Genomic DNA, 57,090 nt, shown 5'->3' with positions numbered 1-57,090 from the left:
CGGCTTCGGGTCTGCGAGGCTGAACGCAAACCAACTATCGTTTGTCGTCGGACTTAAAGGCAAAGCAAACATGTTAGGTGGTGTGAGATTTAGGGTGGAAGGCAATTCGTGATGCTCTGGAACCTGTTACCAGCCCTGGGTGGCATCGGCCTATTCCTTATCGGCATGCTGTTGATGACGGACGGTTTGAAGGCTTTGGCAGGGGCGCAACTGCGAGATATTTTGGGCCGATTCACATCGACACCTTTTACCGGGGCGGTAACGGGCGCGGTCACGACAGCTGCAATCCAGTCTTCCAGTGCGACCACCGTTGCGGCCGTTGGATTTGTCGCGTCTGGTCTGCTCACGTTTCCCCAAGCGCTTGGGATCATCTTTGGGGCCAATATCGGAACGACGATGACAGGTTGGCTTGTCGCGCTTTTGGGGTTCAAGCTGGATTTGGGGCAAGTGATGTTGCCCGTTGTTTTTGTTGGGGCTTTGCTGGCGCTTTCGGGAAGGAAAGCGGTTGCCGGCTTTGGGCTGGCGTTGGCCGGATTCAGCTTGATTTTCATTGGGATCGAGCAACTCAAATCCGGGCTTGACGCCTTTCGCGGCGTAGTTACCCCTGCCGATTTTCCACCTGATACGCTGCTGGGCAGGCTGAAGCTTGTATTGATCGGTGTCGTTATCACCATGGTGACGCAGTCTTCGAGTGCTGGTGTTGCAACGGCATTGGCTGCGTTGAGCGCCGGCGCCGTGAACTTCCCCCAAGCGGCGGCTCTGGTCATTGGAATGGACGTAGGGACAACTTTCACCGCTGTTCTGGCCACCTTGGGTGGGGGCACGATGGCGCGCCGCACCGGTTTTGCTCATGTGATCTACAACGTGATGACAGGGGCAATGGCATTTTTCCTGCTGGGGCCGTTTACTGCGGTCTTTGTAAGCGGGTCGGGGGCTGGAAACTCTCTCACTGCGCTTGTCGCGTTCCATAGTTTCTTCAACGCCATAGGTGTGGCGCTGATCTTGCCGTTCGCGAAACCTTTCGCCAGATTTGTCGAGGCGCTCGTACCCGACAAAGGGGCTGACTTAACGAGACCTCTGGATCCTCTCGTCCTCGGGATGCCGGAAATAGCGGTGGATGCAGCAAAAGCCGCAGTCGAACAAATTGTAAGGGCCGAAGTGGCGCACCTTCGGTCATGTATCGGGGCATCTCAGCCAAGCGGACCCGACTATGGGCGGGACAGCATTGAGACTGCTGTATCGGAAGCGCGCTCGTACCTAGACAAGATTGAACTGCCCAGCAGGTCCGACGCAGAGATATCCAGCATCAAGGGTATGTACCATGTCCTCGACCATCTTGACCGGCTGCTTTACCGGTGTAGCCAAGATGATCGGATAAGCGAGTTACCAAAAGACCGGCGTTTGAAACGGCTTGCTTCGGTGTTGATTACAGCGACTGACGGCTATTTAGAGATCGACAATCCAGTGCAGTGTGAAAGCACGCTGAACCGTCTTCGCCGTTTTATGCGGCGACAGAGGAAACTTCGCAGAGACTTGCTCATCTCCGACGCTGCGACTGACAGTCTGCCGGATGAAGTGGTCTGGGCTCGCTTGGATGCCCTCAGATGGTTGCATCGTGTGTCTTATCACCTCTGGCGAATTCGCTGGCACATGAACGCATTGGAAGGAGTGCCGTCTGGGCGCAAGGGTGGTGAGGTCACTGACAGCGTGGCGTAGTTGGAGGCTGGCCTTGATTAGATTCGGCACTTGCTCAAGCGCTATTCGACCTAAACGCCAATCTTCGTGCTGAAGGGTGCAACATGAGCGAGGTCAAAGAAGTTTCTTAAGGATGCGCATTAATAAGATTTGCATCCGGGGCAGCTAATTGGAGGAGCGTATGCAGATTGTTCGCGGGATTTTACTGGCACTGTTCGTCACGGGGCCCGTACTGGCGCAGGAGGTCAGCGTCGATGAGGGGCGAGATTTGTATCGGACGTATTGCTGGCAATGTCACGGTTTCGAAGCAACCGGAGACGGGCCAATGGCGGAAATGCTTGCTATTCGAACACCTGACCTCACCAAATTGGCAGGCGAAAACGACGGTGTGTTTCCGATAGATCGTATAGCTGAACAGATTGACGGCCGTTCGCAATTGCTCGCCCATGGGGGCGAAATGCCAATCTTTGGTGCGGTGTTTGAGACAGACCAACAAATCGCGGTGGCTTTGCCTAGTGGGCAACGAATGATGGTAGGCCTGCCGTTGGCGAATTTGCTCGCCTTTTTGGAATCGATTCAGGCTGAATAGCCACGGGTCAATCTGCTAATCTGTATCAGCCGTGCGTCTGATTGACATGAGAGTCAGTGGCGGCCCCAACACTTCGAAGGCCACAGTGCTGGCAATAGTAAAGGCCATGATGGACGCGGCCCAATTCGGAAATTGCTCTCCGGCAACGAGGGCCATTCCTACCGCGACACCAGCCTGTGGCAACAAAGCGGGGCCGTACCAGCGGGTCTGATGGCGAGGCAGGCCGCCCAGTCTCGCTCCGCAATACCCTCCGACAAGACGGGCCACGGCGCGCAAGATCAGGAAAAGTGCACCAGCCCAACCCATCAAGCCGAAGGCTTCGATATCCAACGTGGCACCCGCCAACAGGAAGAACAGGATCATGAATGGCCACTGAATGTGCTCGATCTCATGAAAAGCACGGTCATGATGGCGGGCAAGATTCCCGATAGCTGCGCCCGCAACCATGCCTGCTAACAAGAATGAAACCTCCAGCCAAAGCGCGAGGCCCGCTGTCAGAAAGACTATACCCACTGCTTCTGCCTGCATCGGCTCTCCCGGTTTCAAGCGGCCGGTCAGGTAAGCGGATGGCACGCCTAGTGCGGCACCCAACAAAATAGCCCCTCCGAAATCCCACATCGCTGTGGTCGTGACTGTGGCCCAACCATCCGAATGACCGGACAGAACTAAGGCGATGCTGAAAACGATCAGACCCCAAGCGTCATCAATTGCGACGACGCCCTTTAATGTCTCGGTGAAGCTGTTGGACACTCCAGATTGATTGATCACGTCTGTCATGGCGGCCGGAGCTGTAGCCGTAGCAATTGCCGCCAGCACCAACGCCAACCCGAAGGGCACGCCAATGGCGGTCAGTCCAGCAGACACAATAGCAAGGGTTGCAACCACGATTGAAATAGAAATCGTAAGGATGGCTCGACCATGCCGAACCAGGTTCTCGCGGGTCAAAGAACCTCCAAGAAGAAACGCGACCATCGTCAAGGCCACAATGGAAATCTCGTCGAACCACATTGCAACTTCTAGTGGGATCAAACCAATTCCGGCGTTCCCTGCGATCAGACCGAGGAAAAGTAAGGTTGTAACACGAGGAAGATGCGTGGCCCGGCCAAGTTGGTCAGCCGCCAATCCGGCAACGAAGAGGATGCCAAGGGTAATCAAAAAGCCGGCAGTGTGCATAGAAAACCAAGCGTTAAGTTCTTGTCTAGACTACTCTAACTCCAACACTGCCTGCTAGGAACCGGTGTCGGAGAGAATGCAAATTCCATTCGCAGCCTAAGCTGAAGATCCTAAAAATAGGGATATTGATCTGTATTAAGGCGAAAGCGCGCAGCAGGTGGCACAATAGCTCATTCAGGAAACGAGGAGGAATTTTCGATGCCGACAAAGAAATCTAGCACAAATAGCCCGACCTCACTTGTGGATGTTTTCAAGCAAATGCAGCCGCCCATGTCTGGCAATCCGGCTTTCGGCGCCCAGATCGAACAATTTTGGGACGCGCAAGAAAAATTGCTCGAAGAAACAGAGGCCTTTGCGCAGCATTGGTTCGAACGGCGTCACGAGGCGGTTCGGACGGCTCTACAAGCTGCACGCAAAGTGTCTTCTGCGAACCCGTCCGATCCAACGAAAGCCCTTCAGAGTATGACGGAATGGCAGCGCCATTCGGCTGAGCGGTTGGTTGCTGACGCGCAGGAATGGTTCGAAACCGTGTCCCGTTGTGCATCTTATGTCACTGAAACCGAAGTTGCAGCTGTTGAGAAAACAGTTGGTGATGTTGCAGCCGCTACAAAGAGCGCCGGGAAATCTTCAAAGTCCGAACCTGTTTAGGGTTCGTGCTGCCGAAAAACCAAACTGAAATCATCGGAGCAGTAGATAGGAGGTCAAATGTACAAGAACATCCTGATCCCGGTTGCTCTTGACCAAGAACACGATACACAAGCGTCGTTCGAAGCCGCGCGCCAATTGGCTGATGCGGAAGCTGTATTCACCGTGATACACGTCCAAGAACCAATTCCGGCGTATGTGGGGTCTCAGATTCCCAGCGAGGTACTTGCCAATACGCGGCATGAAATCCTAGAAAACCTGCATCAGACTGCTTCTGAAATTCCGGGTGCGAAGGCTCGGCTTATCTCTGGGCACGCGGGCAGGGCTATTGTCGACTTCGCAAATGAGAACGAGTCGGATTGCATCGTCTTGGCTTCGCACAAGCCTGGTTTTGAGGACATATTTTTAGGTTCCACCGCGAACAGAGTCGTGCATCACGCCAGGTGCTCGGTTCATGTAATTCGTTGAGCCAGTGTTAGCGGTGTGGCTTCCTTTTTGAGCGGCCCGTGAGCCAAATCAGATCGAGAGAATTGACCGCTGAGCCAAAGAGCCCTTGGACTGCAGCTGGCCTGCGGTTTCGAATTTATTAGAATGCTGGATTACTTTATTGTGCAGAGCAGTTGCTGGTCGGTCGCTTGGAGGCTTTCGACACTTGAGTTGCCTCGGAGCCTCAGTTTGTGTTTCGAGACGTAGTCTACTTTCCTTTTCTTCGAGGGACGGTTGTTCGATGAAGGCCAAATCCTGCTCCCGCAACCAATAATCTCAGATAGATAGCAAAGCTCTAGCGCCGCCTTCGGGCAGTGTTTCTATTTGTGCCATCACAACTGGAAGCACCGTGAATGCAAACAGGAGCGAACTCAGACTGAGGCGAACGCCGCAACAAACTCGTTGTTGCCATTGATTTTTGACGGTGCCTTGTTGGCCGGACATGATCCCCAAACGCTCCTATCGCCTTTCCCTGTCTGACACGCTATTCTGCGGTGCAGAATGGCTGTTGGAGGCTTGATCTATGGGTGATCGTATAATCTGTGTGGCGCAGCAAAAGGGCGGGGCGGGGAAGACGACGCTTGTCTCGAACTTGGCAATCGCCTTCCTGCAAGAAGGGAAAAGCGTCGCGCTTGTGGATACCGATCCGCAGGGAAGTCTTGGAAAATGGCTGGACGTGCGCGAAGAAACGTTTGGCGAGAACGTAGACCTTCGGTTTTCGACGGCGACCGCATATGGAATTTCACGGGCAATTCGTGGCGTCGGCGGGGATGCTGATATCGTGCTTGTCGATACGCCGCCCAAAGCCGACAGTGACGTGCGGTGGGTCCTGCGCGAGTCTGACCTTGTGTTGGTGCCGGTCTCGGCCAGTCAGGCAGATGTTTGGGCAACTCATGATATTCTGGATCTGGCTGACCGTATCGGGAAGCCGACGCAAATCGTTTTGAACCGAACCCGGGCCGGCACTCGCGTCGGCGAAGATGTTGCGAAATCCCTTAGCGAGATTGGCGCGGCGCAGTTTCAATCCTCATTGGCCAACAGGGTGATATATGCAGAAGCTTTAGGTCAAGGGCTGGGTGTGCTTGAGGCGAAGCGCGCCAGTTCCGCTGCAGAAGAGGTGCGCGCGCTTGCGGATGAGGTCGCGGGGCTTTTGAATGGCTGACCCCTGAAAGCCGCTCACTTGGAATTTTGCGGTCTTGGATCGTCTGTGGCAGAGAGCGTGAATGAACGAAAAATCACCCAATCTGTTTTCGACGGTTTCAAGTGACTTTATCGCCGACTGGCTGTCGGCGTTGGAGCCACTTTGCACGGTTTCACATTTTGGGTCGTTATTGGAACGGTCCGAACTGCCGTTGGCGGGCGATACGCGTCAGGACCGGGTAACACTGGATCAGATTGTCGACCTGTATCAGCTGGCGGCTGTTGAAACCGGAGACGAGATGATGGGTCTTTGGTCGCGGCCGATTAGACCCAGAGCTTTGCAGCACTTGCTGACGTCTGTTCGCGAAGCGACGTCATTGTCATCGGCGCTCTATCGGTTCTCAACCTTCTGGAACCTGTTACTGGACGACTTTCAGTTCAAATTGACCGAGGCCGATCAAGCCGTCGAACTGGCGCTTATGCCTGTGCACGAGGTCGAGGCCCAGCGGTTTGGTCATATGTTGATCCTAAAGCTGGCCCACGGCCTAATGTCCTGGCTGGCCCGAGGCGAAGTGCCTGTCAAAGCCGTGGGGTTTTCGTTCGACCGTCCGGTCTTTGACGAGGATTATTCGGTTATCTTTCCTGCGCCGGTATATTTCGCTCAGCCGGCCTCCTTCATTTCTTTTGACGCAAGTGTATTGGGTCCGATTCATGCCCGCCAGACGAGCGACCTAGACCTGTTTCTGGAAAACGCGCCAAGAGATTGGATATTCACGCGATCAAGTGAACACACCCAGTCTCTGCGGGTGCGCAGTTTCCTAACCAAAACGGGGTGGGATCACGCGAACCTGTCGGCGGCTGCGAAAGCAATGAATATGACACCGCGTACCTTGATGCGCCGATTGGAATCAGACGGCACATCCTTTCAGGCGATCAAAGACGCACTGCGCCGGGACATTGCCATTGGGCACCTTCAGGCAGGGCGCAAAAGCGTTGAGGCGATCGCTCAGGATCTTGGATTTTCGTCGTCGGCCAGCTTTCACAAAGCGTTCCAAAGATGGACAGGGGCTGCTCCGAGTGCCTACAGGCGGTCGCCGATTGGATCTCGATGATTTTGTCACTTTTGGACAATTGCCTGTCGCCTCATGAGATAGCGAGCATCCTGACGCGCGGATAGAACCTTTAAAAATAACTGAAACGTTCAGTGTGCCGAATTCGCTTGTTTCTAGGGTGGTCGGTGAGTTGACGATTTCGGGCAACATTGCTTGTGAAAGGACTTCCAATGTCAGAAAAACTCGCCACAATTCTCGGGGCCGCGCGCCAGCATGCCGAGGATGTCATTGCACCCAACGTGGATGCATGGAACGCGGCACGAACCTGGCCTCGTGACGCATCGGACAAGGCGGGTGCTGTTGGGTTGACGGGCCTGTACGCTCCTGAGGAGTGGGGCGGTCAGGGTCTTCCTCTGTCAGAAGGCATTCAGGTCTACGAACAACTAGGGCTTGGCGATGGCGCCTATGCTTTTGCATTGTCCATGCATAACATCTGCACTTTCGCCGGATGTGGTTACGGGACCGATGCATTCAAGGAAAAATGGGCACGTGATCTGACCTCTGGGCGCAAATTGGCGAACTTCGCGTTGACCGAGCCTCAATCCGGGTCTGACCCCATGAAGATGTACACCCGAGCGACCATCAACGGGGACGGTACGTGGACGATCAGCGGTGCCAAGGCCTGGGTCAGCCTGGCGACTGAGGCGGATGTATACTTCACTGTCGTCAAGACAAGCGACGCGCCGGGCCACAAGGACATGGCGATGATCGCGATTCCCGCTGACGCACCGGGTGTCAGCTTCGGGCCATTGTACGACACACCCTCTTACGGTTTCCTCCCGATTGGTGAAATGTATCTCGACAAGGTTGTTGTCAGCGAAGACAACATCATTTTGCCGGTTGGTCAGGGACTTCAGGGATCATTGATGGCGATCGATATCGCCCGGGTTTCGATTGCTTCGGGGTGTTGCGGGCTGATGCAGGCGGCGTTGGATACCGCGCTGTCCTATTCGAAAAACCGCAAGATGTTTGGTGGCACAAACCTTCAGCTGGATGGAATTCAGTGGATGCTGGGTGAGGTCGCGACCGAGCTTGAAGTCTCGAAGCTGCTGTACCGCAAAGCGGCAGAAGCGCTGGGAACGCCCGAAGGCCCGTTGATGGCAGCCCATGCCAAACGGTTCGTGCCGGATGCGGCGGTCAAGGCGGCCAATACCTGTACACAGGTTCTTGGTGGAATGGGCCTGCTGCAACCCTACGGGCTTGATCGCTTGTCACGTCTGGCGCAGATGCTGCGTATTGTGGACGGAACGACCGAGATCAGCCGGGTTGTGATCGGCCGGGCGCTGCAGAAACGCGCTGCTGGTCTGCCTGATCTTCCGGTGCCTAAAGGGTTCGGAGAAACTGACGACGCCAGCCCATCCGTTGCGGCCGAATAAGTCAGATGCGGCGTGCCTGCCGGCACAAGACTCCAAAGCCCAGCTTTCGAAAGAAGGCTGGGTTTCTTGCTTGAGCGCAAGTCCGGGTCGGATCAATCTCTTGGTTTGCGCGACACTTTTTTAAGGCTCGCGGGGACTGCTGCGCTCACTTAGCCATCACCATGGTTTCGGTGCCTTGGGTTTAGATTGCGAAGAGGTGACGGACGCGTCGCGAACTTCCCCAGTGGAATTGCTGATTTGAGGTCACGTCCGCGTCGCGCTGGGTTTGAATAGGACTTTGCGCCTCAATAGCAGAGCTACTGACATTAACAAAGTTTAACTCTCCGCCAGACATTCGTTAATCGGGCCAACCTTTATCGACTGTGTACCCCACAACATCACCTTAATGATAAAGGAGGAGAAGATGGACTACGCACAGACAGCCAGCCCTCGGAAGGGTTTGTTTTTTAGCTTGTTTTCGAACTATGCAGAAGCGCGCGTCGAACAATTTCGCCGTAAAATTTATGGCAATACAGTCCGCGTTTTGGAGAAGCTGAGCGATCAACAGCTGGAGGACATCGGCATCCCCCGGAGCGAGATCAAGCAGCGCGCTTATCAAAGCGTCTATCACCAGATGCCGTATGACCATCGCGTGCAATAAGCGTCGCATTGTTGAAACTGGATTTGAAGGTGGAGGGATATGATGCTTGATACACATACTTGCTCGGGCGCAACCCCAAGCACGAGCGCTTTGGTGCTGTTTGACCGGGCAATGAAAATCCATGCTATCCGTGCCGATATCGTTCGAGCCGCGCAAGAACTGAACTGCCTGAGTGATCGTCAGCTTTCTGAGATGGGGATCAATCGCACGGATATTGACGAGATGATCGCAAGGTATATCTGAGATGCCTGCCCCATCCCTTGCCGACAATGATGTAGGACGCGAGAGAACCAAAAAAGCCGCTCTGAGGGTTTCAGAACGGCTTTTATTCGCATGAAGGTTTGTGGTGTGGTCAGGCCTGGTGATCGACTACTTGCAGATGTTGGGCCAGCTTCTCGATTTCGGCCATCCAGGCTTGCACCAGTTTCGGATCGCTGGGGGCGGCATGCACTCCGGCGGGGATCGCACGGTTCAGAACCGCCTCAACTGCCAAGGATACCGGGATCGAGACCAGACGCGCCATCGCCGTGCCTCGCGCGTCACCCCATGCATCCATGACATAGGTTTTGTGCCAGGTCTCGACGCCTTCTTTCTCGGCTTTCAGGCCCACGCACAGAACAACGCGGTCGGGCTCGCCTTCATCATAGGCGTTCTCATCCCAGAACTGGTCCGACATCTGTTTCAGACGCGCGTCGCCTTCGGGGCCGGACAGGGTCTCGATCTCGGTGAACACATCCGACCACGCATCGGCCCAGCCGTTCAGGCGCAGGGTGCCGCGGACGAATTCTTTGACCGGCCAGTGATCCTCGAACTGGTATTCGGCCATGAAGGGGATCGAGTCGCGGTTTGGGTAAACCTCAAAGCTTTCGGGTGTGGGCAGCGGCGCGACATAGCTGGTGATCGCGTCCCACGGGCGGGCCACATCCAGCGGGGCGTAGTCCCGGATGGATTTTGAGGGCGACCGCAGGGCTTTCAGAACGCCCAGAGGCGACCAGCTGAATTTATAGCGGAACGGGTTGGGGTTTTTCGGGATGCCACCGCAATAGGAGATAAAGCTCAGGTGGTTTTGCGCATCGAACGCGTCGGACGCGCGATAATCGGCCACCAAGGCGTGCGCCATCAGGTGGTCGATGCCCGGGTCCAGCCCGACCTCATTGACTAGTGCAACACCGGCCTCGCGGGCTTTGTCATTCAGCGCGCGCATTTCGGGGGCGATGTAGGACGAAGACACGAAGTTCGCGCGCTTCGATATCGCCAGTTCCGCCAGCGGCACGTGCCAGTCGCCCGGCAGCATCGAGACGATCACGTCGCCCTGTTCCAGCACCGCGCCCAAGGCGTCGATGTCAAAGGCGCGGATGTCGTCGGTCAGGTCTCCGACCTCGGCGCGGGCCTTGTCGATGGTCCGGTTCCAGACAGTGACTTTATGTCCGCCCTCGATCAAGCGGCGCAGGCCGGGGATGGCCGACAGGCCGGTGCCACACCAGTGAATTGTCATCGCTCAGATCCCTTCAATATGGGTTTTGTAAGTTGTCTCAGCCCGGCCCCAGACGCCGCTGTTCAGATCGGTCAGGGTCAGCAGGGAGGGCAGCAGTTGCGCGGCGTAGTCTTCCGAGCTTTCGACCGGCAGCATCGAGGGCAGGTTGTCGATGGCCATCACGTCCATCACCGGATCGTTTGCCACGCGCAGGGCGGGCGCGTCCCATGTGGTTGCGCGGTCATAGACCGGCACCGGGTTGTAATCGCTGTCCGGGTCGCAGGCCACGTCGCCAATGGCGGTCAGGTTGCGCGGTGCGTTCAGCGCCTCGCGCGGGACAAAGACCGGCGTGCCGGGGCGGGCAAAGATGCAGTTCAGGAACAGATCATGGTCAAGGATTTCGGGAAAAGGCCCGCCGCTGGCGGTCTCGGCCATGTCCCATTTGGTGACGGAAACGCCCATCGCCTCGCACATATCAGCCGCGCCCGTGCCCACGCGGCCCAAAGCGCCGATGACGATAGCGCGAGGGCGGGTGCCCGTGGCGCCCAACTCGGTCAGCAATTCGGCGTTCAGCGCGTCTTTGTTCGGGTACACCCCGACCGGAGGGCATTCCTGCCCCCGCTGCTGTGCGGCCCATGTTTTCAGCGTTACCGCCGCGCCCGCGTATCCGGCCCAATAGCCAAAGGCGGCGACCCGGCGGTCGTTTTCGTCCACCAGATATTCCAGATCATAAAGCGTGCCGCCCCCGGCCTTGAAGCGTTCCAACAAAGCCCGCCCGGAATGCTGCCCCTTATAGGCGTGGCCGAACATGATATGACGTTGGGGCAGGGGTGTCCCGTCCTCGGGCAGTTCTTTCAGGCCGAAGATGACCGCATCCAGCGGGGCCTCGGGCCAGGAATTCTCGGCCGCGATCTCACAGCCTGCGTCCGTATAGCCCTGCAACGGAATGGCGCGCACGGAACTTTCCTCGACCGTCACGCGGATGCCTGCGGCGATCAGGGCGGCGGCACCTTCGGGGGTCAGCCCGACCCGTTCCTCGTTCGGGCGCTGTTCTGCCCGGACCCAGAGATGTGTCATGTCAGTTCCTTTTGTTCAGAGCATCCCGGCGGCGCGCACGGCCTGAACCGAGGCCCGTGCCTCCATCGCTTCGCGGAACGCGATAATCTTGGGAAAGGTTGCGACGTCGACGCCGTCACCTTCCAGCCAGCTGCAAACCACATAGAGGTAAACGTCCGCCAGCGAGACCTCATCCCCCAGCACAAATGGCCCCCGCAGCCCGTTCGAGCAGATATAGTCACAGGACGCGGTCATCGTTTGCGCGACCTTGCCCTGCATATCCTGCCAACTGGATTTTTTGTCGGCCCAACGCTCCCCGCGCATTTTATGGGCGTGGTTCACGTGCATGGTCGAGGCAAGGTAATACATCACCTCGCGCATCCGCGCGGCCATGATCGGGTCGGACGGCACCAGCCCGGCCTGCGGTGCAACCGCCGCGATGTAATCCAGCAGCGCGCCGGTCTCGGTCAGAATGCCGCCATCCACCACCAACGCAGGCACGCGACCCTTGGGGTTGATCTGCTTATAGGCAGGTTTGGTTTGCTCACCGCCCGCAAAGTCCAGCTTGATCGCCTCGTACTCCAGCCCGGCTTCTTCCAAAGCGATGGCCACGGCGACCGAAATCGTGCGGGGGGCGTAATAAAGCTGCATCGGGGCCTCCTTACAGGTGGGTTTGGGCGTAGTGCCGGTCGGGCGCTTCCAGATGGGGCACCGCGTTGAACAATACCGGACTCAACTGGCTGCCAATCGGATGCAGACGATGCATCGACGTGTTCATGATGGCAAGCGCCACCCGCGCCATCGCCGGAATGTCCAGCCCCATCGCCTGGCGCACTGCCATCGAAATCAGCGCGCCTGAGGTCACCACAATCGCCGGCCCGCCTTCGGTTCCGATATCGTGCAAGGCGTCTGCGACGCGCGCCTCGAACGCGGCAAAGGTTTCGGGCGCATCCGCGATCTGGCCATTGGCCCATGCCGTGAATGTCCGGGGCAGGTGTTCGACGAACCCCTCACGGTCGGTGGGAACCATAACGTTGTGCTGTTGTTCGAAAAGCTGCGCGAGGTTGAAATACTCGACCTCGTTCAGACGCGGATCGCGGATCGGCTCCGGCAAGCCCATGCTCGCCGCTGTTTCCACATGCCGGGTCAGCGTGCCGCTGTAGACACGGGGATAGTGCGCGCGGGTGTCCTGCAGATGCCCGCCCAGCCAGCGTGCTTGCTGATGACCCAGATCGCTGAGTTTGTCATAGCTTTGCTCGTCTCGCGCGGCGGTGTTGGCCTGCCCGTGACGCACCAGTGTAATATGTGACATGGTCGTCCCTCTTGCCGCAAAGTCTTAGGGCAGGTTGTGGGCCGGGACCAGAGGCGTTTGGAATTCTGTTTGCAAAATCTTGGCCGTTCGAAGCTTTCCCCATGGTCAGTTTTTTACGCGGGACAGGGGGGTTTTCTATTGCGCTACGAAAAAAAGTTTCCTATAGGAAACCAAGCTGTGGCATGCGGGTGTATACACCATTCCCGAAGGTACTGCAGCCCACTCTGGCGTGGAACACGTGTCTAACTCTGTTGACTTACAGCAAAGGAGTGGGAAGCTGGCGGAACACCGCCTTTTTGCAGGACGGGGCGTTTGCGACAGTCTGTGACAACGGCTTAGGAAAGCGACCACCCATGACCGAGATTAAGCGCACGCCTTTGTATGATCTGCACGTTGAGTTGGGCGGCAAGATGGTTGATTTTGCGGGCTGGGAGATGCCGGTTCAGTATCCACTGGGGATCATGGGGGAACACAAGCAATGTCGCGAAAAGGCGGCGGTGTTCGATGTCAGTCACATGGGTCAGGTGATCCTGCGCGGCGAGAATGTGGGCGAGAAGCTGGAAACGCTCTGCCCGCAGGCTTATGCTACGCTGAAGGACGGCAAGGCGCGGTACGGGTTCTTTACCAACCCGGAAGGCGGGATCATGGATGACCTGATCGTGTCGAATGCAGGGGATCACTACTTCGTGGTGGTGAACGCGGCGCTGCGTCATCAGGACATTCCGCATATGCGCGAACATCTGGACGGCGTCGAAGTGATCGAGATTTTCGACCGTGCGCTGGTTGCGGTGCAGGGACCAAAGGCCGAGGATGTGGTGGGCGCGCTCTGCCCTGTGGCGCGGGATCTGAAATTCATGGAAACCACTGTGGCGGATATCAACGGCGTTGAATGCCGTATCTCGCGCCTGGGTTACACCGGTGAGGACGGGTACGAGATCTCGATCCCCGAGGACAAGGCCATCGATATCACCCGCGCCTTTCTGGCGCATGAGGATTGTGAACCGGCGGGCCTTGGCGCGCGCGACAGCCTGCGGCTGGAGGCTGGGCTGTGCCTTTATGGCAATGACATTGACCAAACGACCTCGCCGATAGAGGCGAGCCTTGGCTGGGCGATCCAAAAGCGCCGCAAGGAAGAGGGCGGCTTTCCCGGTGCCGACCGCATCCAGAAAGAACTAACTGAGGGCGCCGCACGCAAACTGGTCGGCATAAAACCCGAAGGCCGCGCGCCCGCCCGTCAGGGTGTTGAGATCCAGTGCACGGAAGGCAACACCATCGGTCAGATAACCTCTGGCGGGTTCGGCCCCACGGTCGGTGGCCCTGTGGCAATGGGCTATGTGTCCGCAGGCCATGGCGAGCCGGGCGAGGTGGTCAACTTGATCATTCGGGGCAAGCCGCAACCGGCGCAGATCGTGGCGCTGCCCTTCGTTACCCAGAATTACAAGCGTTGAAGTCAGGAGAAAAACCCAATGGCAACCTATTATTCCGAAGAGCATGAGTGGATTGACGTCGATGGTGACACCGCCACTCTGGGCATCACCAAACACGCGGCGGAACAGCTGGGCGATGTGGTCTTCGTGGAACAGCAGGAAGTCGGCGAAGAATTCGCCAAGGACGGCGAGATCGGCGTGATCGAATCCGTCAAGGCGGCGTCCGAGCTTTATGCTCCGGTTGATGGTGAAATCATCGAAGTGAACGAGGCGCTGGCCGACAATCCGGGCGCGCTGAACGAAGACCCAGAAGGCAATGCATGGATCTACAAAATCAAGATCACGGACGCGTCGCAGCTCGAAGATCTGATGGATGAGGCCGGCTACAAGGACTTCATCGGTTAATTCAACGGCGGATCTTTACACGGATCCGCCCTTCATCTGGCTAAAATACCTCCGCCGGAGGCTCCCGCAGCCTCCGCCGTGTCTGACTTATTCATAGGAGCGCTGCAATGGCTTTCAAACTGACCGACTACGAAGCCTATGACTTTGCCAATCGCCGCCATATCGGGCCCAGCCCGACCGAGATGCGCGACATGCTCAAGGTGATCGGCTTCAAGACGCTGGACGCGCTGATCGACGCCACCGTCCCGCCCGCGATCCGCCAGAAAGAGCCGCTGGACTGGGGTCCGGCGATGACGGAACGCGATGCTCTGTTCCATATGAAAGAGGTGGCGAGCAAGAACAAGGTTCTGACCTCGTTGATCGGGCAGGGATATTACGGCACCACCACGCCTGCTCCGATCCTACGCAACATTCTGGAAAACCCGGCCTGGTACACCGCCTATACGCCCTATCAGCCCGAGATCAGCCAAGGCCGGCTTGAAGCGTTGTTGAACTTCCAAACCATGGTCAGCGATCTGACCGGGCTGGACGTGGCCAATGCGTCCTTGCTGGACGAAGCCACCGCCGCGGCTGAGGCCATGGCGATGGCCAAGCGCGGTGGTCGGTCCAAGGCCAACAACGCCGCCTTCTTTGTCGACCGCAACTGCCACCCGCAGACCATCGCGGTGATCAAAACGCGCGCCGAGCCGCTGGGCATCGACGTGCAGGTGGCCGACCCGGATCAACTAGACGCGGGCGCGGTTTTTGGCGCGATCTTCCAATACCCCGGCACCCACGGCCATGTGCGCGACTTCACCGCCGAGATTGCGGCGCTGCATGAACACAAAGCCATTGCCATTGTCGCCGCTGACATCCTGTCGCTGGCGCTGCTGAAGTCACCGGGCGAGATGGGCGCGGATATCGCCATCGGCTCGACCCAACGGTTCGGCGTGCCGATGGGTTATGGCGGGCCCCACGCGGCCTATATGGCGACCACCGACAAGCTGAAACGCGCGATGCCGGGCCGGATCATTGGTGTCAGCATCGACAGCCGTGGCAACAAGGCTTATCGCCTGGCGCTGCAGACCCGCGAGCAGCACATTCGGCGCGAGAAAGCCAACTCGAACGTCTGTACCGCACAGGCGCTGCTGGCGGTGATGGCCTCGATGTACGCTGTCTATCACGGTCCCGACGGCATCAAGGCGATTGCGCAATCTGTTCACCGCAAAACCTCGCGTATGGCCGCCGGTCTGGAAGAGGCGGGCTTCTCGGTCGAACCCGAGGTGTTCTTTGACACCATCACAGTCGAGGTCGGCCACTTGCAGACCACCGTCATGGAGGCCGCCGTTGCCCGTGGCATCAACTTGCGCAAGGTCGGCGAGACGAAAGTCGGCATCAGCCTGGACGAACAGACCCGCGCCGAAACGATTGAGGCCGTCTGGGGGGCCTTCGGCATCGACCGTCAGGATGACAGTTCCAACGTGGCGTACCGCCTGCCGGATTATGCCTTGCGCGAGACGCCCTATCTGACCCACGAGATCTTTCACAAGAACCGGGCCGAGGCCGAGATGACCCGCTATATGCGCCGTCTCGCCGACCGCGACCTGGCGCTGGACCGGGCGATGATCCCGCTGGGCTCGTGCACCATGAAGCTGAACGCCACGATCGAGATGATCCCGGTCACATGGCCCGAGTTCGGCAATCTGCACCCTTTCTGCCCCGAAGATCAGGCGCAGGGCTATCACGAGATGATTGCCGATCTGAACGACAAGCTGTGCCAGATCACCGGCTATGACGCGATCAGCCAGCAGCCCAACTCGGGCGCGCAGGGCGAGTACGCAGGTCTACTGACCATCCGCAACTATCACTTCGCCCGCGGTGAAGGGCACCGCAATGTCTGCCTGATCCCGACCTCGGCACACGGGACCAACCCGGCCTCGGCGCAGATGGTGGGCTGGCAGGTGGTGCCGGTGCAATCGGATGAGAACGGCAATATCGACCTGAATGACTTCCGCGCCAAGGCCGAGAAGCATTCCGATCATCTGGCCGGCTGCATGATCACCTACCCATCGACCCATGGTGTGTTCGAGACCACCGTGCAGGAGGTTTGCCAGATCACCCATGACCACGGCGGTCAGGTCTATATCGACGGCGCCAACATGAACGCCATGGTCGGCCTGTCGCGCCCCGGTGATATTGGCGGTGACGTCAGCCACCTGAACCTGCACAAGACCTTCTGCATCCCGCATGGCGGTGGTGGCCCCGGCATGGGCCCGATCGGCGTCAAGGCACACCTTGAAGAGCACTTGCCCGGTCACCCAGAATACGGCACCGCCGTGGGGCCGGTATCGGCGGCGCCCTTTGGCTCGCCCTCGATCCTGCCGGTGTCATGGGCCTATGTGCTGCTGATGGGTGGTGCGGGTTTGACGCAGGCGACCAAAGTGGCGATCCTGAACGCCAACTATATCGCAGCGCGTCTGCAGGAAGCCTATCCGATCCTCTACACCTCCGAGTCCGGTCGGGTCGCGCATGAATGCATCCTCGACACCCGTCCGCTGGACGCCGAGGCGCATGTGACCGTCGATGACGTTGCCAAACGTCTGGTCGATTCAGGTTTCCACGCCCCGACGATGAGCTGGCCGGTGGCAGGCACCCTGATGGTCGAGCCCACCGAATCTGAGCCCAAGGATGAGTTGGACCGCTTCTGCGACGCCATGCTCTCGATCCGATCCGAGGCGCAGGATATCATCGACGGCAAGATCGACGCGGAGAACAACCCGTTGAAGAACGCCCCCCACACGGTGCGCGATCTGGTTGGTGACTGGGACCGGCCTTACAGCCGCGAACAGGCCTGTTTCCCTCCTGGCTCGATGGGTGTCGACAAATACTGGTCCCCCGTCAACCGCGTCGACAACGCATACGGAGACCGAAACCTCGTTTGCACATGTCCGCCAATGGACGCATACGCGGAAGCGGCGGAATAAACAGAAAACCCCCGCCTTGGCGGGGGTTTTTCTTAGGGAACGAAGCCTTTAGGCACCCCGAATGGCGGGGAGTCCACGCTGGATCCCGTCAGTGCGTTGAGGAATGCCGCGAGACTTGCGATGTCAGCTTCGGACAATTCCAATGGCGTGATGTCTACCTTGCCGCGCACACGCGCCATTTCCAACCGGTCGTCCCAGACGACGAAATCGGCTTTGTGCAACCAAGGAACGTTCGGCAGGTCAGCCATATCACGATTCCATTTCGACAGGCTGTTTTCGGGGTTCAGGTGATGGAGGATCATACCCTCGAGGTCGGGGAAAGCTCCGTTATGACCATAGGGCGCAGTCAAGGCCACGTTGCGCAACATCGGCGTGCGAAAGCGATAGGCGTCCTCCAGCCGGTCGCTTTCCCCCATGCGGCCGACGTCGCGCACATAGGGGTCCCATTGCCGCGTGCGGCCCGGCCCAAAAGGGGGCAAGGCCAAGGCGTGAAATTCCTGATCTGACATCAGCGGCCCGGAATGGCAGGTCGAACACTGCGCTTTGCCATAGAAAAGATCCATCCCGTCTTTCTGCTCTGCCGTCAGCGCCGAGGAGTCACCCGCGAGGTATTGATCGAACGCGCTGTCGGTGCTGCGCCATTCAACCGCCATGAACGCGGCCAGCGCGTTGGCGATTTGAGTGATTGTGATGTCCTCGGTCGTGTTGACCTCATCAAAAGCGGCGACCATGGCCGGGCCATAGCGCGGATCGGTGCGCACGCGCTTGGCAAGGATCGGCCAGCCCAGATCAATCCTGTCTGCAACCGCTCCGGTCACCTGATTTTCGCCGACATTGCCGGCCATTTCGAATTGCGAGGTCAGCGGGAACAGCGCCTGTGCGGCGAGCAGCGAGTTCAGCCCCTCAGGCAACCATTCCTGCGCCGGAGAGTTAAACCCGTTGCCGTAGACATCCGAGATACTCAGGCGGCCATCGTGGAATACGGTGTGAATCTCTTTCGCGCCAAGGTTCCACAGCCCCGGTGAATTACGGGGGATGCGTTTGCGAATCTTATCGGTTCCTACGCCCGGTGTCCGATCTGGCCCCAAGCCTTGCCCGCCTTCACCAATACCCAGCGATAACCCGTCCGAGGTGCCGAAATCAGGATGATGGCAGTGGGCACAGGAAATGTTCTGGTTGCCCGACAGAATGGGGTCGTAAAACAGTTGATGACCAATCGCGGCCTGTTCCATATCAAAGAGGATAAAGTCATCATCGGTCAGTGGGCGCGGCAAATCCTGAGCCGCAGCCGCTCCGACGAAAAGGAAAAAAACCCCATGCGCCAGCTTGTATTTGCCCTTTGCCTTTTTGCGACCCCGGCGCTGGCCGAATTGGAACAAGCGCGCGACATGATGGAAGCGGGCGAATTTGAGGCCGCGCGTGAGGAACTGCTGCCAGCGGCGCGCTCTGGCAATGCCGAGGCCGAAGAACTGATCGGCGTCATGTACGGCCTTGGGCTGGGGGTCGAGCAGGATTACGAGCGGGCGTTTGACTGGTATCTGCGTGCTTCGATGAAGGGGCATCCGGGGGCGCAGTCGGGTGTCGGCTGGTACTATGAGCTGGGTCTGGGCATGCCCGCGCCCGATCTGGTGCGGGCGTATATGTGGTACACGCTCAGTGCCATTGGTGGTGATCCCGATGCGGCGATCAGCCTTGAGGAAGTGGTCAAGAAAATGTCGCCGGAGCAGATTGAAAGGGCGCATGTGCTGGTGAATGATTACAAAGGGTGGATGTACCCGTTTCGGTAAGGGCCGGACGCAGCGCCCGGCCCCTTTCGCTTAGTTCAGATCCGCATCGCGAGAGGCGTTGATATCGGCCTCGGCTGCTGCAACCGCTTCGGTCAGGGCGTTGAACACCTCGTCCCCGCGGGCCACGTTGGACTGGAACCAGTCATAGACCGGCGTTGCGGCTTCTTTGAACGCTGCTTTCTGGTCAGGTGTCGGCACATAGAGATCCCCGCCACCGGCGACGAAATCTTCATAAGCCTGGATCGACTTGCGCTTGGGCGAGGCAAAGGTGGCCTGCTGCAGAGCATAGAAGCCATCGACCACCACGCGGCGCATGTCCTCGGGCATCTCCTGGAACTTGGCGTTATTCATCCACCACAACGCACCCATGTAGGCGTGGCCGTCCAGCGTGACGTATTGCAGACCGGCATCGGGGAATTTCATCCCCATGATGTCGGTGATCCCGTTCTTGGACCCTTCAACCACACCGGTCTGGAAGCTGGTGAACAGTTCAGGCCACGGGATCGGGGTGGGCGATGCACCCAGTGCCTTGACCAGCTCTTGCGGCAGGTCAGCGACCACGGTGCGGATTTTCAGACCTTCCATATCCGCAGGTTCGGCGATGCGACGCTGGGTGTTGGCAAAGTTGCGCCAGCCGCCGGTGTTGCCAATGGTCATCAGACGGATCGCGCCGCCAGAATCCTCAAGCGCCATGTCGCGGACCTTGCGGGTGAAATCGCCGGACAAGACATGCTCGGCCACGCGGTCATCGGCCATCAGATAGGGCAGGTCCAGAACCTGCACGTAGGGGAAGATGCCCGACGCGCCGCCCGAGGTCGAAATATAGATGTCGATCGTACCGTCAGCCACGCCTTGCAGGCACTCGGCCCCGTTCGAGCACAACTGCGTGCCGATGAACAATTCCACCTCGATGGCGCCGTTCGAGGCAGCCTCGACATAGTTCTTGAAGACGATCAGACCGTCATAGTCTTCGTCGTTTTCGTTCGAGTTCGCTGTCGCGCGCAGGGTATAATCTGCGGCGGTGGCGGCAAGTGCGGACGCGGCCATCAGCGAGGTGGCCACCGCAGCGGTTTTGATGAAGTCTCTGAGCATTCGTTTCCTCCCTGTGATACTCAGTTCAGTTTGCAAATCCCGTTATCCTCGGGATCGTCATGGATAGTGCGGGGACATAGGTGATCAGGAAGATCACTATGATTTCGACAGCCAGAAACGGCAGGATCGCCTTGGCAATAGTTTCGACCTTTTCGCGCGATACGGCGGCGGCCACGAACAGGACCAGCCCCATCGGCGGCGTTGCCAGACCGACGGTCAGGTTGACGCTCATGATAATGGCAAAGTGGATCGGGTCCACGCCGAGACTTGTGAAGATGGGGCCAAGGATGGGACCAAGAATGATGATTGCCGGGCCTGCATCCAGAAACATGCCCACGACAAACAGCAACAGGTTGATCAGGAACAGCAGGATCAGCGGGTTTTCTGACAGGCCAAGGATCAGTGCCGCCAATTGTTCAGGCGCATGGCTAAGGCTGACTACGGTCTTGAATGCCATCGCCGCGCCCACCAGCAGCAAAACCACGGCCGAGGTCAGGCCCGCATTACTGAGGATCTCGGGCACTTCGTTCAGGGTCAGTGTGCGCAGGACGAAGAAGCCGATGATGAAGGCATAGCCCACAGCGACCGCAGCAGCCTCGGTCGGAGTAAAGATGCCGCCGAGGATCCCGCCCAGAATGATAACGGGGGTCAGCAGCGGGAAGAACGCCTTGAGACTGGCCTTACGACGCTCGCCCCATGTGTATTTGCGGCTGGCGACGGGGAAGTCGTATTTGTCGGCCATCACTTTGATCATCAGCATCAGGCCAACGCCCACCATCACACCCGGCACAATACCCGCAAGGAACAGGGCGGCCACGCTTTCACCCATCACATAGGCATAGATGATCATGATGCCCGAGGGCGGAATGATTGGCCCGATCACCGAGCTGGCCGCTGTGATCGCAGCGGCGAAGCGGCGGGTATAGCCCTGTTTTTCCATCGCCGGGATCAGCATAGACCCCAGTGCCGAGGTATCTGCGACCGCCGAGCCCGATAGTCCTGCAAACAGGATCGAACTCAGGACATTCACGTGGGCCAGACCGCCGCGCAGGTGCCCCATCAGGGCCTGCGAGAACTCGACCAGACGAATGGTGATGCCGCCACGGTTCATCAGCTCTCCGGCCAGCATGAAGAAGGGAATAGCCATCAACGGGAAGCTGTCCATACCGTTGTAGACGTTCCGGTACAGCAGAGTGATGTCGGCGGTCTGACCGTTCAGCCACAGCAGAATGCCGGGCGCGGCCAAAAGCGCGAAAAAGACCGGCAGGCCGATCATCAGGAAAATCAGGAAGGTGGGCAGGAACCAGATCAGCATCTATTCAGCCCCCACCGGTGCATCTGCGATTTCGGGCAGCAAGTCCCCGCCGCCCATCATCTTGACGATCGACCGCAGGATAAGCTCGATATTGACGACTAGCAGAAGGATGACCCCCACCAGCAACGATGCCATCATCCAGCTGCGCGGGACGCGGTACCACTCGTCAAACCCCAGCGAGGTCGGAATATAGAGCGCCGCCGTGGCGAAGCGGCCGCCAAAACCCGTGACCTCGGACCAGCCGATATTCACGGCGACGGCCAACACTGCCAGCGAGACGAAAAGCAGAAACAGCATCAACACCTGCCCCAGCACGCGCGGCAGCATCATGGGCAGCATATCAATAGCCACAAACCCGCCGCGTCGGAACGCGGTGGGGGCCATCAGCCCGGTCATCCACAACATGCAGAAGCGCGCGGCCTCATCTGGCCAGGGTAGGGCGTTGCCTAAAACGTATCGGAAGAACACCTGAATCAGGATTGCGATCACCATCAATGCAATCGCAACGACACCAACCGCGCGGCCCAAACGCAGCACGGTTTCGTTCACGAATGCAATCGGCGCAAGCGCCGTTGCCAGTCCGCCCATGCGGATCCTCCCTTGTTCAGCCGCAGGTTTGTCCCGCGGTCGTCAAATCACGCCTAGTGCTGCGCGAATTGGCCGAGTTTCCCGGCGTAAAAGGTCAGCGCGTCTCCGTCCGCCATGCTGACTTTCAGGACTTTGCCCACCACGATCACGTGATCGCCTGCATCGTGATAGGCGTGCTGTTCGCACTCAAACCGCGCCAGACAATCCGGCAGCAGAGGTGTTCCGTTCCCGCAGCGGTCGTGGTTGATATCCCGCAGAGCGAATGCGTCTTTCGAGCAGCCAAAACACAGATCGGCCTGTTCCGACGATAGCACGTGCACGCTGAAATGGCGCGCCTTGTGGAAATAGGGGAACCGGCGCGAATTGCGGTCGCCTGCCCACATCACCAACGGGGGGTCCAGCGACAGCGATGAAAAGCTGTTGGCGGTGATGCAGACCGGGCCATCGTCGCTGTCACAGGTGACGATGGTCACGCCGGTCGCAAACTTGCCAAAAGCGTCCCGCAAGGTGCGGGTGTCGTCTTTGTGCGGGACGAATGTGTGAGTGATGTCCTTTGAGATTGCGTTCATCATGGTACCTCATGCCCCAGCGCCGCCTCGTACAGGCGGAACCAGCTTTCGCGATCCAGATTTACTTTCAATGCGTCCGAGATGCTTTTGATCCGGTCCAGATTGTTCGTGCCCATAACCGGAAGAATTCCTGCTGGGTGCGCCAATAGGAAAGCGATGGCGACTGCCGCGCGATCCACGCCGAATTCGGCAGCTATCTCATCTGCAACTATGCCGACCGGAGGGTTTCCGGCCATCAGCAACCCACCCCCCAGCGGAGACCACGCCATAACGTGCTGGCCGTGCTGCTGATGAAAGGCAAGATCGCCATTGGTGAAAGGGTCGATCTGACCCAGAGACAGCTCGATCTGGTTGGTGACCAGCGGCGTCTTCATCGCCGATTGCAGCAGGTTCCAGTCCCAGGGACGGAAGTTCGACACGCCGACAGCGCGCACCTTGCCGCTGGCGACCACCTCATCCAGTGCGGCGCCGGTTTCATGGTGGTCCATGAACGGATCAGGACGGTGGATCAGCAACAGGTCAATATGGTCGATGGCCATCTCGGTCAGAGAAGTATCGACCGATTTCAGGATATGCGCGCGCGAAGTGTCGTAGTACTTGACCTTCGCGTCCGAATACCGTCCGCAGGGCGCGACGATATCGCATTTGGTGACGATCTCCATCTTTGACCGCAGGGTCGAATTGGCGCGCAGGGCGGCACCCAGAATGCCTTCGGCCGTGTAGTCGCCGTAGATATCTGCCTGATCGAAACTGGTGATCCCCTGATCCAGACAGGCTTGTATCTTGGCCTCGACATGCGCGGCCGATGTGTCATCGTCATCCCCGATGCGCCACATGCCATATACAATGCGGCTCAGTTCCAGCGTGTCGGATAGTTTCACACGGTGCATCAGCGACGAACTCCATTGCCCAGCGGGGTGGCCGGGGTCTTTGCAGGCACGCGCCCGTATTCTTCGGGCAGCGAGCAGGTTTTCAGATTGGGCAGGACGCGGGTCCCGAAATGCTTGGCCTCATCCATGTGCGGATAGCCTGAGAAGATGAAAGCGCGGATGCCCATCTTCTGGTATTCTTCGATCTTGGACATCACCTGATCGGTCGACCCGACCAAAGCCGCGCCGCAGCCGGATCGCGCGCGCCCAACGCCGGTCCACAGGCCCGGTTCGACATAGCCATACTCATCCGCCAGATCACGGTTTTTGGCCTGATGCGCCACGCCCAGTGAGGTTGAATCCAGCGCCCGCTCCCGGATCGCACGGCCATATTCGTCATCCAGCTTCGAAACGATGTAGTCCGCATATTCCTGCGCTTCGGCTTCGGTATCGCGGACGATCATGTGAACGCGCAGACCGTAATCCAGCGTGCGGTTGTAGTTTTCAGCCACGGCGTGAACGGCCTTCATCCGTTCGGCCAGTTGATCCTTGGTTTCGGGCCACATCAGGTAGACATCGCAATGCTCGCCGCAAAGATCGAGCGCAGAGGGGGAATAGCCTCCGAAATACAGTAGCGGACCCCCAGTCTGATAGGGCTTGGCCGGGTCAGTGGTCAGGCCAGAGAAGTTATAGACCTCACCCGAATGGTTGATCTCATCCTGAGTCCAAGCTTGCTTGAGGATCTCGACCACCTCGCGGGACCGCTGATAGCGGAACGCGCTATCGTCTTTCTCGCCGGGGAAATCAGACGAGATGATGTTCACCGTCAGCCGCCCTTGCAGCATGTGATCCAGCGTTGCAATTGTACGCGCCAGCATGATCGGCTGCATCTCGCCACAGCGCACGGCGGCCAGCAAATTGATCTTGTCGGTGATCGGCGCGCAGCCAGCCACGAAACTCAGCGTGTCCTGACCGACCTGATAGGAAGACGGGCACAGGATGTTGCGGAACCCTTGCGCCTCGGCCTCGCGGACGATGCCGGAACAATGCTCCCAACTCGATCGCAGGTCACCATCCGGGACACCCAGAAACTGATAATCGTCTGAGCACAGCGCGGCGAACCACGAAACCTCGGCCGCATCCAGATCGGGGGATGTGATGGGGACGATGGTCATTTGATTCGTTCTCCGTGCATCTTTTGACTTTCCTCTTGCGTAGCAATCACTTTGATGTAGATCAATAGTGTATCAATTTTTTCCACGACTCGGTGAAGCACCTCGAAAATGACTGCCAACAGCCGCAACCCCAACGCGCTGCCGATCTATGTGCAGATCGCCGAGCTTCTGATCCGCGACATTGCCGCGGGTCGGCTGATCGACGGTGAACGTTTGCCACCCGAACGAGACATGGCTGCGAACCTCAATGTCTCGGTCGGGACGCTGCGAAAATCGCTGGCGGAGCTTGAGAAAAAAGGGATGTTGGAGCGTATCCAAGGCTCGGGCAATTACATCCGCGAGACCGGGACGCAGAACAGCGTTTATGCGATGTTCCGGCTGGAACTACCCGAAGGCGGGGGCCTGCCGCGCGCAGATATCCTGTCGGTGGATCATCTGGAAAAGCCCTCCGATCTGCCGGAATTCGGTACATCGCCCAAGGGGTCGCGAGTGCGCCGGATGCGCTATTTGAATGACACAATCATCGCAGTCGAGGAAATCTGGCTGGATGATTCCGCCGGAAAGGTCGATCAGGCGCTGCTGTCGGATTCGCTTTATCGCTATTACCAGCAGCAGCTTGGGTTCTGGATCACGCGGGCCGAGGATCGGGTATCGGTCCGTGCGCTGCCCCATTGGACGCCTGAGACCTTCACCAAACCCGCTGGCGAAACGGCCGGTTATATTGAGCGGTTCAGCTGGTCCGAGGGGCCAGAACCGGTCGAGTTTTCAAAAACGTGGTTCGACCCGGATCGGGCCACCTATGTCCAACGTCTGAAATAAAAGGAAAAACGCATGACCCGGACCATCCATTACGGGCTGATCGGTTGCGGTATGATGGGGCAGGAACACCTGCATAATATCGCGTTGCTGGAAGGTACGCGCGTCTCGGCGATTTTCGAACCCGATGCCGCGATGGCCAAGGCAGCGCAGACGATTGTACCGGATGCGCAGATGGTGGGTTCGGTCGAAGATCTGCTGGCCGTGGATGATCTGGACTGCATCGTGATTGCCAGCCCCAACCATCTGCACGTGGACCAGATCGAGCAGATCGCGCGGGTGCGACCTTTGCCTTTGCTGGTCGAGAAACCTCTGTTCACCGACCCGGCAGATGCGGCGCGGCTTGACGCCATCCAGCGTGACTACCCTCATCCGATCTGGGTGGCGATGGAGTATCGCTATATGCCGCCCATCGCAGCCTTGATTGAGGGGGCGCAGGTGACCGGCGGTGTCAAAATGCTGACCATCAAGGAGCACCGCTTTCCCTTCCTGGAAAAGGTCGGCAACTGGAACCGCTTCAACCGCAATACGGGCGGTACCTTTGTCGAGAAATGCTGTCACTTCTTCGACCTCATGCGCCTGATCCTGCAATCGGACCCTGTGCGCGTGACAGCCAGCGGGGGGCAGGCTGTCAATCATTTGGACGAGGCGTATGACGGAGAAACACCCGACATTCTGGACCATGGCTATGTCATGGTCGATTTCGCCTCGGGCGCGCGAGCAATGCTGGAGCTGTGTATGTTCGCCGAAGGCGCGCGGTATCAGGAGGAGATCTCGGCCGTCGGACCAGACGCCAAGATTGAAGCGCAGGTGCCCGGACCCGGCCGTTTCTGGCCCGAGCATCTTGGTGATGCGCCGGTGCCGCAACTGATCGTTAGCCCACGTGCGCCCAAGGGACCGGTCGCCAAGGACATCCCCGTTGATCCAACGCTATTGGCCGCGGGTGACCATAACGGGTCTACTTTCTATCAGCATCAAGGATTCCTAGCCGTCCTGCGTGGTGATAAACCCGCCCCCGAGGTGACTCTGCAGGACGGGATGTGGGCTGTGCGCATGGGTCTGGCCGCGCAAAAGGCGCTGGAGACCGGAGAGGCGGTTTGGTTCTAGAACTACTGAGCGGCCTCTTTCTGATGTGCTGACGCAAGCAGGCTCGCCAGTTCCGGGCGGCATGAGCCGCAATTCGTTCCGGCCTGCAACGCCTCACCAATGGCTTCGACGCTCATCAGCCCTTTGGTCTCAATAGCGGTCAGGATGGTGTTCACGCCTACGTCGAAACAGGAACACAGGACCGGACCGGGATCGGGCCGGTCGGCCGGCGCGCGGCCTGACAGCAGGTCGGGCACCTGTGGCAGAGTCGCAAGATAGTCGCGCATCACCGCCACTGGCTCGGGCGAAATGAACAGTGCAGCGACCAGTTGTCCGTGTTCGTGAAACGCCAGCCGCGCCATGCCGCGCGCCGGGTCCTCAACTATGGTTGTCTGCGCCTCGGGCAATCCGAAAAGATCACGCGCGGTGGTTTGCCAGTCATTTATTGTGCCCATCCCGGCCAGCTCAGCGCGATAGCCGGTTTTGGTGGGGGTCTTCGCCCAATATTCGCAGGACGGCTGCATTTCGCGATCTGACACCGCAAACCCGTACCACTCGGCGTTGAACCGGGTGACATTTACAACGGACGCTTTGCTTTCGGGCTGCCCGGATACAGGGTCGGTCGCCGCAGCGACCACGGCGTCGATCCGGGCTGAAGGGGCGGTTTCTCCGGTCCAGTGTATAGGCGCAAAGACCTGTCCTTGTGTGACATCGCTGGTAATCCGCGCCCGCAGGATGGATGTTCCATGCGGGCTTGCGACCTGCACCAGATCGGCGGGGTTTATCCCCGTAACGTGCGCATCATCGGGGTGAATGTCCAAAAACGGCTCGGGCAGATGCGCGGACAGGCGCGCGGACATACCGGTACGGGTCATCGTGTGCCATTGGTCGCGCAGCCGACCGGTGTTCAGCCAGAACGGATAGCGCGGTTCTGTTTTGGCCGCAGGCGCGCGCCATGTAACTGGTAAAAGCCGCGCCTTGCCGTCGGGGTGATAGAATTGCCCATCCGCAAAGAACCGCCCGCCCTGCCGTGTCGCGGTGACAGGCCAGCGCGTCGGCTGAAGAGCGTCATAACCCACAGCATCCAAGTCGCTGAGGCCCGAGATATCGAAATCGCGTCCAAACTTGGCGGCAATGCCGGACAGGGTTGCATACTCACGAAAAATCTCTCCGGGCGTTTGATAGTCAAAAGCCGAGACCCATCCCATTCGTCGTCCGACCTCGGCCAGAATGTCCCAATCCTCGCGCGCTTGTCCCGGTGCGGGCAGGACCGAACGTTGTCGGCTGATCGTGCGGTCGGAATTGGTGACTGTGCCGTCTTTTTCGGCCCACGCGGCCGCAGGCAGCAGCACGTCGGCCAGCCGCGCCGTATCGGTGCGGGCCGTTATGTCTGAGACCACAGTGAACGGGCAGGCGGCGATAGCATCGCGCACCGCGTCCGCCTCGGGCATTGAAACCACGGGGTTCGTGTGGATCACCCACAGCGCCTTGACGCGCCCGTCGCCCACGGCGCGGAACAGGTCCACGGCCTTGAGGCCCGGGGCCTCGGGCATGGCCGGGGCCGACCAGAAATCGCGCACGGCGGCGCGGTGATCGGCGTTTTCGATATCCAGATGACAGGCGAGCATATTGGCCAGACCGCCGACCTCGCGCCCACCCATCGCGTTGGGCTGACCGGTGACCGACAGAGGCCCGCAGCCGGGCTTGCCGATCCGCCCCGTGGCCAGATGGCAGTTCAGGATCGCGTTGACCTTGTCGCTGCCCGAACTGGATTGGTTCACGCCCTGACTGAAGATCGTCACGACCTTCTCAGTGCCCATCCACATCTGGCAGAACTGCGCGATATCGTCGGGGTTGAGCCTGGTGACCGACACATCGTCGGCCAGCGCACTGTCCAGCGCCTCATGAATACCGGTGGTGTGGGTCAGGGAATCCACATCCACCAAACCGGCAGTGTCGATTTGTGACAGCAGATGGTTGAACAGTGCGACATCACTGCCCGCGGCCAGCGGCAGGTGCAGATCGGCGCTGTCACAGGACGCCGTGCGGCGCGGATCGACAACGATGATCTTGGTCCCGCGCGCCTGCCGGGCTGCCATCAGGCGTTGATACAGAACCGGGTGGCACCACGCCAGATTGGATCCGACCAGCACGACCAGATCGGCCTCGTCCAGATCCTCATAAGTGCCGGGCACGGTGTCGGTGCCAAAAGCGCGTTTGTGGCCCGCAACGGTTGAGGCCATGCACAGCCGCGAATTCGTGTCGATATTGGCCGAGCCGATGAAACCTTTCATCAGCTTGTTGGCGACATAGTAGTCCTCGGTCAGCAACTGGCCCGATACATAGAAAGCCACTGAATCCGGCCCGTGTTCGGCGATGGTCTCGCGGAACCGGTCCGCGACCAGTTGCAGCGCGTGGTCCCAGCCAGTCTCTTTGCCCGCTACCAAGGGTGCTAGCAGTCGCTGCGACAGGCCCACCGTTTCGGCCAAAGCCGAGCCTTTGGAACACAGCCGCCCTTGATTGGCCGGGTGATCCGGGTCGCCGGTGACGGTCAGGCCACCCGCGCCATCCGGTTGCAGCAGAACCCCGCAGCCCACCCCACAATAAGGGCAGGTCGAGCGTGTGGCGCAGGCACTCAGGTCTTTCACGCGGCGCTCCTTTGCCCCAATGAGGTGCTGTCGAGCAGAATGCGCTCTCCGTCCAGCTGCACCGGGTAGGTGGCGATCTGGCCTTCATCCGCGCCTTGTGCCTGACCCGAGTTCAGGTCGAAAACCCAGTTGTGCAGCGGGCAGGTGACGGACTGGCCATGCACGATGCCCTCAGATAGCGGACCGCCCTTGTGGGGGCAGGTGTCCGAGGCGGCAAAGACCTCATCTTTGGCAGTACGGAACAGGGCGATGCAGCCCACGGGCGTTTTCACCACGCGCGCGCCGCGCAGGGGGATGTCGTCGATATGCCCGATGTCGATCCAGCTCATTCTGCGGCCTCCAGTGTCAGATCGGCCATGGGCGCAAAGCGCGGGGCCTCTTTGGCCTGCTCGGCCCATGGGTCTTTGCGATAGATGGATTGGCTGAGTTCAAACCGCTCAACCAATGCGCGGCGGTTTTCGAGGTCATCCACCACGGTTTCCTTGATCCAGTCGAGGCCGACCTTCGCCATCCATTTATACAAACGATCCAGATACTTACCGCCCTCGCGATAGGCTTGGGTAACGGCCATCACGACCTCGATCGCCTCGTCCTCTGTGGGGACTTGCACCAGCAGTTCGGTTTCCTTGACATCCATGCCAGCCGCGCCGCCGATGCTGATCTGGAAGCCCGAGTCCACACAGACCACACCGATATCCTTGCAGGTCGCCTCGGCGCAGTTGCGCGGGCAGCCCGAGACCGCCAGCTTCAGCTTGTGCGGCGTCCACGAACCCCACAGGATTTTCTCAAGCTTCACGCCGAGGCCCGTGCTGTCTTGCGTGCCGAACCGGCAGTGATCGGTGCCGACACAGGTTTTCACCGTACGCAGACCCTTGGAATAGGCGTGACCTGAGACCAGCCCGGCCTTGTTCAGATCGGACCAGATATAGGGCAGGTCGGACCCTTTCACGCCCAGCAGGTCGATACGCTGACCACCGGTGACTTTGACAGTGGGCACATCGTATTTCTCGGCCGCATCGGCGATGGCGCGCAGTTCCGCCGGGTTGGTGATGCCGCCCCACATTCGGGGCACAACGCTGAAAGTGCCGTCTTTCTGGATGTTGGCGTGTTTGCGTTCGTTGACGAAGCGGCTTTGCGGGTCGTCCTGATATTCCACCGGCCAGTCGGCCAGCAGGTAGTAATTCACCGCCGGGCGGCAGACATGACAGCCGTTGAGCGTCTTCCAGCCCAGCTCCTGCCAGACGGCCTCCTGGCTTTTCAGCTCTTGCGATTTGATCAGGCGACGGACGTCTTCGTGGGTCAGGTCACAGCAGCCGCAGATGGGCTGTGCAGTGGACATCTGGAAGTCATCGCCCAGTGTGACCTGCAGCAGTTGCTCAACCAGTCCGGTGCATGTTCCGCAGGAGGCGCTGGCCTTGGTGGTCGCGCGGATGGCGCCCAGATCGGTTGCGCCGCCTTCGATAGCGGTGGTGATGTCGGATTTGCAAACGCCGTTGCAGCCACAGATTTCCGCCTCAGGCGGCAATGCTGCAACGGCTGAGAGAGGGTCCGCAGAGCCGCCCCCCTGATAGGCCGGGCCGAAGATCAGCGTCTCACGCATCTCGGACACGTCCTCGCCATCGCGGATCAGGCCAAAGAACCAGTTGCTGTCGCCGGTGTCGCCATACATAACCGCGCCAACCAGCGTGTCGCCTTCTAGCACCAGCCGTTTGTAAACGCCGCGAGCAGGGTCGCGGAAGACGATGTCCTCGCGGGTCTCGCCCTCGGCAAAGTCCCCTGCACTGAACAGGTCGCAGCCGGTGACCTTCAGCTTGGTCGAGAGCGAACGTTGTTTGAACGCCGCATCCTCGCCCAGCAGGGTCTGCGCCAGCACTTTGGCCTGATCGTACAGCGGCGCGACAAGGCCAAAGACCTCGCCCTGATGCTCGACGCATTCGCCCACGGCATAGATATCGGCGTCCGAGGTGATCATCTGGTCATCCACATGGATACCCCGACCCACGGCAAGGCCCGTTTCCTGCGCCAGCGCGGTGTTGGGTCGGATGCCCACAGCCATCACCAACAGGTCGCAGGGCAATTCCGTGCCGTCCTCCAACAACAGCGCCCGGGCCTTGCCATCCTTGCCCGCGATTTCGGTCGATTTGGCGTTCAGCAGAACGGTGATGCCTTTTTCTTCCAGCGATTTCTTGAGCAGATACCCTGCAGCAGGGTCCAGCTGACGTTCCATCAAGTGGCCCATGATATGCACGACGGTCACATCAGCTCCGCGCGCGGCCATGCCTGCGGCGGCCTCAAGCCCCAGCAAACCGCCGCCGATCACGACGACCTTGTTGCCCGCGCCCATGCCCATCATCTGTTCTGTGTCTTCCAGATCGCGATAGGCGATGACGCCGTCCAGATCATGCCCCGGCATCGGGATCATGAAAGGGTTCGATCCGGTGCCGAAGATCAGCTTGTCGTAAGGCACATGGCCGTACTCGCCTTCGACCACCTTCAGATCACGGTCAATTTTGACCACTTTCTCGCCGAATCGACAGGCGATGCCGCGCTCCGCGTACCAAGTGTCGTCATGGGTGACGATCTCTTCATAGGTCTGATCGCCTGCCAGAACCGGGCTCAGCATGATGCGGTTGTAGTTCCCGCGTGGTTCGGCGTTGAACAGGGTGATGTCGAACGCATCGGGGGCAGCGTCGGTCAGGTGCTCCAGCACCCGGCCCGAGGCCATGCCGGCTCCGATGACAACCAGTTTCTGTTTCATGTCAGTCACTCCGCAGCGATGGCTTTGGGGGAAGGGGTTTTCGGCTTGGGTTTCGCGCCGTGCTCGTATTCCTCAAGGAAATCCAACACCTCTTGCCGGTATTCGTAGTAGTCGGGATGGGCCAGCAGCGCCTTGCGGGTGCGCGGGCGCGGCAGGTCGACATTGGTGATCTTGCCGATGGTGGCCTGCGGGCCGTTTGTCATCATCACCACGCGGTCAGCCAGCAGGATCGCCTCGTCCACATCATGGGTGACGCAGATCGTGGTGACTTTGGTCCGTGACCAGACCTCCATTAGAACCTCCTGCAGCTCCCATCGGGTCAGGCTGTCGAGCATCCCGAAGGGTTCATCCAGCAGCAGCAGTTTCGGCGACAGGGCAAAGGCGCGGGCGATGCCAACACGCTGGCGCATCCCGTTCGACATGTCGGCGGCGGATTTGTCCATCGCATCGGCCAGACCGACCCGTTCGAGGTAATATTCCACAACATCCTGCCGCTCGGCCTGGCTGGCGCGCGGATATACGCGGTCCACACCGACCGAGACGTTTTCTTTGGCGGTCAGCCAAGGGAACAGCGAGGGCGACTGGAACACCACGGCGCGTTCCGGATCGGCGCCCTCGACGTGGCGGCCATCCAGCTTGATCGCACCCTGGGAGATTTCGTTCAGACCGGCGGCCATGGTCAGCACCGTGGACTTGCCGCAGCCCGAGTGGCCGATCAACGAGATGAACTCGCCTCGGTTGAGTTTCAGGTTGAAATCCTCGACCACGGTCAGCGGGCCTTTGGGTGTGGGGTAGACCTTGTGCAACTGGCTGAAATCCAGATAGCGATCTTCGATCAGACCCGATTGCGCCTCTTTCACCGCTGCCGGGACACCGTGGATCGGGGTGACGTCGGGCAGGGTCTTGGTGCCTTCGACCTTGGCTTCGATCCCCACATCCATCAGGTATTTCGTGACCTCGCCACGCAGGGCCTTGAACGTCTCGTCATGGTTCATGGCGGACCGGTCGCGGGGGCGGGGGATCGAGACCTTGAACTCGGTCCCCAACGTGCCATCGGGGTTCAGCGGGATGATGCGGTCGGCCAGCAGGATCGCTTCGTCCACGTCATTGGTGATCAGGACACAGGTCTTGCGGTCGGCCTCCCAGATCTTTTCGATCTCTTCCGCCAGATTGCCACGGGTCAATGCATCCAGCGCCGACAGGGGCTCGTCCAGCAGCAGAACCTCGGGGTCCATCGCCAGAGCACGGGCCACGTTCACCCGCTGCCGCATCCCACCCGACAGCTCGGCAGGGCGGCGACCAGCGGCGTGGCTAAGGCCGACCATGCGGATGTAGTGGGCAACCTTTTCCTCTTTCTCAGCCTTGGGCATCTTGGGAAAGACCGCGTCCACGGCCAGCCGCACATTGCCCGTCACCGTCAGCCACGGCATCAGCGAGTAGTTCTGAAAGATCACCCCCCGTTCCGGCGCGGGGCCGGTGATGGCTTTGTCGCGAAAGGTTACGCTGCCCTTGGAGGGGAATTCGATCCCCGCCATCAGGTTGATCAGCGTGGTCTTGCCGGTGCCGGAAAAGCCCAGCAGTACCACGAACTCACCTTCCTGAACCGAGAGGTTGATGTCTTTCAGCACATCCGTCGCAGCGGTGCCGGTGCCAAAAGATTTGCTGACATTCTTGAAGTCGATCACAGCCATTTGGGTCACCGGTTGTTCGAGAAGGTAAACAGCGACTGCAGCGCATACATCACGCGATCCAGCAGGAAGCCAATGATGCCGATGGTAAAGACGGCAACCATTATCTTGGCGAGTGAGCTGGACGAGCCGTTCTGGAACTCATCCCAGACAAACTTGCCCAGACCGGGGTTCTGCGCCAGCATTTCAGCCGCGATCAGAACCATCCAGCCAACGCCAAGCGACAGACGCAGGCCGGTGAAGATCAGCGGCAGGGCCGAGGGCAGCACCAGCTTGGTGATCTTGGTATAGGTGTTCATTTTCAGAACTTTGGAGACGTTCACCAAGTCTTTGTCGATCGACGCCACACCCAGCGAGGTGTTGATCAGCGTGGGCCACAGCGAACACAGCGTCACGGTGATGGCCGAGATCAGGAAGGATTTCGCGAACCAGCCGTCATTGGTGACGTAAACGGCCGAGACGATCATGGTCACAATTGGCAGCCAGGCCAGCGGCGAGACGGGTTTGAAAATCTGGATCAGCGGGTTCAGCGCCGCATTTGCGGTGGGCGACAGGCCCGCAGCGATGCCCAGCGGAACAGCAACGATGGTGGCGATCAGAAAACCGAAGAACACGGTTTTGATCGAGGTCCAGATTTGGTTGTAGTAGCTCGGCGCGCCGGTATAGGCGACCTCTTTGACTTTTTCGGGCTGGCCCGCGTCGATGAACTTCTGGTTGCGCTTTTCGACCATGGCCTCGAACTTGGCCTTTTTGGCGGCCTTGGCCTGCGCGTCCTGATGCAGGCTGACAGCCTCGGACCAAACCTGCGCCGGTCCAGGCACCGCGCCAAGCGAGGTTTGCACCTTGGGTGCCAGCGTGCCCCACATCAGAAGGAAGGCGAAGATGGCCAGCAGCGGCACGACCAGCAGGCGCCAAATCTCGCTCATCTGGGCGCGCGGGTTGTCGCCTGCACCGGCCTTCAGGATGGGGGTGATCCAAGCCAAGCCCAGAACCTGAAACCATTTATCGGCGGCGTTGATCCGGGTGAACAGGCGGGCGCGTCGGGCCTCGCGTTCAGCATCAGCGGATAGCGTGTCGTGGTCGATGGCTGTCATCTTGCGGTCTCCTGGCCCGGTCGTTCAGCGCCGGGCGGGGGTGGAATTCTGTGTGAATGGGGAAGCCCCCCAGCCACCAAGGGCCGGGAGGCAGGGGAGTTAACCCTGAACTTCGGTGCCGACGACGACCTGTTCGCCTTTCAGGCCGATCGGCAGGCTTTGCAGATAGGCGTTGGGCTGACGGGCGTCATAGGGAATGCCGTCGATGATATCCTCGGCGGGCGTGGGGGCCTTGTAGCCGTCGCTGTCCCAGGGGAAGTCGGCCTCATTCGCCAGGCCTTCGTCGACCAGCATTTTGGCGGCGTCCAGATAGATGTCCGGGCGGTAGACGGACTTGGCGACCTCGTCATACCACGCGTCGGTCTGCGGTTCGGCGATCTGGCCCCAGCGGCGCATCTGGGTCAGGTACCAGATGGCGTCCGAATAGAACGGGTAGGTCGCGTTATAGCGGAAGAAGACGTTGAAATCGGGCACTTCACGCTTGTCGCCTTTCTCGTACTCGAATGTACCGGTCATCGAATTCGCGATCACGTCATAGTCAGCACCCACATATTCCGGCTGGCTCAGCATCTCGACCGCGGCGGGGCGGTTGGCGTTGTCGTTTTCATCCAGCCACATCGCAGCGCGGATCAGAGCTTTGGTAACAGCGCGGGTGGTGTTGGGGTACTGCTCGGCGAACTCGGCATTTATGCCAAAGACCTTTTCGGGGTTGTTCTTCCACAGCTCATAATCGGTGATGACCGGCACGCCGATGCCTTTGAACACGGCCTGCTGGTTCCACGGTTCACCTACGCAATAGCCATAGATGGTGCCTGCTTCCAATGTGGCCGGCATTTGTGGCGGAGGCGTCACCGACAGGAACACATCCGCGCCGATCTGGCCGGTTACGTTTTCAGGGCTGTAATAGCCCGGATGCAGGCCGCCAGCGGCAAGCCAGTAGCGCAGTTCGTAATTGTGGGTCGAAACCGGGAAGACCATGCCCATGTTAAAGGGCTTGCCTTCGGAGTTGTATTTCTCGACCACCGGCGCCAGCGCCTCGGCCGAAATCGGGTGCTGCGGGCGACCGTCATCCATTTTCGGAATGTTCGGCTTCATCTCTTCCCAGACCTCGTTCGACACGGTGATGCCGTTGCCGTTCAGGTCCATCGAGAAGGGGGTGATGATATGCGCCTCGGTGCCGTATCCGATAGTTGCGGCCAGCGGCTGACCGGCCAGCATGTGCGCACCGTCCAGCTGTCCGTCGATCACGCCGTCCAGCAGCACTTTCCAATTGGCCTGCGCTTCGAGCGTTACGAACAGGCCCTCATCCAGGAAGTACCCATTCTCATAAGCCACGGCCAGCGGGGCCATGTCGGTCAGTTTGATAAAGCCAAAGGTCAGCTCGTCCTTCTCCAGCTCCAGCGTTTCTGCCAACGCGGGGCTGATCAGGGCGCTGGTGGCGACAAGGCCTGCAAGCAATTTCTTCATGTGGGTCTGTCCCTTTCTTGGTCCCGGTCAACCGGGCGGGTGAAAAACAAAAAGCCGCTGCACGCTCTGGCCGGGAGGAGGTGACCAGAGAGTGAGCGGCTTTGCTCAGTCGTTCCCAAACTTTGGGAGGAATTCTTGCGACACACGCCTTTGTGTGCCGATGGGTCCAGAGTGGTAAATGCGCCGTTGCCGATCAAGCGATTTTGCTGCAACGCGGCGTTAAATGCTGCAATCGCGCGGTGTTGCGCTCGCGTCTGCCTAATTCTTAGGCGTCAGAAATCCTGAGGATCAAAAATGCGCCCATCCAAGAACGCATCCCGCTTTAGCGACAGCTGCCCGTTATGGGAAGCAACGGGCGTGGTCTCACGAATCGCGCCTTCCAGCTTTTCCGACGCACCGGGCAGATCGGCCCCCAATCCTGCTAGTTGATTGCGGTAGATATCGCTGCGGAACACGCTGCCCGCTTGGGCCAGCGCCAGATGTGGGTCCAGACCGTATCTTTGCGCCAGACGGTGGGCGATCCACTTGGCCTGACTGCGCCATGGGAAGTTTGCGGCCCCGTCGTGGAACTCGACAAATCCCGGCACCTCGCGCTGTTCGGCGTGGCCGGTGATGGTAAAGCGCCCCGAGAGCGCCCGGTCGATCAGTTCCGAAGGCAGGTTCAGATAGGTGTCTCGGGCAAGGATTTCAGCGGCGGCGGTGTGGCTGCCCGGCTGGCCCAGCCAGCGTCCGGCGCGCCAGACGGCCCGCATCAGCTTGCCCAGCAGGTGCGGCTCGGTATCCGCCCAGTCGGTGCGCACGGCCAGCACCTTTTCCGGCGCAAAGGCCCAGATCGCCTGACCGGGCAGCAGTAACGCCCCCGCCTGCGATTCCACAGCGACCGAACCCCAGGGTTCACCCACACAGAACGCATCCACATCACCCTCGGCCAAGGCCTGCGCCATCAGCGGCGGCGGGATGGTGCGCACCTCGACCCCGATTTTGGACAGTTCGGTGGCCTCAAGCCAGCAATGCAGAAGTTCCACATGCAGCGAGAACGGGAAGGGCACGCCGAAGACCAATGGCCCATCCGCGACCGAGGCCAGCGCAGTAGCGGCCTTGAACGGATCGCGGAAATCGAACTCATAGCCTGCGTCGCGCAAGCGGATCTCCAACGCGCGGCTAACACCGATCACATCGCCGTTTACCGATAGGACCGACACGGCGGACAAGGGTTGTGTCACCCCGCCCAGCCCCAAGGCCATGGCAACAGGGACCGGCGACAGCAGGTGCGCGGCATCCACCCGCCCAAAGGCCAGCATATCGCGCACGGATGACCATGAGGGCGCTGCGATCAGGTCCAGTTCGATCCCTTCAGCCCGGGCCAGACCCATCTCATGCGCCACGATCAAGGGGGCGGCGTCCACCAGCGGAACATAAGCAACGGGCAGCGTCACAGCGTTCATGACAACAGCCCCGAGGCCGTGACCAACGCCTCGGCCACGTCGGCGACGCGGCGGCCCTGATCCATCGCGGCCTTGCGCAGCAGGGCATAGGCCTCTTCTTCCTCAACCCCGCGCGCCTTCATCAGCAGACCCTTGGCGCGGTCGATCACCTTGCGTTCCTCCAGCGCACGTTTGGTTTCGGCCAGTTCGCGGCGCATCTGGCGCACGATCTGAAACCGCGCGATGGCGGCATCCAGCACGGGCTTCAGCCGATCCGGCTGCATCCCGTCAACCACATAAGCCGACAAGCCCGCCTCAATCGCGGTCGAGGCCAGATCTCCGGCTGCGCCCGAGACGAACATGGCCACGGGCCGTTCTAGAGGCCCGGATGCAAGCGTCAGTTCCTCAAGCATATCGCGGGTCGGGTTGTCGATGTCGATCAGCACCACATCCGGAATCAAGGCGGCAATCTTGCGCGCAAGGCTGGAGACATTGCCGATCACGTGCACATCATAGGCCCCGGACGCGTTGAGTGCGTCGACGATGGCAATCGCACGCTCGCGGTCTTCCTCTACTACGACAATGGTCAGGGTGTCTGGCATGGCACCTTTTCACCGGGTGGCTGCGCGATCTCAAGAGTTCGGTGGCTTTTCCGTCGGGACGCGAGACAGAGTGCCTAAAAAACAGTCAACCCCGCCGCGTGAATGTTCATGGCGCGCAAATCTTTTCGCCTATCGGAAACCTATGACCGTGTGCGGAGCGAAAAGTGATGTCGTTTTTCGGCATTCAAACGTCTTTTCTGCTTGCTGCACTGCCGAGGGGTTTCTAGGTGTGGCGGCGGGACACCCCTCCCCAACGAGGGGCGTGTATCTGGAAGGGTAATACACATGAGCATTGAACAACCGGCTACGCGGCCGGCGAATCCGCGTTTTTCCTCGGGCCCCTGCGCCAAACCCCCCACATTTGATCTGAACAAGTTGGCCGATGCCGCGCTGGGCCGGTCGCACCGTGCTGCCGTGGGCAAGGACAAGCTGAAAGCGGCCATCGAAGGCACGCGCGAGGTGCTGGGTATTCCGGCGGATTACAAAATCGGTATCGTTCCCGCATCGGACACCGGCGCGGTCGAGATGGCGCTTTGGTCGCTGCTGGGCGAACGCAAGGTCGAGATGCTGGCGTGGGAAAGCTTTGGTGCCGGTTGGGTCACCGACGTGGTCAAGCAACTGAAAATCGACGCCGAGGTGAAAACGGCGGAGTACGGACAGATCGTCGATCTGGCCTCGGTCGATTTCGTCAACGATGTGGTGTTTACGTGGAACGGCACGACCTCGGGCGTGCGAGTACCCAATGGCGACTGGATCGCGGATGACCGTCAGGGTCTGACGATCTGTGATGCAACCTCGGCTGCCTTTGCGATGGACCTGCCGTGGGACAAGCTGGATGTGACTACGTTTAGCTGGCAAAAGGTGCTGGGTGGTGAAGCAGCGCATGGCATGCTGGTCCTCAGCCCGCGTGCGGTGGAGCGACTGGAAAGCTACACCCCCGCATGGCCGCTGCCCAAGATTTTCCGCCTGACCAAAAGCGGCAAGCTGATTGATGGCATTTTCACCGGGGCCACGATCAACACGCCCTCGATGCTGGCGGTCGAGGATTACCTGTTCGCGCTGGACTGGGCGCGTTCGGTGGGTGGCTTGCAGGGCCTGATCGCCCGCGCCGATGCCAATGCCGGTGCGGTACATGCGTTTTGTGACCAGAACGACTGGATCGCCAATCTGGCCGAGGATGTGGCGACGCAATCGAACACGTCCGTCTGCCTGAAATTCACCGATCCTCGCATTCAGGATGGCGCGACCTTTGCCAAGGCCGTGGCCAAACGGCTGGAAGCCGAGAATATTGCGCTGGACATAGGTGCCTATCGCGATGCCCCTGCGGGCCTGCGCATCTGGTGCGGCGGCACGGTCGAGACCTCGGACATTCAGGCCATGCTGCCCTGGCTGGCCTGGGCCTTTGAGGCCGAGATCGCTGCGCAATCGGCAGCCGCCTGACAAGATTTTTCGACGAAAAATCTGGGCCCGCCTGTGGCCCGGACATCTCCCTATATTCAAGGACCAGAGAAATGGCCCCCAAAGTACTCGTATCTGACAAGCTCAGCGAAACCGCCGTGCAGATTTTCCGCGATCGCGGCATTGATGTGGATTTCATGCCCGATCTGGGCAAGGACAAAGACAAGCTGGCCGAGGTGATCGGTCAGTATGACGGCCTTGCCATCCGCTCGGCCACCAAGGTCACGCCGACCCTGTTGGAGAAAGCCGACAATCTTAAAGTGATCGGTCGCGCCGGGATTGGCACAGACAATGTCGACAAGGAAGCGGCCTCGAAAAAAGGCGTGATCGTGATGAACACGCCGTTCGGCAACATGATCACCACCGCCGAACATGCCATTGCGATGATGTTCGCCGTGGCGCGGCAAATCCCCGAGGCCAGCGCCTCGACCCACGCCGGCAAGTGGGAAAAGTCCAAATTCATGGGGATTGAGCTGACCAACAAGACCCTCGGTGTCATTGGTGCAGGCAACATTGGCGGCATCGTTTGTGAGCGCGCGCTGGGCCTGAAGATGAAGGTCGTCGCCTATGATCCCTATCTCAGCGAAGAGAAAGCCGCCAAGATGGGTGTTGAAAAGGTCGAACTGGATGACCTGCTGGCCCGCGCCGATTTCATCACTTTGCACGTGCCTCTGACCGACCAGACCCGCAACATCCTGAGCCGCGAGAATCTGGCCAAGACCAAGAAGGGCGTGCGCATCGTCAATTGTGCTCGTGGGGGTCTGGTTGATGAGGACGCGCTGGCCGAGATGCTGCATTCGGGCCATGTGGCTGGTGCGGCCTTTGACGTGTTCAGCGAGGAACCGGCCAAGGAAAACGCTTTGTTCAACCTGCCCAACGTCGTCTGCACGCCGCATTTGGGCGCCGCCACGACCGAGGCGCAGGAAAACGTAGCGTTGCAGGTGGCCGAGCAAATCTCGAACTATCTGCTGACCGGGGCTGTTGAAAACGCTCTGAACATGCCCAGCGTCACCGCCGAAGAGGCCAAGATCATGGGCCCGTGGATCAAGCTGGCCGGGCATTTGGGTGGATTCATCGGCCAGATGACGGATGAACCGATCAAGGCGATCAACATCCTCTATGATGGTGTGGCCGCCGAGATGAACCTGGCCGCGCTGAACTGCGCCGTGGTTGCGGGGATCATGAAAAAGGTCAATCCCGATGTGAACATGGTCTCGGCGCCGGTCGTTGCCAAGGAACGCGGGATCAAGATTTCGACCACCAATCAGGACAAGTCCGGTGCGTTTGAGGGTTATATCAAAGTCACCGTTGTCACCTCGAAACGCGAACGTTCGATCGGTGGGACAGTGTTCAGCGATGGCAAGCCCCGGTTCATCCAGATTAAGGGCATCAATATCGACGCCGAGGTCGGGGCGCATATGCTCTATACCACCAACGAAGACGTGCCGGGCATCATCGGTGCGCTGGGTCAGACGATGGGCGAGAACGATGTGAATATCGCGAACTTTACCCTTGGCCGGTCCGAGGCAGGGGGCGAGGCCATCGCGCTGCTCTATGTCGATGAGCCGGTCCCGGCTGAAGCGCGCGCCAAGCTGGCCGAAACCGGGCTGTTCACTCAGATCAAGCCTTTGGTATTTGACGTGGCCTGATCTGCGGCAAAGAGGAAACAACTGATGCCCGCGCCGATGAATGCGCGGGCATTGTCTTTTTTTAAGTTACTCAGATGCGCCACAAGACAGCAGAGTTTCAGGAAAGGTAAAGCCGTGAAGCCCCCCATCTATGCCATCGGAGATATCCACGGGCAGCTTGACATGCTGAAAGACGCCCTGGCGCGGATCGAAGCGGATGGCGGGCCGGATGCGCGTGTGGTCTTTCTTGGTGACTATGTTGATCGTGGTCCGAGCAGTCGCGGCGTTCTTGACCTGTTGAACGAAGGTCAGCGTGCGGGGCGTAACTGGGTCATGGTCCGGGGCAATCACGACCGGATGATGGCGCGGTTCGTGCAGGATTGCGAGGTCGCGGACAGCCACTTGCCGGTCACGCTCAGTTGGTTGCATCCGCGTTTGGGCGGGCGCGAGACATTGGCCTCTTACGGTGTGGATATCACCGACAATGACCGCATCATCCATGTCCATCAACGCGCGGTCGAGACTGTTCCACCGCAGCATCTGGATTTCCTCAATGCTCTGCCGAACTATCACCAAGAGGGCGAAATGCTGTTCGTTCACGCGGGTATCCGGCCGGGCCTTCCGCTGGAGCAGCAATCCGAGAATGACCTGATCTGGATCCGCAACGAATTCCTGATCGAAGCCGCGCCGCATCCGTGGCTGATTGTCCATGGCCACACGCCCGTCGATCAGGCCGAGCATTGCGGCAACCGGGTAAATCTGGATGCGGGCGCAGGCTATGGCCGCCCCTTGGCCACGGCGGTATTTGAGGATCGCAAGTGCCGGCTTTTGACCCCGACGGGACGCGTGCCGCTTAGGTGAAGAGTTCGGCGAAACGCTCGCGCAGGGCGTTTTTCTGCACCTTTCCCATCGTGTTGCGCGGCAACGCGTCCAGAACGATCAGCTTGCGGGGATGTTTGAACCGCGCCAACTCGGCCTGCGCACGGGCCATGATCGCGTCCAGATCAGGTGTTGCGCCGGGTTCCGCCACCAGCAGGCCGACAGGCGTTTCGCCAAAGTCCGGGTGTGGCACGCCGATCACCGCGCTTTCCAACACGCCGGGCTGATCGTCCAGCAGCATCTCAAGTTCCTTTGGATAGATGTTGAACCCGCCCGAGATGATCAGATCTTTGCCGCGCCCGACGATATGGACATAGCCATCGGCGTCCACTCGACCCAGATCGCCGGTGATGAAAAACCCATCCTCGCGCAGCTCAGCGGTGGTTTTCTCGGGCATTTGCCAATAACCCTGAAAGACGTTCGGACCGCGCACCTCGATCATGCCGATCTCACCCTGCGGCAGGGTCTCTCCGCTTTCGGGGTCGGTCACTTTCAATTCGACATCGGGCAGGGGGAAGCCAACTGTGCCCGCGCGGCGCTCGCCGTCATAGGGGTTCGAGGTGTTCATGTTGGTTTCAGTCATGCCATAGCGTTCAAGGATGCGGTGGCCGGTACGGGTTTCGAACCGCTCATGGGTTTCCGCCAGCAAGGGGGCCGAGCCCGAGATGAACAGTCGCATATGCCGGGCCAGATCACCGGTGAACCGATCATCCCCCAACAGGCGGGTGTAGAAGGTCGGCACCCCCATCATTGACGTCGCCTGCGGCATCAGGCGCAGCATGTCATCCAGATCGAACTTCGGCAGAAAGATCATAGACCCACCCGAGGCCAGCACCACATTCGTCGCCACAAACAGCCCGTGCGTGTGGAAAATCGGCAAGGCGTGCAGCAGCACATCATCTGCGCTGAACCGCCATTCCCGCACCAGCGTTTCCGCGTTCGACAGCAGGTTGGCCTGCGACAGCATCGCTCCCTTGGAGCGCCCGGTTGTCCCTGAGGTATACAGGAAGGCGGCCAGATCTTCCTCGGACCGGCGCACGGGTTCAAACGCGGGCAGCATCCCAAGCGCGCGTCGCATCAAACTGCCCGATCCATCGGCGTTCAGTGTTTCCAGCCGAGCGTTTTGGGCAGTGGCAATGGGGGCCAGACCCTTGGATTTCGCGTTATCGCAAACCACTAGCGCGGCTTCGCTGTTTTCGATGAAATATTGCAGCTCGGCCGTGGTGTAGCCGGTATTGAGAGGCAAAAAGATCAGTCCGGCCTGCGCGCAGGCGGCGTACAGCGCCAGCGCCTCGGGGGATTTTTCCACCTGAACAGCCACACGGTCGCCGGGCTCAAGCTCATACCCGATCAGCGCATTGGCCAGCCGGGCTGACATGTCCAGAAAATCGGCATGAGTCACAGTCTGACCGTTCGGAAGATGCAGGAACGGTGTGTCTTTGCCCGCGTGAATGCCGAACAAGCGATCGTAAAGCGGGTTGCTCATGACAGATGTTCCTTTCGCCAGATCAATTTCGTGGAAATCTGGCGCGGATCGGCAGGACGGTAAAGCCAATTCGTGACGAAATCAGAACTGCGTCGTCATGCGGTAGCCGGCCGCGAAATACATCTTGGCGAAAGTTACAGGCTGGCCTTCCAGCCAAGTGATGCGCTCACCGGTGAAAACGGGCTCGCCTTCAGGAACGTCCAGAAATCCGGCAACCATTGCGTCGGCACGGCTGGCCAGGAACGTCAGTTCGACATTTGTGAAAGGTACTGTCTGGATCAGCCATTCATTCGGTCCGATCTGCGAGAAATCCGCTTGCATCACTTGCGGAACGCTATCGACGACGATCCAACGGTCTTCGTATTGGAATGGCGTGTTGCCCGAAAAGTGCATGCACCTGACATGCATCACCGGTTGCCCCGTACGCAATGCCAGCCGGGCCGCCAGCCAGTCGGGCGCGTTTTCCCGAGCCGAAGAGACCAACGCATAGCGATAGGTCCCGCCAAGGGCCTCAACCTCGTCTCGGACCATCGGAATGGTAAATCTGGCTTGCCTCTGAGGGGCGCTCAGAACCCGTGTGCCTGCTTTGCGACGACGCTCAAGATATCCTTCGTCGGCCAGTTCGCGCAGGGCGCGGTTCACTGTGGTGCGGGTACATGAAAACTCGGCGGCCAAATCCTGTTCGTTGGGCAGCAGAGAATCCGGCCCCCAATCCCCGGACCGAATACGAGACAGGACCGTTCTCTTGATGTCCTTGTAGCTGGTGGTCTCGGATGTCTGGGTCATGTGCGTCCTGCTTTCAGGGATTCGTTTTAGACGTCAGTCAGCAGCTCGGCAATCGCAGCGCGGTAGGTATCTACAATGCGGTCGCGTGCGACATGGCGGCCTTCGCGCACCATGTGCCGCCCGGCGGACCAAAGATCCGTTACCAACCCATCGGGGCCCGCAAAACACAGCCCGTCCAGTACCTGATCATCCGTCAGCGGCCATAAGGACGGATGGGAGCGATCGAAGGCCACAAGATCGGCCAACTTACCAATGGCTATCGAACCAGAATCCCGATCCAACGCCTGCGCTGCTCCGCTGGTGGCGCCTGTATAAAGCGCATGGCCCACGGACCCTTCTCCGCGAACCAGAACAGCGCGTTCGCGGTCGCGCAAGCGTTGCGAATACTCCAACGTTCGCAGTTCTGCGGGCAGTGAAATTCTGATGTTAGAGTCGGAACCAACACCAAACCGACCCCCTTCGTTGATAAAGGCGGAGCCGTTGAAAATACCGTCGCCAAGGTTCGCCTCGGTTATCGGACACAGCCCTGCTACAGCCCCGGATCGCGCCAGCATGCGGGTTTCGGCATCGGTCATGTGGGTGGCGTGGATCAGACACCATCTTTGGTCGACATCCATGTTGTTCAACAGCCAAGCCACAGGGCGTTGGCCTAATGCGGCCTCGACATCGGTAACCTCTTGTACCTGTTCAGCGATGTGGATGTGGACCGGGCCAGTTGGGTCCAGTTGCATTAGCTGTTTCAGGTCACCGGGCGAGGTCGCCCTCAGCGAATGAGGCGCAACACCGATCTTGCTGTCTGCATGCGGCAGGATCGTGCGGCACTCTTCGGTCAAGTCACAATAGCGGTCCAAGCTGTTCCCAAATCGCAACTGCCCGCCCTCTAAAGCCTGTTGCTGTACGCCCCCGTAGGAATAAAGGACCGGCAGGTGTGTCAAGCCGATCCCGGTTTGATCCGCTGCGGCAAAGATTCGTTGGCTCAGTTCGGACAGCGTGTCATAGGGCTGCCCGCCGGGCTGGTGATGGACATAGTGGAACTCACCAACTGCGGCAAAGCCGGCCTCTTGCATCTCCACATACGTCAGCGCAGCTATGGCCTGGATTTGATCGGGCGTCAGCCTGTCGAGAAATCGATACATCAAGGTGCGCCAGGTCCAAAAGCTTTCACGCCCTGCCGCTCGGGTTTCGGTCATGCCGGCCATGGCGCGTTGAAACGCATGGCTATGCAGGTTTCCCGGCGCCGGCAGCAAAAGGTCGACGCAGGTATCCCCAGAGACTGCCGCGCCGGTTTCAAGTCCGGATATCCGGCGATTCCGAACGTGGACTCGTATGTTCTTAGCCCATCCCGTTCCCAACAAGGCTGTCTTCGCGTGGATCGTCATGGCATATCCAATTTGTGTAGACTTTAAATTTTTATAAGTATACTTAAAAATAAACAACCACGGAAACCGAAAAGAGCTTCGATGATGACAAATATGGTCATTTTTGCGGGAAATGTTGCAACGATGGAGTGCGACCGGGAGCCCTACGGTTTGTGCGTGGACTCAGCGATCGCGATCGAGGGTGGTCGAATTGTCTGGGTCGGATCGAAAAATGAGTTGCCCGAGCGATTCTCGGGTTGGGAGGCCACGGATTATGGTGAAAGGCTGGTGACCCCGGCCTTGATCGACGCGCATACGCATCTGGTGTTCGGGGGCAACAGGGCGGCTGAATTCGAGATGCGGTTGAACGGTGCATCGTATGAACAGATCGCGCGCGCCGGAGGGGGCATTCTGTCGACCGTCAGCGCCACCCGCGAAGCATCCGAAGAGGCCCTGTTGTCCGACGCTTTGACCCGTGCCGATGCTTTGGTTTCTGAAGGTGTCAGCTGTGTCGAGGTGAAATCGGGATACGGGTTGGACGTAGAAACCGAGCTAAAAATGCTTCGGGTTGCACGAAAAATAGAAAAACTGCGTCCGATGCGCGTGAAAACCACCTTTCTGGGCGCGCATGCTGTTCCGCCCGAGTACAAGTCCCGCCCTAAAGACTATTTGACCGAGGTTTGCATCCCGACCCTGCACGCAGCCCACGCCGAAGGGCTCGTGGATGCGGTTGACGGTTTCTGTGAGGGTATTGCCTTCACCCCCGCCCAGATGGCGCTTGTCTTTGATGAGGCGCAATCTCTTGGTCTGCCGGTCAAGCTGCATGCTGAACAACTGTCCAATCTTGGCGGGGCCAGATTGGCTGCCAGTTACGGAGCCCTGTCGGCTGATCATTTGGAGTATCTGGATGAGGACGGTATCGCGGCCATGGCGGAGGCGGGCACGGTTGCCGTGCTTTTGCCGGGCGCGTTTTACACGCTACGCGAAACTCAGGTTCCGCCCGTGAACAGACTGCGAGACAAATCCATGCCGATGGCATTGGCGACAGATTGCAATCCGGGGTCGTCTCCGCTGACTTCTTTGTTGCTGACGATGAATATGGGGTGCACCATGTTCCGCCTGACGCCCGAAGAGGCGCTGGCTGGTGTGACCCGGAATGCGGCGCGTGCGCTGGGCTTACAGGACACGGGCGAAATCATTGTGGGCAAACGGGCGGATCTGGCTGTCTGGGATGTGCGGCACCCGGCTGAACTGGCGTATCGGATCGGGTTCAATCCCCTCCACCAGCGAATCTTCGGAGGGAAGTGATGGCGCACCTCACCGTAACACCCGGAAGCGTAACCCTTGCGGAATTGGCCGAGATCTACTGGAGCCAGCCATCTGTGCGACTGGACCCTGCTTGCGAAACCGTCGTGCAGCGCGCATCACAGCGCGTTCAGCACGCCGCCGAGGGCGACGTGGCCGTCTATGGCGTCAACACCGGATTCGGGAAGCTGGCCAGCCACAAGATCGCCCCCAAGGATACTGCGGTTTTGCAGCGCAACCTGATCCTCAGCCATTGTTGCGGTGTTGGGCCGTCTGTCCCGCGCCGTATCGTTCGGCTTATGATGTCGCTGAAACTGCTGTCCTTCGGCCGCGGCGCGTCGGGCGTTCGATGGCAACTGATTGCGCTGTTGCAAGACATGCTGGCACACAGTGTTATCCCGGTCGTTCCGGCGCAGGGGTCGGTCGGCGCGTCTGGCGATCTGGCACCCTTGGCCCATATGGCGGCAGTCCTGATTGGCGAGGGTGAGGCCGACTGGAACGGCAAGATGATGCCGGGGCGTGACGCGTTGAAAGCGGCAGGGTTAGAACCTGTTGCGCTGGGCCCAAAAGAAGGGTTGGCCTTGATCAACGGCACTCAGTTTTCGACAGCCTACGCTTTGGCGGGCATGTTCGAAGCCTGGCAAGCAGCGCAAACTGCGCTCGTCATTTCGGCCTTATCCACTGATGCGATCATGGGATCTACGGCCCCTTTGCGGCCCGAAATCCACACCCTGCGCGGACATCGCGGCCAGACCGAAGCCGCTAGCGCCATGCGCGCTGTGCTGGCCGGGTCAGAGATTCGCGAAAGTCATCGCGAGGGAGACAGTCGCGTGCAGGATCCCTATTGCATCAGATGCCAGCCACAGGTCACGGGGGCGGCGATGGACGTCATACGTCAGGCCGCTGCGACTTTGGAAATCGAGGCAAATGCCGCGACTGACAACCCATTGGTTCTTGAAGATGCGATAGTCTCTGGTGGGAATTTCCACGCTGAACCCGTTGGATTTGCCGCTGACATGATCGCGTTGGCGCTGTCCGAGATCGGCGCGATCGCGCAACGCAGGATCGCCCTTATGGTGGACCCTGCGCTGAGCTTTGATCTGCCACCCTTCCTGACACCCGATCCGGGCTTGAACTCGGGCCTTATGATCGCCGAAGTCACCACCGCCGCATTGATGAGCGAGAACAAGCATCTCGCCAACCCATGCGTCACCGACAGCACGCCGACCTCTGCAAATCAGGAAGATCACGTTTCGATGGCTGCGCATGGGGCGCGGCGGTTGGGACGGATGGTCGAAAACCTGACCTACATCCTTGGGGTAGAATTGTTGTGCGCCGCGCAGGGCGTCGAGTTTCGCGCGCCGTTGGCGACCAGCGCCCCGCTGCAGCAAGTCATCAACCGACTACGCCGCGAGGTGCCTACATTGGATCAGGATCGCTATATGGCGCCAGACCTTGAGGCCGCGAAAGCACTGGTAGCGCGCGGTGACATTGTGAAGGCGGCTGGCAACCCGATGCCAGAGTTGCGCTGATGCAGGTCGTTAGTGTCCAACAAGGTGACGGTCCGGTTGTGCTGGGCCAACCTCACTGCGGGACGTTTGTTCCAGGCGAAGTAGCTGGGCGATTGAACGCAGCGGGCGCTGCGCTGACAGATACGGATTGGCACATAAACAGGCTCTATGACGGGCTATTGCCGGGTGCGACCGTGGTGCAATCTCATATCCACCGCTATGTCGTTGATGCAAATCGCGATCCCGAAGGTGCCTCGCTTTATCCTGGGCAGAATACGACAACGCTCGTGCCCGAGACGGACTTTGACGGTCAGCCGATCTGGCAAGCCGGTCAGGTGCCCTCAGCCGATGAGGCCCAGAAAAGGTGCAGTGCATACCACGCGCCGTACCACGTGGCGCTTGCAGCAGAGCTGGATCGCGTCAGGGCTAAACATGGCGTGGCGGTCTTGTTTGATTGCCATTCGATCCGCAGTCGCATTCCGTTCCTGTTTGAGGGTGTACTGCCAGACTTGAACATTGGAACAGACGGCGGAACGACCTGCGCGCCGGAAATCGAGGCTATTGCGCACGAATTTGCGGATTCGTCGCCGTATAGCACCGTTTTGAACGGACGTTTTCGCGGCGGGTGGACCACTCGGCACTACGGTCGACCGAGCGAATGTGTACACGCCATTCAAATGGAGATTGCGCAGTCCGCGTACTTAACCGCCGAGCGCGCGCCGTGGCGCTATGACACTGCGAAGGCCGACCGTCTGCGCCCGTGGTTGCGCGATATTCTGGATGCCATCCAAGACACAGTATTGGAGCTTACGCCATGAACGATCCCCGCAAGAACACGCGAGATATCTATCCGCCGACTGGGCCAGAGCTGAACGCCAAAAGCTGGATGACCGAAGCGCCTTTGCGGATGCTGATGAACAACCTGCACCCGGACGTGGCCGAGAATCCGCATGAGTTGGTGGTTTATGGCGGGATTGGTCGCGCCGCACGTACATGGCAGGATTTCGACACAATTGTTGAGGGTTTGAAGGATCTAGAAGAGGACGAGACTCTGATTGTCCAGTCTGGCAAGCCCGTGGCCATCATCCGCACCCACAAGGATGCACCGCGCGTTCTGATCGCCAATTCCAACATCGTGCCGCATTGGGCCAACTGGGATCACTTCAACGAGCTCGATAAGAAGGGCCTGATGATGTACGGCCAGATGACGGCCGGCTCGTGGATCTATATCGGCACGCAGGGCATCGTTCAGGGAACCTATGAGACCTTTGCCGAGGCCGGGCGTCAGCACTATGGCGGCGACCTGACCGGCAAGTGGATTCTGACCGGCGGCTTGGGTGGTATGGGCGGCGCGCAGCCTCTGGCGGCCGTCTTTGCCGGGGCTTGTTGTCTGGCGGTGGAATGCAACCCCGACAGCATCGACTTCCGCCTGCGCACCAAATACCTGGATGAAAAGGCCGAGACGCTGGACGAAGCGCTTGAGATGATCGACCGCTGGACCAAAGCCGGTGAGGCGAAATCCGTCGGTCTGCTGGGCAATGCCGCCGAGGTTTTCCCCGAGATCTACCGTCGCATGGCCGAGGGGGGCATGCGCCCCGATATCGTTACCGATCAGACCAGCGCCCATGACCCGATCAATGGATACCTGCCTATCGGCTGGTCCATGGCACAGTGGCGGGAAAAGCGCGAAACAGAGCCTAAGTCGGTGGAAAAAGCCGCACGTGCGTCTATGAAACAGCATGTCGCGGCCATGGTTGATTTCTGGAATGCAGGCGTCCCGACACTGGATTACGGCAACAACATCCGCCAGGTGGCGCAGGATGAGGGGCTGGAAAACGCCTTTGCCTTCCCCGGTTTTGTCCCTGCTTATATCCGTCCGCTGTTCTGCAAAGGGATCGGCCCGTTCCGCTGGTGCGCCCTGTCTGGCGACCCCGAAGATATCTACAAGACCGACGCCAAGATGAAAGAGCTGTTCCCCGAGAACGAGCACCTGCACCGCTGGCTCGATATGGCGCAGGACCGCATCGCGTTTCAGGGTTTGCCCGCGCGCATCTGCTGGATCGGGCTTGGGGATCGGCATCGTGCTGGGCTGGCCTTCAATGAGATGGTGGCCAATGGTGAGTTGAAGGCCCCAGTTGTGATCGGGCGGGATCACTTGGACAGCGGCTCGGTCGCCAGCCCGAACCGCGAGACCGAGGCGATGCCGGATGGCTCGGATGCGGTCAGTGACTGGCCTTTGCTGAATGCGTTGATCAATACGGCCAGCGGGGCGACATGGGTGTCGCTGCATCATGGCGGCGGCGTTGGCATGGGCTTCAGTCAGCACGCGGGTGTGGTGATCTGCGCTGACGGGACCGAGGACGCCGCGCGGCGGCTCGAGCGGGTGTTGTGGAACGATCCGGCCTCGGGCGTGTGGCGTCATGCGGATGCCGGGTATGAGGCGGCGAAGGATTGCGCCCGTGCGCATGGGCTGCGGTTGCCGGGTATTCTGGGCTAGGGCGCATCTGTCCTCTGGTGAAAATGCTGCACCTGCGATATCCCGCAGGTGAGCTTGCCGGAGATTGAAGATGTACGTTGCCACCCTTTTGACCAACCCCGAGAAGAACACGTTTGATCAGGCGTTGGTCGATTCCTTGCGTAATGCCTGGGGCGGCGGCGATGTGAAGTGGTTGAGCCCGGATGAGGCCGCAGAGTTTTCTCTGGCGGGCCTGCCGGATAATCAGTGGGACGTGTGGGCTGATTTGCAGAACATGGGTGTCGATCTGGTGGTCCAACCCGCCGACGGTCGCCGCAAAAAGATGCTGCTGGCCGATATGGACAGCACCATGATTCAGCAAGAATGCATCGACGAACTGGCCGATGAGGCGGGCGTTGGCGAACGCGTCAAGGATATCACCGCACGCGCCATGAACGGCGAGCTGGATTTCGAGGGCGCTCTGACCGAGCGTGTCGGGTTGCTGAAAGGTTTGGACGAGGCCGTGATCGACAAGGTGCTGGCCGAGCGTATTACCCTGATGCCCGGCGGTAGGGAGCTGGTCGGTGCGATGCGGGCCAATGGTGGTTATGCCGCATTGGTCTCGGGCGGGTTCACGGCGTTTACGGCCAAGGTCGGGGCCGAATTGGGTTTTGATGAGAACCGCGCCAACACGCTGCTGGCCGAGGGCGGCAAGCTGACCGGGGAGGTCGGGCGGCCTATTCTGGGACGTCAAGCCAAGGTGGATGCGCTGGAACAGATCACTGCGCGGTTGGGCCTGTCCGAATCGGATGTGATCGCCGTGGGTGATGGTGCGAATGATCTGGGGATGCTGGGACGGGCCGGCACCGGCGTGGCGCTGCACGCGAAAACTTCGGTCGCGGAACAGTGTGAGGTGCGGGTAAACCATGGAAATCTCACGGCTTTGTTGTTCCTGCAAGGCTATGCACGATCTGAGTTTGCGGTCGGATAGCACAACGCGGCTTTCTTTTATTTAACAAAAATGTTAAATAGTGGTCATGAACACCCTTCTGACCACATTTTCCGCGTTGTCTGACGCTACACGGTTTTCCATCGTCGAGCAGCTTATGCAGGATGGCGAATTGCCCGCCGGAGACCTGATTGAAGGACGCGGTATGTCCGGCGCTGCGATCTCGCGCCATTTGAAACTGCTGCGGGAGGCGGGGCTGATAAATCAGCGCGTGCAGGGCAGCCAGCGGATGTATTCGATCCGCGCCGAGGGGCTGCGGGCGATTGCGGAATGGACCATCTCGAAACGTCAATTCTGGGAAAGCAGCCTGGACCGCCTGGGTGATGCAATCGAAAAGGAGACCTCATGGCCGATTTGAAACTGGAGCGCGCTTACCCGCTTGCACCGGACGATCTGTATGCGTGGATTAGTACCCCCGACAAGCTTCTGCAGTGGTGGGGACCCGAAGGGATGCATGTGCCCGAGCACAACCTGGATTTCTCTCGCACGGGGCCGTGGTATTCGGTGATGCAAAATGGCGAAGGGCAGCGGTTCAAGGTTTCGGGTCACGTGACGCATGTCGATCCGCCCAAATCAGTTGCGTTCACATGGGGCTGGCATGACGATCAGGACCAGCGCGGAGCCGAAAGCCATGTGATGTTGGTGGTCGAGGCAGCAGAAGAGGGTGCAAAGTTGATCATCGACCACCGCGAGCTGGGCGATGACGAAATCGCAGCGAACCACAGCAAAGGCTGGACGTCGACGCTGAACAAGCTAGCGGCACAGCTGACATAGGATTTCATCAGGGAGGAAATAAATGCCACAGTTTCTATTTGTTTATCACGGCGGTCATACCCCGACCGACCCCGCTGAAATCGAAGCGACCATGGCCGCCTGGGGCGCGTGGTTTGGCGGAATGGGCGAAGCACTGGATATCCCCGGAAACCCGGTTGGCCAGTCTTACACCGTCAGCAGCAGCGGTGTTGTCGACAATGGCGGCGCCAATCCGGCCTCGGGTTTCACAGTTGTCAAAGCCGACAGCATGGATGCTGCGACCGAGATGGCCAAGGGCTGCCCGATGGTTGTGAACGGATCCGGTTCGGTCGAAGTGGCCGAGATTCACGAGATTGAGATGTAGCCTTTAGCTGGGGAACCCCGGTGCGGGTTTGATCACGCCGCATTCCAGCCCGCGACGGCTGTATTGCGCGGCGTTCAGAAATTTGCGGGTGGCTGGATGGTCGGCCTCCAGCACGCCCAAGCTGACCAGAATCGCGGCAATGGCACATTCGCTGGCGCGGGTGGCGCCGTCGGTGATTTTCAGTGCCACGCCCATGCGCTTATCCGGTAGGATCGCGACGAACACGGCCTCGGCACCGGTTTTGATGGCAACGCGACCACCCATGGCGCGCATCAGTTCGGTGCAGGCTCGGGTTTCACCGGCGACCAGCTCGGGGTGTTTCATCATTGCGGCCGTCAGCTGTTGCGCCGCGTCGCTGGCCCGATCTGACCGATCCGAGGCGCTGGCAAACCACGCCATCGAACGCGCCAGCCCCGCCAGCGAGGTCGCAAAGTTCGGGGCCGAGCAGCCGTCAATCCCATAGGCAGGGCTGGTCTCGCCGGTTGTTTCCTCCAGCGCGGACAGGCAGGCTTGTTGTACGGGGTGGTCGATTTCCAGATATTCCGGTCCGGCGCCCATATGCTGAGCAACGGTCAGAAACCCGCAATGCTTGCCTGAGCAGTTGTTGTGAATCTGACAGGGCGTGTCGTCGGCCAAAATTAACCCGTCGCGCGCAGCCATGTCCTGTGGCTCTTGCGGGCCGCAGCGAAGATCGGGTTCCGCCAGACCCAGATGGTCCAACCAGGCCGAGACGCGATCCGTGTGGATATGTGCACCGCTATGCGAGGCGCAGGCCAGCGCCAAGTGTTCCGAATTCAGCCCGTATTTTGCCGCAGCACCCGAGGTGATCAGCGGCAGCCCCTGAATCATCTTGGCCGAGGATCGCGGATAGATCACAGCGTTCGGGTCCCCCCAACTTTGAACGATCTGGCCGGTATCGTCGCAGATCACCGCATGCCCAAGATGTAGGCTTTCCAACAGGGGTCCACGCCACAGTTCTGTCATTGGTACGGCTTGTGTCATGCGAACCCTCCTAAACATGCGCAAAATTCTGCCAATCGCCCTTTCGCCTGTGGCGAAACCTGCGTTACAGTGTGTATGTCGGCAAACACCAGAAGACGCAACTTACAGACGAACCAGGCAGGGTTCGCACGCGACGATGGTGGGTATGAGGTAATAGTCGAGCTAGGAGGCTGGACGATGGGATCAAAGCTTGTCCGCGTGATCGCGGGCCTTTGCGTGGCGGGGCTGGCCACAACTGCAACCGCTCAACAGGCAACAAGCACCAACAGGGTGGCTGCCAAAACCGATTGGAGCGTTTTCGTCGAAGACGACCCAACCGAGTGCTGGAGCGTTTCTGCACCTAAAGAGACAGTGAATACCCGTGGCGGTCGCGTAGTCTCGGTGCGCCGCAGTGATATTTTGCTGTTCGTGTTCTACCGCCCCAACGCCGAGGTTAAAGGTCAGGTTACCTTTACGGGTGGCTATCCTTTCGCGGCAGGGTCAACCGTGAGTCTTGATGTCGATGGCACCAAGTTCGAGCTGATCACCGAAGGCGAATGGGCTTGGCCTGCGACCGAAGGCGAAGATCTGAAGGTTGTTGCCGCGATGAAACGCGGGACCGAGGCTGTACTGACTGCGCGCTCTGAGCGTGGCACACAGACCAAGGACACGTTCTCATTGCTGGGGTTCACTGCGGCGATTGAAGACGCGGAAAAGCGCTGCACTAGCTAAACTGGGCATTTGCCTGACCGCTGCCCCGCCAGTTCGGCGGGGTTTTTGCTTTGTGACAAGGCATTGTGCAGCGTTCTGGAGGCGGCACCCGTATTCAGAACTTGATTCCGGTCAAAGAAATGAATGCAAATATCTGCATGTATAAGGCTCTGAACTAGTGAAGGAGCCCGAAATGCCAACGAAATCACTCACCACCGTCTTGATGATGGCCGCCCTTACCCTGAGTGCCTGCGAGAAAGAGGCCGATACATATCCGGTCACGGGCGAGCAATGCGGGCCGGATGATCCGGTTCAAACGCTGGACGCAACGGATTGCAATATCCTGCCACCGGGCATTTGACGCATGCGGGTCCCATCGTGGCACGGCCATGTCGTCGTGCCTGGGGCTTCGTAGCTTTGGGATGAACCCGGGCCTGTGCTAGTATTGGGCAACCAAAAGGGAGCTGCCTGATGCGCTTTGCATTTTTGATTTTGTTTCTGTCCTCCGCTGCCAGTGCCGATCCAGCACTAGAATGTCTGGATGCTGGGTCTCAGGTAGAGATCGGCGCATGCGTGGGCGCGATGGAGGACCGCGTCAATCAGGCGATAGATGCAAGTTACGGCATCGCCATGCAGTCGGCCAAAGAACTGGATGATGTTACCGGACGTGTTGTGGCAGTGCCCGCGTTGGACAGCGCTCAGACCGCGTGGCTGGCTTACCGCGATGCCCAATGCGAGGCTGTTGGCGCGTCGTTCGGCGGTGGGTCAGGTACCGGCATTGGCATTACCGCCTGTCGGGTAGAGTTGGGCCGGGCACGTGTGGACGAATTGCTGCGCTACGCGAATTAAACGCGACGATTTCTTTTGATCTTTGCGCTAGGTCCTATATAGAGGCGCATCCCAAGCCAGAATCTGCCGAGATAGCCCCATGTCGCCCAAAGCGCCGATCACTCAAGACGTCCTGACCCTCCCTCGCAAACTGCCCGAGGGAAAGGTGAACCTTGTCGGCTTGACCCGCGACCAGATGCGTGCGGCTTTGATCGAACATGGCACGCCGGAAAAGCAGGCCAAGATGCGCACCGGTCAGATCTGGCAGTGGATCTATCAATGGGGCAAGCGCGACTTTGCGGATATGACGAACCTTGCCAAAGCCTATCGTGCCCAACTGGCCGAGAATTTCGTCATCGAAATCCCCGAGGTCGTGACGCGGCAAGTGTCCGAGGACGGCACCCGAAAATACCTGTGCCGCATCGCCGGCGGGCATGAGGTCGAGGTGGTCTATATCCCCGAGGATGACCGCGGCACGCTGTGTATTTCCTCGCAGGTGGGGTGTACGCTGACCTGTTCCTTCTGCCACACGGGTACGCAGAAACTGGTGCGCAACCTGACAGCGGCGGAAATCGTTGGTCAGGTGATGATGGCGCGCGATGATCTGGACGAATGGCCCACCCCCGGTGCGCCCAAGGATGAAACCCGTTTGCTGTCGAACATCGTTCTGATGGGTATGGGCGAGCCGCTCTATAACTTTGAAAACGTCCGCGATGCGATGAAGATAGCCATGGACCCCGAAGGGATTTCTCTGTCGCGCCGCCGGATTACACTGTCCACGTCGGGCGTTGTCCCTGAAATCGCCCGCACCGCTGAGGAAATCGGCTGTCTGCTGGCAATCTCTTTCCATGCGACAACGGATCAGACCCGCGATGTGCTGGTCCCCATCAACAAGCGTTGGAACATTGAGGAACTGCTTCAGGCGCTGGCCAGCTATCCTAAAGTCTCGAATTCTGAACGAATCACGTTTGAATACGTGATGCTGGATGGTGTGAATGACAGCGACGCTGACGCGCACCGGTTGATCGACCATATCAAGCGCCACAAGATCCCGGCCAAGATCAACCTGATCCCGTTCAACGAATGGCCCGGCGCGCCGTACAAGCG

54 protein-coding genes (1 of these 54 only partly in view) are annotated in these 57,090 nt (G+C 59.5%); 30 read left to right on the top strand and 24 right to left on the bottom strand.

Annotated features, from left to right (window positions below):
- The first annotated feature begins 111 nt into the window (after positions 1-111).
- Positions 112-1,716 carry a Na/Pi cotransporter family protein gene (locus tag GOW48_RS14180; protein WP_170754775.1) on the top strand — a complete coding sequence of 535 codons (1,605 nt, stop codon included), beginning with the start codon at positions 112-114 and terminating at the stop codon, positions 1,714-1,716.
- Between the two features lie 160 nt (positions 1,717-1,876).
- A complete protein-coding gene (locus tag GOW48_RS14175) occupies positions 1,877-2,284 on the top strand; it encodes a c-type cytochrome (RefSeq protein ID WP_170754750.1) in 408 nt (135 codons plus the stop codon).
- 15 nt (positions 2,285-2,299) lie between these two features.
- Here GOW48_RS14175 and GOW48_RS14170 read toward each other — a convergent pair whose 3' ends face one another.
- Entirely contained in the window at positions 2,300-3,457 is a 1,158-nt protein-coding gene (locus GOW48_RS14170; protein ID WP_170754748.1) for a cation:proton antiporter, read from the bottom strand.
- Between the two features lie 198 nt (positions 3,458-3,655).
- Between GOW48_RS14170 and GOW48_RS14165 the strand changes: the two genes are divergently transcribed.
- The 7 genes from GOW48_RS14165 to GOW48_RS14135 all read left to right on the top strand — a co-directional run bounded on the left by GOW48_RS14165 (position 3,656) and on the right by GOW48_RS14135 (position 9,099).
- Positions 3,656-4,105, top strand: coding sequence for a phasin family protein (locus GOW48_RS14165; protein WP_170355497.1), 450 nt, complete (start codon positions 3,656-3,658; stop codon positions 4,103-4,105).
- Positions 4,106-4,162: 57 nt separating this feature from the next.
- Positions 4,163-4,570 carry a universal stress protein gene (locus GOW48_RS14160; RefSeq protein ID WP_170754746.1) on the top strand — a complete coding sequence of 136 codons (408 nt, stop codon included), beginning with the start codon at positions 4,163-4,165 and terminating at the stop codon, positions 4,568-4,570.
- Between the two features lie 541 nt (positions 4,571-5,111).
- Positions 5,112-5,750 carry a ParA family partition ATPase gene (parA, locus tag GOW48_RS14155; protein ID WP_170754744.1) on the top strand — a complete coding sequence of 213 codons (639 nt, stop codon included), beginning with the start codon at positions 5,112-5,114 and terminating at the stop codon, positions 5,748-5,750.
- A gap of 61 nt (positions 5,751-5,811) precedes the next feature.
- Entirely contained in the window at positions 5,812-6,840 is a 1,029-nt protein-coding gene (locus GOW48_RS14150; protein ID WP_170754742.1) for an AraC family transcriptional regulator, read from the top strand.
- A 170-nt stretch (positions 6,841-7,010) separates the two neighbouring features.
- Positions 7,011-8,216: an acyl-CoA dehydrogenase family protein gene (locus GOW48_RS14145; RefSeq protein WP_170754740.1), complete on the top strand. Its 1,206-nt coding sequence runs from the start codon at positions 7,011-7,013 to the stop codon at positions 8,214-8,216.
- 403 nt (positions 8,217-8,619) lie between these two features.
- Positions 8,620-8,856, top strand: coding sequence for a DUF1127 domain-containing protein (locus GOW48_RS14140; RefSeq protein WP_170355492.1), 237 nt, complete (start codon positions 8,620-8,622; stop codon positions 8,854-8,856).
- Between the two features lie 42 nt (positions 8,857-8,898).
- Entirely contained in the window at positions 8,899-9,099 is a 201-nt protein-coding gene (locus GOW48_RS14135; RefSeq protein ID WP_170355491.1) for a DUF1127 domain-containing protein, read from the top strand.
- Between the two features lie 109 nt (positions 9,100-9,208).
- Here the strand turns inward: GOW48_RS14135 and GOW48_RS14130 are convergent, their stop codons facing one another.
- Genes GOW48_RS14130 through GOW48_RS14115 form a run of 4 tightly spaced genes read right to left on the bottom strand, consistent with a single transcriptional unit; the run spans position 9,209 to position 12,698 of the window.
- On the bottom strand, positions 9,209-10,351 hold the full coding sequence (locus GOW48_RS14130; RefSeq protein ID WP_170754738.1) for a saccharopine dehydrogenase family protein: 1,143 nt from the start codon (positions 10,349-10,351) through the stop codon (positions 9,209-9,211).
- 3 nt (positions 10,352-10,354) lie between these two features.
- Entirely contained in the window at positions 10,355-11,407 is a 1,053-nt protein-coding gene (locus tag GOW48_RS14125; protein WP_170754736.1) for a saccharopine dehydrogenase, read from the bottom strand.
- Positions 11,408-11,422: 15 nt separating this feature from the next.
- On the bottom strand, positions 11,423-12,037 hold the full coding sequence (locus tag GOW48_RS14120) for a glutathione S-transferase family protein (RefSeq protein WP_170754734.1): 615 nt from the start codon (positions 12,035-12,037) through the stop codon (positions 11,423-11,425).
- A 10-nt stretch (positions 12,038-12,047) separates the two neighbouring features.
- A complete protein-coding gene (locus GOW48_RS14115; protein ID WP_170754732.1) occupies positions 12,048-12,698 on the bottom strand; it encodes a histidine phosphatase family protein in 651 nt (216 codons plus the stop codon).
- A 353-nt stretch (positions 12,699-13,051) separates the two neighbouring features.
- On the opposite strand from GOW48_RS14115, the gene gcvT reads away from it, so the two are divergent.
- The 3 genes from gcvT (at position 13,052) to gcvP (ending at position 17,493) form a co-directional block, all read left to right on the top strand.
- On the top strand, positions 13,052-14,146 hold the full coding sequence (gene gcvT / locus GOW48_RS14110; RefSeq protein ID WP_170754730.1) for a glycine cleavage system aminomethyltransferase GcvT: 1,095 nt from the start codon (positions 13,052-13,054) through the stop codon (positions 14,144-14,146).
- 18 nt (positions 14,147-14,164) lie between these two features.
- Positions 14,165-14,530 (top strand): glycine cleavage system protein GcvH, encoded by a 366-nt coding sequence (gene gcvH, locus GOW48_RS14105; protein ID WP_170355485.1) that lies wholly within the window; start codon positions 14,165-14,167, stop codon positions 14,528-14,530.
- Positions 14,531-14,637: 107 nt separating this feature from the next.
- Positions 14,638-17,493, top strand: a complete 2,856-nt coding sequence (gene gcvP, locus GOW48_RS14100) for an aminomethyl-transferring glycine dehydrogenase (protein ID WP_170754728.1) — start codon at positions 14,638-14,640, stop codon at positions 17,491-17,493.
- A 32-nt stretch (positions 17,494-17,525) separates the two neighbouring features.
- On the opposite strand, the gene GOW48_RS14095 is transcribed toward gcvP, so the two are convergent.
- Positions 17,526-18,767, bottom strand: a complete 1,242-nt coding sequence (locus GOW48_RS14095) for a cytochrome-c peroxidase (RefSeq protein ID WP_170754727.1) — start codon at positions 18,765-18,767, stop codon at positions 17,526-17,528.
- Positions 18,768-18,809: 42 nt separating this feature from the next.
- Between GOW48_RS14095 and GOW48_RS14090 the strand changes: the two genes are divergently transcribed.
- Entirely contained in the window at positions 18,810-19,280 is a 471-nt protein-coding gene (locus GOW48_RS14090) for a tetratricopeptide repeat protein (RefSeq protein WP_170355482.1), read from the top strand.
- A 30-nt stretch (positions 19,281-19,310) separates the two neighbouring features.
- On the opposite strand, the gene GOW48_RS14085 is transcribed toward GOW48_RS14090, so the two are convergent.
- The 6 genes from GOW48_RS14085 to GOW48_RS14060 are packed head-to-tail and all read right to left on the bottom strand — an operon-like array spanning position 19,311 to position 24,888.
- Positions 19,311-20,372, bottom strand: a complete 1,062-nt coding sequence (locus GOW48_RS14085) for a TRAP transporter substrate-binding protein (RefSeq protein ID WP_170754724.1) — start codon at positions 20,370-20,372, stop codon at positions 19,311-19,313.
- Between the two features lie 25 nt (positions 20,373-20,397).
- Positions 20,398-21,687 (bottom strand): TRAP transporter large permease, encoded by a 1,290-nt coding sequence (locus GOW48_RS14080; RefSeq protein WP_170754722.1) that lies wholly within the window; start codon positions 21,685-21,687, stop codon positions 20,398-20,400.
- Positions 21,688-22,275 (bottom strand): TRAP transporter small permease, encoded by a 588-nt coding sequence (locus GOW48_RS14075; RefSeq protein WP_170355479.1) that lies wholly within the window; start codon positions 22,273-22,275, stop codon positions 21,688-21,690. It lies immediately after the preceding gene.
- 53 nt (positions 22,276-22,328) lie between these two features.
- Positions 22,329-22,844, bottom strand: a complete 516-nt coding sequence (locus tag GOW48_RS14070) for a flavin reductase family protein (RefSeq protein WP_170754721.1) — start codon at positions 22,842-22,844, stop codon at positions 22,329-22,331.
- Positions 22,844-23,734, bottom strand: a complete 891-nt coding sequence (locus GOW48_RS14065) for an aldo/keto reductase (protein WP_170754719.1) — start codon at positions 23,732-23,734, stop codon at positions 22,844-22,846. The genes GOW48_RS14070 and GOW48_RS14065 overlap by 1 nt, the downstream gene beginning before the upstream one ends.
- Positions 23,734-24,888, bottom strand: a complete 1,155-nt coding sequence (locus GOW48_RS14060; protein ID WP_170754717.1) for an LLM class flavin-dependent oxidoreductase — start codon at positions 24,886-24,888, stop codon at positions 23,734-23,736. Before GOW48_RS14060 ends, GOW48_RS14065 begins: the two co-directional genes overlap by 1 nt.
- 108 nt (positions 24,889-24,996) lie before the next feature.
- Here GOW48_RS14060 and GOW48_RS14055 point away from each other — a divergent pair, with 108 nt between their 5' ends.
- Positions 24,997-25,707 carry a GntR family transcriptional regulator gene (locus GOW48_RS14055; RefSeq protein ID WP_170754715.1) on the top strand — a complete coding sequence of 237 codons (711 nt, stop codon included), beginning with the start codon at positions 24,997-24,999 and terminating at the stop codon, positions 25,705-25,707.
- A gap of 12 nt (positions 25,708-25,719) precedes the next feature.
- Positions 25,720-26,811: a Gfo/Idh/MocA family protein gene (locus tag GOW48_RS14050; protein ID WP_170754713.1), complete on the top strand. Its 1,092-nt coding sequence runs from the start codon at positions 25,720-25,722 to the stop codon at positions 26,809-26,811.
- Between the two features lie 2 nt (positions 26,812-26,813).
- Here GOW48_RS14050 and GOW48_RS14045 read toward each other — a convergent pair whose 3' ends face one another.
- The 8 genes from GOW48_RS14045 to GOW48_RS14010 all read right to left on the bottom strand — a co-directional run bounded on the left by GOW48_RS14045 (position 26,814) and on the right by GOW48_RS14010 (position 38,471).
- Positions 26,814-29,438, bottom strand: a complete 2,625-nt coding sequence (locus GOW48_RS14045; RefSeq protein WP_170754711.1) for a molybdopterin-dependent oxidoreductase — start codon at positions 29,436-29,438, stop codon at positions 26,814-26,816.
- Complete coding sequence (nirD, locus tag GOW48_RS14040; RefSeq protein WP_170754709.1) at positions 29,435-29,767, bottom strand: nitrite reductase small subunit NirD; 333 nt, start codon at positions 29,765-29,767, stop codon at positions 29,435-29,437. Before nirD ends, GOW48_RS14045 begins: the two co-directional genes overlap by 4 nt.
- Complete coding sequence (gene nirB / locus GOW48_RS14035; protein ID WP_170754708.1) at positions 29,764-32,196, bottom strand: nitrite reductase large subunit NirB; 2,433 nt, start codon at positions 32,194-32,196, stop codon at positions 29,764-29,766. The genes nirD and nirB overlap by 4 nt, the downstream gene beginning before the upstream one ends.
- A 5-nt stretch (positions 32,197-32,201) precedes the next feature.
- A complete protein-coding gene (locus GOW48_RS14030) occupies positions 32,202-33,887 on the bottom strand; it encodes an ABC transporter ATP-binding protein (RefSeq protein ID WP_170754706.1) in 1,686 nt (561 codons plus the stop codon).
- Positions 33,888-33,892: 5 nt separating this feature from the next.
- Positions 33,893-34,978, bottom strand: a complete 1,086-nt coding sequence (locus GOW48_RS14025; protein ID WP_170754704.1) for an ABC transporter permease — start codon at positions 34,976-34,978, stop codon at positions 33,893-33,895.
- Positions 34,979-35,077: 99 nt separating this feature from the next.
- Positions 35,078-36,445 (bottom strand): CmpA/NrtA family ABC transporter substrate-binding protein, encoded by a 1,368-nt coding sequence (locus GOW48_RS14020; protein WP_170754702.1) that lies wholly within the window; start codon positions 36,443-36,445, stop codon positions 35,078-35,080.
- Positions 36,446-36,717: 272 nt separating this feature from the next.
- A complete protein-coding gene (locus tag GOW48_RS14015; protein WP_170754700.1) occupies positions 36,718-37,890 on the bottom strand; it encodes an ABC transporter substrate-binding protein in 1,173 nt (390 codons plus the stop codon).
- Positions 37,887-38,471, bottom strand: a complete 585-nt coding sequence (locus GOW48_RS14010) for an ANTAR domain-containing response regulator (protein WP_170754698.1) — start codon at positions 38,469-38,471, stop codon at positions 37,887-37,889. Before GOW48_RS14010 ends, GOW48_RS14015 begins: the two co-directional genes overlap by 4 nt.
- Positions 38,472-38,756: 285 nt before the next feature.
- Here GOW48_RS14010 and GOW48_RS14005 point away from each other — a divergent pair, with 285 nt between their 5' ends.
- The 3 genes from GOW48_RS14005 to GOW48_RS13995 all read left to right on the top strand — a co-directional run bounded on the left by GOW48_RS14005 (position 38,757) and on the right by GOW48_RS13995 (position 42,418).
- A complete protein-coding gene (locus GOW48_RS14005) occupies positions 38,757-39,911 on the top strand; it encodes a phosphoserine transaminase (RefSeq protein ID WP_170754696.1) in 1,155 nt (384 codons plus the stop codon).
- A gap of 71 nt (positions 39,912-39,982) precedes the next feature.
- Entirely contained in the window at positions 39,983-41,578 is a 1,596-nt protein-coding gene (serA, locus tag GOW48_RS14000; protein ID WP_170754694.1) for a phosphoglycerate dehydrogenase, read from the top strand.
- A gap of 114 nt (positions 41,579-41,692) precedes the next feature.
- A complete protein-coding gene (locus GOW48_RS13995; protein ID WP_331251822.1) occupies positions 41,693-42,418 on the top strand; it encodes a metallophosphoesterase family protein in 726 nt (241 codons plus the stop codon).
- On the opposite strand, the gene GOW48_RS13990 is transcribed toward GOW48_RS13995, so the two are convergent.
- From GOW48_RS13990 to GOW48_RS13980, 3 genes are all read right to left on the bottom strand, one after another.
- Positions 42,411-43,922, bottom strand: a complete 1,512-nt coding sequence (locus tag GOW48_RS13990; protein WP_170754692.1) for a malonate--CoA ligase — start codon at positions 43,920-43,922, stop codon at positions 42,411-42,413. The two genes, GOW48_RS13995 and GOW48_RS13990, sit on opposite strands and share 8 nt — an antisense overlap.
- Positions 43,923-44,003: 81 nt before the next feature.
- The gene (locus GOW48_RS13985; protein WP_170754690.1) at positions 44,004-44,708 is read right to left on the bottom strand and encodes a GntR family transcriptional regulator; all 705 of its coding nucleotides are present in this window, start codon (positions 44,706-44,708) and stop codon (positions 44,004-44,006) included.
- Between the two features lie 26 nt (positions 44,709-44,734).
- A complete protein-coding gene (locus GOW48_RS13980; RefSeq protein WP_170754688.1) occupies positions 44,735-46,087 on the bottom strand; it encodes a formimidoylglutamate deiminase in 1,353 nt (450 codons plus the stop codon).
- An 81-nt stretch (positions 46,088-46,168) separates the two neighbouring features.
- Between GOW48_RS13980 and hutI the strand changes: the two genes are divergently transcribed.
- From hutI to GOW48_RS13940, 8 genes are all read left to right on the top strand, one after another.
- Entirely contained in the window at positions 46,169-47,374 is a 1,206-nt protein-coding gene (gene hutI, locus GOW48_RS13975) for an imidazolonepropionase (RefSeq protein ID WP_170754686.1), read from the top strand.
- A complete protein-coding gene (hutH, locus tag GOW48_RS13970) occupies positions 47,374-48,903 on the top strand; it encodes a histidine ammonia-lyase (protein ID WP_170754685.1) in 1,530 nt (509 codons plus the stop codon). Before hutI ends, hutH begins: the two co-directional genes overlap by 1 nt.
- A complete protein-coding gene (gene hutG, locus GOW48_RS13965) occupies positions 48,903-49,700 on the top strand; it encodes an N-formylglutamate deformylase (protein WP_170754683.1) in 798 nt (265 codons plus the stop codon). The genes hutH and hutG overlap by 1 nt, the downstream gene beginning before the upstream one ends.
- The gene (gene hutU, locus GOW48_RS13960; protein ID WP_170754681.1) at positions 49,697-51,379 is read left to right on the top strand and encodes a urocanate hydratase; all 1,683 of its coding nucleotides are present in this window, start codon (positions 49,697-49,699) and stop codon (positions 51,377-51,379) included. Before hutG ends, hutU begins: the two co-directional genes overlap by 4 nt.
- Positions 51,380-51,449: 70 nt before the next feature.
- Positions 51,450-52,328: a phosphoserine phosphatase SerB gene (gene serB / locus GOW48_RS13955; RefSeq protein WP_170754679.1), complete on the top strand. Its 879-nt coding sequence runs from the start codon at positions 51,450-51,452 to the stop codon at positions 52,326-52,328.
- Positions 52,329-52,374: 46 nt separating this feature from the next.
- The gene (locus GOW48_RS13950; protein WP_170754677.1) at positions 52,375-52,704 is read left to right on the top strand and encodes an ArsR/SmtB family transcription factor; all 330 of its coding nucleotides are present in this window, start codon (positions 52,375-52,377) and stop codon (positions 52,702-52,704) included.
- Positions 52,692-53,120: an SRPBCC family protein gene (locus GOW48_RS13945; RefSeq protein WP_170754675.1), complete on the top strand. Its 429-nt coding sequence runs from the start codon at positions 52,692-52,694 to the stop codon at positions 53,118-53,120. The genes GOW48_RS13950 and GOW48_RS13945 overlap by 13 nt, the downstream gene beginning before the upstream one ends.
- 22 nt (positions 53,121-53,142) lie before the next feature.
- Positions 53,143-53,463, top strand: a complete 321-nt coding sequence (locus GOW48_RS13940) for a YciI family protein (protein WP_170355453.1) — start codon at positions 53,143-53,145, stop codon at positions 53,461-53,463.
- 3 nt (positions 53,464-53,466) lie between these two features.
- Here GOW48_RS13940 and GOW48_RS13935 read toward each other — a convergent pair whose 3' ends face one another.
- On the bottom strand, positions 53,467-54,465 hold the full coding sequence (locus tag GOW48_RS13935) for an asparaginase (RefSeq protein ID WP_170754673.1): 999 nt from the start codon (positions 54,463-54,465) through the stop codon (positions 53,467-53,469).
- Between the two features lie 177 nt (positions 54,466-54,642).
- Between GOW48_RS13935 and GOW48_RS13930 the strand changes: the two genes are divergently transcribed.
- The 4 genes from GOW48_RS13930 to rlmN all read left to right on the top strand — a co-directional run.
- Positions 54,643-55,176 carry an invasion associated locus B family protein gene (locus GOW48_RS13930; protein ID WP_170754671.1) on the top strand — a complete coding sequence of 178 codons (534 nt, stop codon included), beginning with the start codon at positions 54,643-54,645 and terminating at the stop codon, positions 55,174-55,176.
- Between the two features lie 172 nt (positions 55,177-55,348).
- On the top strand, positions 55,349-55,516 hold the full coding sequence (locus GOW48_RS13925) for a hypothetical protein (protein ID WP_170754669.1): 168 nt from the start codon (positions 55,349-55,351) through the stop codon (positions 55,514-55,516).
- A gap of 110 nt (positions 55,517-55,626) precedes the next feature.
- A complete protein-coding gene (locus tag GOW48_RS13920; protein ID WP_170754667.1) occupies positions 55,627-56,004 on the top strand; it encodes a lysozyme inhibitor LprI family protein in 378 nt (125 codons plus the stop codon).
- Between the two features lie 79 nt (positions 56,005-56,083).
- Positions 56,084-57,090, top strand: the 5' portion of a protein-coding gene (gene rlmN / locus GOW48_RS13915) for a dual-specificity RNA methyltransferase RlmN (RefSeq protein WP_170754665.1). The gene runs 184 nt beyond the window's last position; the window shows 1,007 of its 1,191 coding nt (coding positions 1-1,007); its start codon is at positions 56,084-56,086; its stop codon lies off the right edge, out of view.

The organism is Ruegeria lacuscaerulensis (assembly GCF_013033355.1).
In the GTDB taxonomy this organism is placed as follows: domain Bacteria; phylum Pseudomonadota; class Alphaproteobacteria; order Rhodobacterales; family Rhodobacteraceae; genus Ruegeria; species Ruegeria lacuscaerulensis_A.
Note: the sequence above shows the minus strand (reverse complement) of the source record. Positions and strands in the feature narration are given on the sequence as shown.

Coding starts and splice junctions, on each gene's coding strand:
- GOW48_RS14180 (WP_170754775.1), top strand. CDS start 112: ATGCTCTGGAACCTGTTACCAGCCCTGGGTGGCATCGGCCTATTCCTT.
- GOW48_RS14175 (WP_170754750.1), top strand. CDS start 1,877: ATGCAGATTGTTCGCGGGATTTTACTGGCACTGTTCGTCACGGGGCCC.
- GOW48_RS14170 (WP_170754748.1), bottom strand. CDS start 3,457: ATGCACACTGCCGGCTTTTTGATTACCCTTGGCATCCTCTTCGTTGCC.
- GOW48_RS14165 (WP_170355497.1), top strand. CDS start 3,656: ATGCCGACAAAGAAATCTAGCACAAATAGCCCGACCTCACTTGTGGAT.
- GOW48_RS14160 (WP_170754746.1), top strand. CDS start 4,163: ATGTACAAGAACATCCTGATCCCGGTTGCTCTTGACCAAGAACACGAT.
- parA (WP_170754744.1), top strand. CDS start 5,112: ATGGGTGATCGTATAATCTGTGTGGCGCAGCAAAAGGGCGGGGCGGGG.
- GOW48_RS14150 (WP_170754742.1), top strand. CDS start 5,812: ATGAACGAAAAATCACCCAATCTGTTTTCGACGGTTTCAAGTGACTTT.
- GOW48_RS14145 (WP_170754740.1), top strand. CDS start 7,011: ATGTCAGAAAAACTCGCCACAATTCTCGGGGCCGCGCGCCAGCATGCC.
- GOW48_RS14140 (WP_170355492.1), top strand. CDS start 8,620: ATGGACTACGCACAGACAGCCAGCCCTCGGAAGGGTTTGTTTTTTAGC.
- GOW48_RS14135 (WP_170355491.1), top strand. CDS start 8,899: ATGCTTGATACACATACTTGCTCGGGCGCAACCCCAAGCACGAGCGCT.
- GOW48_RS14130 (WP_170754738.1), bottom strand. CDS start 10,351: ATGACAATTCACTGGTGTGGCACCGGCCTGTCGGCCATCCCCGGCCTG.
- GOW48_RS14125 (WP_170754736.1), bottom strand. CDS start 11,407: ATGACACATCTCTGGGTCCGGGCAGAACAGCGCCCGAACGAGGAACGG.
- GOW48_RS14120 (WP_170754734.1), bottom strand. CDS start 12,037: ATGCAGCTTTATTACGCCCCCCGCACGATTTCGGTCGCCGTGGCCATC.
- GOW48_RS14115 (WP_170754732.1), bottom strand. CDS start 12,698: ATGTCACATATTACACTGGTGCGTCACGGGCAGGCCAACACCGCCGCG.
- gcvT (WP_170754730.1), top strand. CDS start 13,052: ATGACCGAGATTAAGCGCACGCCTTTGTATGATCTGCACGTTGAGTTG.
- gcvH (WP_170355485.1), top strand. CDS start 14,165: ATGGCAACCTATTATTCCGAAGAGCATGAGTGGATTGACGTCGATGGT.
- gcvP (WP_170754728.1), top strand. CDS start 14,638: ATGGCTTTCAAACTGACCGACTACGAAGCCTATGACTTTGCCAATCGC.
- GOW48_RS14090 (WP_170355482.1), top strand. CDS start 18,810: ATGCGCCAGCTTGTATTTGCCCTTTGCCTTTTTGCGACCCCGGCGCTG.
- GOW48_RS14085 (WP_170754724.1), bottom strand. CDS start 20,372: ATGCTCAGAGACTTCATCAAAACCGCTGCGGTGGCCACCTCGCTGATG.
- GOW48_RS14080 (WP_170754722.1), bottom strand. CDS start 21,687: ATGCTGATCTGGTTCCTGCCCACCTTCCTGATTTTCCTGATGATCGGC.
- GOW48_RS14075 (WP_170355479.1), bottom strand. CDS start 22,275: ATGGGCGGACTGGCAACGGCGCTTGCGCCGATTGCATTCGTGAACGAA.
- GOW48_RS14070 (WP_170754721.1), bottom strand. CDS start 22,844: ATGAACGCAATCTCAAAGGACATCACTCACACATTCGTCCCGCACAAA.
- GOW48_RS14065 (WP_170754719.1), bottom strand. CDS start 23,734: ATGCACCGTGTGAAACTATCCGACACGCTGGAACTGAGCCGCATTGTA.
- GOW48_RS14060 (WP_170754717.1), bottom strand. CDS start 24,888: ATGACCATCGTCCCCATCACATCCCCCGATCTGGATGCGGCCGAGGTT.
- GOW48_RS14055 (WP_170754715.1), top strand. CDS start 24,997: ATGACTGCCAACAGCCGCAACCCCAACGCGCTGCCGATCTATGTGCAG.
- GOW48_RS14050 (WP_170754713.1), top strand. CDS start 25,720: ATGACCCGGACCATCCATTACGGGCTGATCGGTTGCGGTATGATGGGG.
- nirD (WP_170754709.1), bottom strand. CDS start 29,767: ATGAGCTGGATCGACATCGGGCATATCGACGACATCCCCCTGCGCGGC.
- nirB (WP_170754708.1), bottom strand. CDS start 32,196: ATGAAACAGAAACTGGTTGTCATCGGAGCCGGCATGGCCTCGGGCCGG.
- GOW48_RS14030 (WP_170754706.1), bottom strand. CDS start 33,887: ATGGCTGTGATCGACTTCAAGAATGTCAGCAAATCTTTTGGCACCGGC.
- GOW48_RS14025 (WP_170754704.1), bottom strand. CDS start 34,978: ATGACAGCCATCGACCACGACACGCTATCCGCTGATGCTGAACGCGAG.
- GOW48_RS14020 (WP_170754702.1), bottom strand. CDS start 36,445: ATGAAGAAATTGCTTGCAGGCCTTGTCGCCACCAGCGCCCTGATCAGC.
- GOW48_RS14015 (WP_170754700.1), bottom strand. CDS start 37,890: ATGAACGCTGTGACGCTGCCCGTTGCTTATGTTCCGCTGGTGGACGCC.
- GOW48_RS14010 (WP_170754698.1), bottom strand. CDS start 38,471: ATGCCAGACACCCTGACCATTGTCGTAGTAGAGGAAGACCGCGAGCGT.
- GOW48_RS14005 (WP_170754696.1), top strand. CDS start 38,757: ATGAGCATTGAACAACCGGCTACGCGGCCGGCGAATCCGCGTTTTTCC.
- serA (WP_170754694.1), top strand. CDS start 39,983: ATGGCCCCCAAAGTACTCGTATCTGACAAGCTCAGCGAAACCGCCGTG.
- GOW48_RS13990 (WP_170754692.1), bottom strand. CDS start 43,922: ATGAGCAACCCGCTTTACGATCGCTTGTTCGGCATTCACGCGGGCAAA.
- GOW48_RS13985 (WP_170754690.1), bottom strand. CDS start 44,708: ATGACCCAGACATCCGAGACCACCAGCTACAAGGACATCAAGAGAACG.
- GOW48_RS13980 (WP_170754688.1), bottom strand. CDS start 46,087: ATGACGATCCACGCGAAGACAGCCTTGTTGGGAACGGGATGGGCTAAG.
- hutI (WP_170754686.1), top strand. CDS start 46,169: ATGATGACAAATATGGTCATTTTTGCGGGAAATGTTGCAACGATGGAG.
- hutH (WP_170754685.1), top strand. CDS start 47,374: ATGGCGCACCTCACCGTAACACCCGGAAGCGTAACCCTTGCGGAATTG.
- hutG (WP_170754683.1), top strand. CDS start 48,903: ATGCAGGTCGTTAGTGTCCAACAAGGTGACGGTCCGGTTGTGCTGGGC.
- hutU (WP_170754681.1), top strand. CDS start 49,697: ATGAACGATCCCCGCAAGAACACGCGAGATATCTATCCGCCGACTGGG.
- serB (WP_170754679.1), top strand. CDS start 51,450: ATGTACGTTGCCACCCTTTTGACCAACCCCGAGAAGAACACGTTTGAT.
- GOW48_RS13950 (WP_170754677.1), top strand. CDS start 52,375: ATGAACACCCTTCTGACCACATTTTCCGCGTTGTCTGACGCTACACGG.
- GOW48_RS13945 (WP_170754675.1), top strand. CDS start 52,692: ATGGCCGATTTGAAACTGGAGCGCGCTTACCCGCTTGCACCGGACGAT.
- GOW48_RS13940 (WP_170355453.1), top strand. CDS start 53,143: ATGCCACAGTTTCTATTTGTTTATCACGGCGGTCATACCCCGACCGAC.
- GOW48_RS13935 (WP_170754673.1), bottom strand. CDS start 54,465: ATGACACAAGCCGTACCAATGACAGAACTGTGGCGTGGACCCCTGTTG.
- GOW48_RS13930 (WP_170754671.1), top strand. CDS start 54,643: ATGGGATCAAAGCTTGTCCGCGTGATCGCGGGCCTTTGCGTGGCGGGG.
- GOW48_RS13925 (WP_170754669.1), top strand. CDS start 55,349: ATGCCAACGAAATCACTCACCACCGTCTTGATGATGGCCGCCCTTACC.
- GOW48_RS13920 (WP_170754667.1), top strand. CDS start 55,627: ATGCGCTTTGCATTTTTGATTTTGTTTCTGTCCTCCGCTGCCAGTGCC.